We start from the raw sequence: 56,694 nt of genomic DNA, 5'->3' as shown, positions 1-56,694 counted from the left end.
CCTACGTCAGCCGCCCCGACTACTTCAGCTCCGCACCCACCACCAGAGAGGAAACCCCACGATGAACGACCCGATGACCGCCTGGCAGCGCCTGCGCACCGGCAACCAGAACATCGACCCGGCGACGGTCGCCGCCGAACTGGCCTGCGGCTCAACGGCTGCGGCGGTGTTCCGCTGCGCGGACTCCGCAGTGCCCAGTCACGCCCTGTTCGGTCAGGGCGAAGGTGCGGTACTCGACGTCAGCACCTGGGGCCACGTCATCGACACCGCGGTGCTGGCCACACTGGAGTTCGCGGTGGGGCACCTGCAGGTCCCGCTGATCGTGGTGCTGGGTCACCACGACTGCACGGCGATGCGCCGGGCGCTGCACGCCTGGGAGCGCGCCGATCTGCCCGACGGCGCCACCCGCACTGCCGTCGAGCAGGTGCTGTGGTCGATCGTGCGGCGCCACGCCGCCGCCGACTCGGTCGACGACATCGCCGCCGCCCACGCGGTCGAGACCGGCCTCGGCCTGGTGCAGCGCTCGCCGGTCATCGCCGCGCGCGTCGATGCGCGCCAGTGTGCGATCGTGTGCGCCAGCATCGGCGCCCGCGACGGGCGGTTGCGGACCCACGCCACCATCGGGCCCGTCGGCGAACAATCCGACGTGCTGGCCGAATGCGTCTGATGTCAGCGGCCGCGCCACAGCTCCTCTGACGCCCGCGCGACGTCGGGGTGGTGGATCTGCTGGAAGTTGCGGCCACCGCGGCCGAAGGTCGCCGCCACCGCTGCCGGACAACGGGATTCCGGTAGCGGATCGGACTGCCAGGTGCAGGGCCGCACATGCACCAGGTCGACGTCCTCGCCGTCGGCGTCGTAGAAGTACGGCCCGTCGATCCGGCCCAGCCAGTACCAGCCGTCGGCGTCGCGGGTCCACACCAGGGAGCCGTCGGGCACCGCGGCGAAGCGCTGCACGCGCCGCGGTAGCGCGTGGCCGTGGCCGTGCCGGCCGAAGCCGCACAACCCGTGGGCATGGGCCCGGTCCAACGTCATCTGCGGGTCGATGTCGTCGCTGCGCGAGCGCAGTGGCGCCCGGTACACCTGGGTCACGAGAACGGGCGGCGGGCGTCGATCCGCGTCGACACGCGGCCGGCGGCCCGCCAGATACGTCCGACGGTGTCCTCGTCCTCGTCGGTGACGAAGTTGCCCATCACCCGCACCGCGATCGTCATCAACGCCGCTGACCGCATCGCCACCGGTCCCGCCAACGGCAGGAACCGCGGGAACGTCAACAGCAGCGCCAGCCGGCGGGCCACCGAGAAGCCGCGCGCGTAGTGCGCGTGCAGCACCGCCGGCCAGGCCGCCTCGTAGGACCCCGAGCCCAGCAGCTCGACGGCCAGCCGGCCGGTCTCGAGGCCGTAGTCGATGCCCTCCCCGTTGAGCGGGTTCACGCACGCCGCGGCGTCGCCGATCAGCATCCAGTTCGGCCCGGCCACCCCGGACACCGCGCCTCCCATCGGCAACAGCGCCGACAGCCCCGCGCGGGGGTCGCCGTCGAAGCCCCACTCGTCGCGGCGCAGCCCGGTGTAGTAGTTCAGGAGCGGCCGCAATCCGGCGTCGGCGGGGCGTTTGGCGGTGGCCAGCGCGCCGACGCCGATGTTCACCGCACCGTTGCCGAGCGGGAAGATCCAGCCGTAGCCCGGCAGCACCTCACCGTCGGGGGAGCGCAGCTCCAGGTGCGAGGTGATCCACGGCTCGTCGCTGCGGGGCGTGTCGATGTAGCCGCGGATGGCCACCCCGTAGACGGTCTCCCGGTGCCACTGCCGGCCCAGCGTGCGGCCCAGCGTCGACCGCGCCCCGTCGGCGACGATCAGATGCCGGCAGCGGACGACCTCACCGGAGTCCAGTACCACCGCCGACACCCGTCCCGCGGTATCGCGCTCGACGTCGACGGCCTTGACGCCCAGCGTCATCTTGGCCCCGTCGTCGACGGCCACCAGACGGATCCGGTCGTCGAGTTCGGTGCGCGGAACCGCGCTGCTCCACGGCGGAAACGACCGGCCCGGCCAGGGCACCTCCACATCGGCGCCGAACCCCGACATCCGCAGCCCCCGGTGCGCGATCTGGCCGTCCAGCCAGGGGCCCAGACCCAGCCGGCGCATCTCGGCGATCGCGCGGGGAGTCAGCCCGTCACCGCAGGCCTTGTCGCGGGGGAAATCGGCGGAGTCGACGACCAGCACGTCGTACCCGGCGCGGGCTGCCCACGCCGCAGCCGACGAACCGGCCGGTCCGGCCCCGACGACGACCACGTCAGCCGCAATTGAACCCCGGGTCGCTGCGCTCTCCCCTGGCCTTCGTCCGTGGGCCCAACCCGCCGCCATGTCCATGGTTCCCAGTATGTTGGCAGTGTGAGGACACCGGCGAACGTGGTGGCAGGAGTCGACTTCGGGGATGCCCAGTTCGCCCAGGACGTGCGCGACGGGGTGGCCCGGATCGAAGCGCTGATGTCCGACGAGCTCGGGAAAGCCGACGTGCTGATGGCCGAGGCCGTGCAGCATCTGTTCGAGGCCGGCGGGAAGCGGTTCCGCCCGCTGTTCACGGTGTTGTCCGCGCAGCTGGGACCTGAGCCGGACGCGTGGCAGGTCACCGTCGCGGGTGCGGTCATCGAGCTCGTGCACCTGGCCACGCTGTACCACGACGACGTGATGGACGAGGCGCAGATGCGCCGCGGCGCCCCCAGCGCCAACGCGCGCTGGGGCAACAACATCGCGATCCTGGCCGGGGACTATCTGTTCGCCACCGCGTCGCGGCTGGTCAGCCGGCTCGGCCCGGACGCGGTGCGGATCATCGCCGACACCTTCGCGCTGCTGGTCACCGGTCAGATGCGCGAGACCCGCGGGGCCGCCGACCAGGTCGACTCCGTCGAGCACTACCTGAAGGTCGTCTACGAGAAGACCGCCTGCCTGATCGCGGCCTCGGGCCGGTTCGGGGCCACCTTCTCCGGCGCGGACGACGAGCAGATCGAGCGGCTGGCCCGCATCGGCGCGATCGTCGGGACGGCGTTCCAGATCTCCGACGACATCATCGACATCGACAGCGATGCCGACGAGTCGGGCAAGGTGCCCGGCACCGACCTGCGCGAAGGCGTGCACACCCTGCCCGTGCTCTACGCCCTGCGCGAGACCGGGCCCGGCACCGACCGGCTGCGCGAGCTGCTGGCCGCGCCGGTCGACAACGACGCCGACGTCGCCGAGGCGCTGGCGCTGCTGCGCGCCTCCGGTGGCATCCGCAAGGCCAAGGAGACGGTGGCCGAGTACGCCCGCCAGGCCGAAGCCGAACTTGCCCACTTGCCGGCCGGGCCGGGCCGCGACGCGTTGGCCAGCCTGGTGAACTACACCGTCAGCCGGGACGGCTGACGAACACGGAACCTGTGCGGGCGGTCCGAGCGTTGGGTATGCGATGACTCTTGCAGGTCGGCACGTATTTCGAGGAGGCAAGCCGCGATGACTTGGCATCCGCATGCCAACAGGGCCAAGACGTTCCTGTTGCTGGTGGTGTTCTCGGGTCTGATCGTCGGGGTGGGCGCCTTGTTCGGGCGCAACATCATGTTTCTCGCGGTGTTGTTCGCCATCGGCATGAATGCCTACGTGTATTTCAACAGCGACAAGCTGGCCCTGCGCGCGATGCACGCCCAGCCGGTCAGCGAGATGCAGGCGCCGGTGATGTACCGGATCGTGCGCGAGCTGGCCACCACCGCCCGTCAGCCGATGCCGCGGCTCTACATCAGTGACACCGCCGCGCCGAACGCGTTCGCCACCGGACGTAACCCGCGCAACGCGGCGGTGTGCTGCACCACCGGGATCCTGCAGCTGCTCGACGAGCGGGAGCTGCGCGCAGTGCTGGGCCATGAGCTCAGTCATGTCTACAACCGCGACATCCTCATCTCCTGCGTGGCCGGGGCGATGGCCTCGATCATCACCGCGCTGGCCAACCTGGCGTTCTTCGCCAGCATGTTCGGCGGTAACCGCGAGGGCGGCGCCAATCCCTTTGCGATTCTGCTGGTTTCGCTGCTGGGTCCCATCGCCGCCACGGTCATCCGGATGGCGGTGTCGCGGTCGCGGGAGTACCAGGCCGACCAGTCCGGAGCGGAGCTGACCGGAGACCCGCTGGCGCTGGCCAGCGCACTGCGCAAGATCAGCGCCGGGGTCGAGCGCGCGCCGCTGCCGCCGGAACCCCAACTGGCCGATCAGGCGCACCTGATGATCGCCAACCCGTTCCGGTCCGGGGAGAAGATCGGGCAACTGTTCTCCACGCACCCGCCGATCGCCGACCGCATCGCGCGACTGGAGGCGATGGCCGGCCCGTACCGCTGAGCCCAGGCTGGGCCGAGGAATGAAACACTGCCGGCTGCGGTGACGACACTTAAGCTGTGAAGGTGCTGACCCGATTCCTGATCAGCGCTGCGTGCGTCGCAGCGGCCGGTGCGGTGTACGGTCCCGTCGCCGCAGCTCAGCCGGCGCCGCCCCCGCCGCCCCCGCCCGCGCCGAACGTCAACGCCTTCCCGCCGGTGAGCCCGAAGGACTTCGCGATCTACGAGGGCACCGCCTACGCATTCAGCGTCGGCGACCTGGTGTGCATGCTGCAACGCTCCGGCAGCTACGGCTGCAACGGCCCGCTGCCGGGCGCGCCGCAGGGCGCCAATCTGGTCAGCGGGACGATGGGCGGGGTGCCCGGCTTCGCCGCGGCGCCGGCGCCGATGTACACCGGTCCGGTCAACGCGCTGCCGGCCAACACGCGGTTGAGCTACGGCACGGTCAGCTGTGGCACCGACGGCGCGACCACGTCGTGCGTCGACAGCCGCAACCAGTCGGGATTCGTGGTCACCCCGACCGCCACCTGGGTGGTCAACGAGGTCAACCCGCTGCTGGCCCGGCCGGAGGGCACCAACCCGTTCATCAACTAGGCGCTAGAAGCCCGACCCGTGCACCTCGTGACCGGGCTTCTCGGCGACCAGGCCGCGATAGGCCTGCTCGACGGTCGATCCGTGATTGACCACGCCGTCGACTTCGCGCGCGATCGGCATCGAGATGCCGTACTTGTCGGCGAACTCCATGATTACGCTGGCGGCCTTCACGCCCTCGGCGACCTGGTTCATCGCGGCGATGATTTCCTCGATCGTCTTGCCCTGGCCCAGCTGTTCGCCGACGTGGCGGTTGCGGCTGCGCTGCGATGTGCACGTGACGATCAGGTCTCCCATCCCGGCCAGCCCGGCGAAGGTGTCGCGGTTGCCGCCCATCGCGACCCCCAGTTTCGACATCTCGGCCACCGCGCGCGCCATCACCATGGCGCGGGTGTTCTCGCCGATTCCCAGCGAATACCCCATTCCGACGGCGATGGCGTAGACATTCTTCAACGCGCCGGCCATCTCCACGCCGATCACGTCGTCGGTCGTGTAGGTACGGAACCGCTTGGTGCGGAACAACTGTGCCAGGTTGGCTGCCAGACTCTGGTCGGGCATCGCCAGCACCGCCGCGGCGGCGTAACCCTCGGCGACCTCCCGGGCGATGTTGGGCCCGGCCAGGATTCCGGCGGGGTGGCCGGGCAGGATCTCGTTGACGATCTGGCTCATCCGGTAGTTGGTGCCCTGCTCGAGGCCTTTGACCAGTGACACCACCGGCACCCACGGCCGCAGGTATGCCGCCAGTTCGGTGAGCACGCCGCGGAAGCCGTGCGAGGGCACTCCCATCACGATGACGTCGGCACACTCGGCGGCTTCGCGGAAATCGTTGGTGGCGCGCAGGGAGTGCGCCAACTCCACTTCGTCGCCGAGATACTTCGCGTTGCGATGGCTCTCGTTGATGTCGCGGGCGGTGTCCTCCGAACGCACCCACTGCAGGGTGGGCCCGCGCCGGGCGCAGATGGAGGCGACCGTGGTGCCCCACGAGCCCCCTCCGAGGACCACGACGTTGGCTTCACGCTGCATTGGTGCCATAGGGCATCACATTAAGGTGGCGGACCGGCGGACAGGGCGGATTCGGCCAGCGTGGGCGGATTGCCGTGCAAGCCGGCCGCACACGGTGGGCATAATGAGACACGACTTTGCTGAGGGGGTCGCGGGTGTCGGTCACGCTTTCGACGGTGGAAGCCTCGAACCCGCAGGCAATGACCGCCGCCGCCGGCCGGCTCGCCGGTGCGATCGGCGAACTCGACTCGGTCATGGCGGCTCAACGCCAGGCACTGACCCAGCTGCGTGCCGCGTGGCAGGGCGCCGCCGCGGACGCGGCCGTCGCCCGGGCCGAACGGGACCTGAGCGCGCAGGCGCACCTGCGGGCCCGGCTGCAGGTGATGCAGGAAGCGCTGGCCACCGGTGGTGCGCAACTCGGCACGACGCGCGAGGGCATCCTGGGTCTGGTCTCGGCACTGCGGGCGGCCGGGTGGACGGTGTCCGATGACGGCCGAGCGCACGCCCCGATGTTCCCGCTGCTGCTCAAGCAGTTCGAACCGGGCTTCACCGCGATCATCCAGCGGCTACTGGAGCTGTTCGCCGAGATCGACGCCACCACCGCCGGGGCCATCCGTACGGCACTCGGCGGAGCGCCGCCGGAGAATCCGCCCGGTGTTCCGCTGCCCACGTTGCCGCCGGCGGGGGCGTCGGCCGAGGAGGTCAACCGATGGTGGAATTCGCTGTCCGACGCGGACAAGCAGCAGCTGACCGAAGCGGCTCCTCGCGAGCTGGGCAACCTCGACGGCCTACCGGTCGCGGTGCGCGACGAGATCAATCGCTCCGTGATGGAGCGCGACATCGCCCGCGTCGAGCAGGCTGCGCGCAGCAATGGTGTCAGCACCGAACAGGTCGCCGCCGCTCCCGAACGCTACGGCCTGAGCGAAGCCGACGTCACGGCCTATCAGAACGGGTTGAAAGCACAAGCGGGACTTGAGCATCAGCGTGCGTCCGACAATCCGAACCGTCCTCGGCCGGTGTACCTGTTCGGTTACGACCCGCTGGCCTACGGCGGCGAGGGCACCGCAGCCATCGCGCTGGGTAACCCCGACACCGCCGACAATATCGGCGTGATCGTGCCGGGCACGGGAAGCAGCCTGAGCTCGGGCTGGCTCAACAGCGGGCGCAATGACGGGATCAACCTGCTCGACCAGATGAACAAGGCCGACCCGTCCCAGCAGCACTCCGTGCTGATGTGGATGGGTTATGACGCCCCCGACAGCTTCACCGACCCGCGCATCGCGAACCCGCTGCTGGCCCGTGCCGGCGGCGATCTGCTGGCCGGCGACGTCAACAGCCTGCACGTGACCCACGCCGGTACCGGCACACCGGAGATCACCGTGCTGGGTCACTCCTACGGGTCGACCACGGTGGCCGACGCCTTCGCCGGAAGCGGCATGCAAGCCACCAATGCCGTGCTGTTGGGCTGTCCGGGAACGGACTTGGCGGACAGTGCCGCCGACTTCAACCTGCAGGGCGGGCAGGTCTACGTCGGCAACGCCTCCACCGACCCGGTCGGCTGGATCGGCGCCGGCGATCTGGCCGCCGACGTGCTCAACGGGCCGTTGGGCAGTGAACTCGGCACCGGTATCGGACTCGGAAGCGACGCCGCGGCTGAATCGTTCGGCGCGGTGCGGTTCAAATCCGAGGTGCCCGGCGGGGATCTGCTGGACTTCAACGACCACTCGTACTACTACACGATGGGCAGCGAGTCGCTCTACAGCATGGCCGCGATCTCGTCAGGACACGGTGACGCGTTGGGTGACCTGGGGATGCTGGCCGGCGAACGTGTCCCGCCCACCCTCACCACCCCCGACCGCATTCCGACACCGCTCGGCGACATCCCGCTGCCGCACACCGACATCCCCGTCGGGCCGGCCGTGCTCGACCCGGAAGCCGGGCGTCCCAACCGGTCGCTCACCTCCGACCACAATTACGACAACCCGATCTAGGACGTCATGGAGATCACTCGACTACTGGCCCCGCTGCTGATCGTCTTCGCCCTTGGAGGTTGTGGCATGTCCGAATCCGTTCCCGCACAGGACAACCCGTTCGACGCGCCCCAAGACGCGCTGTCCGACGAGCAGGCCCGCGCGCAGGTCGTCGACCCGGCGGTGGCGGTGGTGCGCGCCGTGCCGCTCGACGACGTCACCGGCGGCTTCTCGTTCGGCTCGTGTAACGACCAGGGGGAGCCGCCGTTCCAGGGTCGGGTCGAGGTGACGTTCCGGCTGCCGGCCGATCCGGAGCCGGTGTACGCCCAGATCCGCGATGCGCTCCTCGCCCAGGGCTGGACCGGCGGCGCCCCAGACGGGCAGGTGGTGCACGGCGCGTCGCTGCACCGCGACGGCGTGAAGGCCACGGTCGGGCCGCGCGCGCTGGACCCCGGCTACGGGTCGCTGCAGTTCTACGGCGAGTGCGGCAACACCGGTGAGCACGGCGCCGAGGGCGCGGTCGACATCACCGGCGAGCTGCGCTGAGTGTGGTGTTGTTACACGCTTTGACACGCTCAGCGTGTAACAACACCACGCTCGGCGTCAGCGGTAGTTGACGAACTGCAGCGCGACCTCGAGGTCGGCGCCCTTGAGCAGTGCGATGACCGCCTGGAGGTCGTCGCGCTTCTTGGAGCTGACGCGGATCTCGTCGCCCTGGATCTGCGCCTTGACGCCTTTGGGGCCCTCGTCGCGGATCAGCTTGGTGATCTTCTTGGCGTTCTCGCTGTCGATGCCCTCCTTGAGGGTGCCCGTCACCTTGTAGGTCTTGCCTGAGGCCTGGGGGTCGCCGGCATCGAACGCCTTCATCGAGATGTCGCGGCGCACCAGCTTCTCTTTGAACACGTCGACGGCGGCCTTCACCCGCTCCTCGGTGGAGGAGACGATCTCGATGGCCTCCTCGCCCTTCCAGGCGATCGTGGTGTCGGTGCCGCGGAAGTCGAAACGCGTGGACAGCTCCTTGGCCGCCTGATTGAGCGCGTTGTCGACCTCCTGGCGGTCGAACTTGCTGACGACGTCGAACGATGAATCCGCCATTGGAATCAATCCTCCCTCGGGTGGTGTCCGGACTTGGCTCCATCTTGGCCGTCGCGACAGAGCCCGCCAACACCGCCCCCTACCCGCCGGTTTGTGTCCGGGGCCGGTGCTCGTTATATCCTGCTGTGCGCGCTCTGCGGCGCATGCAGCACCCCGGCAGGTTGCCCGAGCGGCCAATGGGAGCGGACTGTAAATCCGTCGGCTTACGCCTACAGTGGTTCGAATCCACTACCTGCCACTCAGCTCAGGCCCGGTTTTCACCGGGCCTGTTTGCGTTGCGGCCGTGCGTGAGTACCAATTGTTGGTAGTCTGGCGAAGTGGGTAAGAACACCTCGTTCAGCCTCGATGAGCACTACAGCGCGTTCATCGCGGAGGAAGTCGCCTCCGGCCGCTATCGATCGGCGAGCGACGTGGTCCGCACCGCTCTGCGGCTACTCGAAGACCGCGAGACACGCTTGCGTGCCGTGCGTCAGGCGCTCATCGACGGCGAACGCAGTGGCGAGTCGACACCGTTCGAGTTCGACGAGCTCGTCACACGCAAGCGCAGCGAGACTCCGCCTTCCCGGTGACCCGCTATGTGCTCTCGCCGGCAGCGCGGGCCGACCTGGACGAGATCTGGGACTTCACCCGCGACCTTTGGGGTGACGATCAAGCCGAGAATTCTGTGCGGGAGACCGAGCGGGCAATACTCCGAGTTGTGGGCAACCCGATGATCGGCCGGGCCTGCGACGAGGTGTGGCCCGGCTATCGACGGCACGCCGTGGGATCACACACGCTTTACTACCGCGTGATCGGTGACGTCATCGATGTGGTGCGGATTTTGCACAAGCGAATGGATGTCGACCGGCACCTGGACTGATCGAGGCCTACGGACGCAGCGCGAGGATCCGGTCGTCGCCAGGGCGGGGTGCACCGCGGCCGTCGCGGTTGGACGTGGTGAACCACAGCGCCCCGTCGGGAGCCACCACTACGGTGCGCAGCCGCCCGAACTCGCCGACGAACAACGATGCGGCGTTGCCGACGGTGCCGTCGGCATTCACCGGAATCTGGAACAGTCGCTGACCGCGGAGCGCGGCCATCCACAGCGCGCCGTTGTGGAACGCCAGTCCCGACGGCGACGCCTCGTCGGGCCGCCACTGCAGGACGGGATCGATCAGCCCTTCGCGGCCTGCGCGGCCCTCGACGATGGGCCAGCCGTAGTTGTCGCCCGGCTCGATGCGGTTGAGTTCGTCCCAGGTGTTGGCGCCGTATTCGCTGACCCACAGCCGGCCGGCGGCATCCCACGCCAGGCCCTGCACGTTGCGGTGCCCGAGCGAGAACACCGGCGACGTCGGGTCCGGGTTGTCCGCCGGCACCGACCCGTCCGGGTTGACGCGCAGGATCTTGCCGCCCAACGACGCCGGGTCCTGCGCGAGTTGTGGGCTTCCGGTTTCGCCGGTGGCGATGTAGAGCTTGCCGTCGGGGCCGAACGCGATGCGGCCGCCGTCGTGGATGGTGCCGGCCGGGATGCCGGTGAACACGGGGGTCTGCGGGCTCAGCGCGGTGCCGTCGAACTGCATGGTCACCACCCGGTTGTCGGCGGCGGTGGTGATGTAGGCGTAGACGGTCGAGCCCGCGGTGGCCAATCCCAGCAGCCCGCCCTCGCCCCGCGCCACCACGTCGGCGACCTCGCCGACCGGATTGACGACGCCCGGTTCGGGCATGTGCGCGACTGTGGCGCTGTCGCGTTCGGCGATCAGTGCGGTGCCGTCGGGCAGGAACGCGATTCCCCACGGCACGTCGAGCCCGGTGGCGACGTCAATGGCTGAGCCCGCCGACGGTTGCGCCGGAGACGGCGGGTCGTCGGCGCATGCGGCGAGCAGGATGACAGCGGCGATGACGGTGCCCGCGCGGCGTAGCGAAGTGACCATGGGTGCGGGGTACCCACGAGTCGCATCGGGAAGTCTGACATCATCTCGGGCGTGATCGCGACGAGTCGGCGCCGGTTAACCCTGATGCCGCCGCAGTGATCCCGGCACTGTGCGGTCGGCGGCGACTGGCCGTCCGTCGTTTCGCGGCCGACCGCGGTGAATGGGTCGATGCCGGCGCCGACACGACCCGGGCCGACACCGACGAGCTGACCGTGGCGACGTTCAACGTGTGGAACAAGCCGTCCTTCGCCGAGCAGCGCTACCGCGCCATCGCCGGGTTGTTGGCGCACGACCCGCCCGACGTCATGGTGTTCCAAGAAGTCACGGCCACCGCCGAGGACGTCTTGCTGGGCCAGCCGTGGGTGCGCGAGAGCTATCGATGCGTCGGGGTCGTCGGTGGCAGGCTCGGCGGCTACGGGATGCTGATGCTGTCCCGGCTGCCGATCACCGCGGCGTCGGTGCGCCGGCTGCCCAGCCGCCGACAGCGCAGCTACCTCTACGCCGACCTCGCGATGAACGACCACATCCTGCGTGTGTGCTCGGTGCATCTGGAAAGTGGGCAGGACGGGGCCTGGCTGCGCGCCTGGCAGATGCGTCGCGTGTTCCGCGCGATGTCGGTCGATGACGCGCTGGTTCTCGGGGACTTCAACATGCGCGACGGCGAGGACGACCGGATCCCGCCCGCCTACCGCGACGTCTGGCCCGTCCTGCGTCCCGACGACCCTGGCTACACCGAAGATTCCTGGACGAATCCGACGCTGCGCGACAACAAGAAGAGGCCCCGGCAATTGCGGTTCGATCGGGTGCTGCTCAAAGGGACCCGCTGGGTGCCCAGGGACATCGAGATGCTCGGCACCGAAGCGATCTCGCCGGAGCTGCCGCGGGTGTTCCCGTCCGATCACTTCGGGCTGCGCTGCCGACTCGCCGCTCAGACGCGCTGACCAACAAAGGAAACGATGGGCCAATGGGCCCTAGTGCCGGCCTGAACGCCGGTGTTAGACATCGATCATGAATCGGAAGACGTGGATCGGGTGGGCCGCAGTGGTGATCGGCGTCGGCGGGGTGATCTCTGCGCTCGCTGTCAGTTCGAGTCAGGTCGGGCAGGGATTCGCGTTCGGATTCGGCGCGTTCATCGCCTTCTTCGGGGCGCTGTCGGTCGTCGCGCACAACCGGACCCCTGATCACTGGGGCCTGCTCGTCGTCGGACTGGCCATGTTCACTGTTCCGTTCGTCGGTAACGCCTATAACTACGACCCGGGTGCCTCGTGGACGTGCTGGGTGGCCGGGGGCCTCGCCGTCATCCTCGGTGGCTTCGCCTGGACCCACGACCGCACACCGACCGAGTACGGCATCAGCGAGCTGGGGGACAGTCAGCGGCTGCGGCACCCGTGGAGCTACCTGATCGGGCGGATGGCGTTGGTCATCGGTCTCGCCAGTGTGCTGCTGGGTATCGCGTTGGATTCGACGCCGCCCGGCGCCGCGGTCACGATCGGTATGGGCGCGATGATCGCCGTGGTCGCCGTGTGGTCGCTGCTCGCCTCCGAGCCCACCCACAACTTCCTCACCCTCGCCATCTTCGGTTTCGCGTTGTTCCTTTCGCCTTGGGTGGCCGGGTTCGTCGGCGACGATGTCGCCTGGGCGGCCTGGGTGGCGGGTGCGCTGGCCACCGCGCTCGGCGTCGTGGGGTACGTGCGCGATGAGCGTTCGGACTTTCCTGCCGCTGTCCGCGAGGACTCGGCGCAGCGGTATCGCAGCCAGTTCCGCTGACGTCTCGTTCACCCGAAAGTCCTGCACATCAACACGTTTGCGTGGTCGGTGAATCGCGCAGCCGGGTGATCGGCTCTCGCCGGTAACCTTGACCGCGAGGTCTGGTCACCCGCGCCAGGCGTGTTGCGGTGCAGCGAGATTCGGGAGGCGCCGGTGGGGTGGCGAAGCGTCGCGGCGGTCCCGTCCCAGGCGCTGGATCGACTGGTCGCGGCCACCCCGGACGCACGCGATCGCGTCGTCGACGCGACGCGTGCACTGTGCATCGTGGTGGTGATCGTGTGGCACTGGACGCTGTCGGTCACCTATCGCAGTCCCGACGGCAGCCTGGTGATGTCCAACCCGATCCACGAGATACCGGGCGCATGGCTGGCCACCTGGGTGCTGCAGGTGATGCCGTTGTTCTTCGTGGTCGGTGGATTCGCCAACTCGGCGGCACTCGAGCGCGCACGCTCGGCGGGCGTGCCGGTCCGCCGGTTCGTCGGGGACCGGCTGCGCCGACTGCTCTACCCGACGGCCGCGTGGGCCGCGGTGTGGCTCGCCGGTGAAGGTGTGGCTGCCGCGCTGCCGGGCGAGCACCGCTGGATCTGGCAGTGGTTCCCCGGATATCTGGTGCCGTTGTGGTTCCTCGCTGTCTACGCGGCGATGATCGCGCTGGTTCCGCTGACCTTTGCGTTGCACGCCCGGGCTGCCGGTGCGACCCTGGCCGCACTGGTGCTCCTGATCGCGGCGGGCACAGTGCTGCAGCACTACACCGCGACGGCATGGACCCAGTGGGGCACGGCAGCGCTGGTATGGCTCTTCTGTCATCAACTGGGGTACGCGTGGCGCGGCTGGGACCTGGGCGGGCGCCCGTGGACCGTCCGCGCCGCGGTCGCTGTCGCGGGGCTCGGTGCGCTGACGGCGCTGACGAGCCTCGCGGAGTTCCCCCGCTCGATGGTGGCCACCGTCGGCGCACCCGAATCGAACATGTTCCCGACCACCGCGGCGATCGCGGCGCTTGCGGTGTTTCAGCTGGGCTTGCTGCTCCTGCTGACGCCGGCGGCGCGGCGCGGACTGCAGCGGCCGGCCTGGTGGCGCCCGGTCGTGGCGGTCAACGCGGTGGCGATGACGGTATTCGTCTGGCACATGACCGCCTACCTGGCGGTCGTGTGGCTCTACGAGCGGACAGGCGCAGCGTTGCCGCCCGATCCGACCGCCCACTGGTGGGGTCAGCGCTGGCTGTGGCTGCTGGCCCCGGCGGTGGTGCTCGCCGTGCTGACCGCGGTGTTCGCGCGCGTCGAATTCGCCTCGCGGCGACGACGTCCGTAGCGGGGTGGCGGAACTTCGCGGCTGCGGCCACCCTCACCGCACGCTCGGCGAAAGGCACCCGTTGACTACCCGCCGCCGATCTCCGGCCCCGGCTCGTCACCGCGGGGGCACGCCTCCACCGGCACCGGCACAGTGATCTCCCCGGCCCGGTCGAAGCGGAACGTCACGTCAGTTGTCATCGCGGGCTTCAGATCAGGCGACAACTCGCTCATCTGGACCGCCGGCCGCTCAGTGCCGGTGTCCACCGCCTCGGCGCTCGGCTGACCGAAGGCCACCGTGGAGCGGCGGGGAATCTCGACGCCGGATCCGATGTCGACGATGTTCGCCGCGGACGTCGAGATCTCGGTGAGCCGGTCGACGCTGTCGGAACTGTTGTTGGTGACGGTGAAACGCATCTGCGCGCCGCTGCCGACCTGAATGGCGCAATAGCCGGGCATGAACGTCGGCACGATGAACGCGTTCTCGACCGTGGTCTCCTCGGTCTCCGAGCCCGAGCCGCGGTTGGTCGACGAACCGATCACCTCGTCGCCGCAGCCGGTCGCGGTCACCGCCAGCAGTGCAGCGCCGACGAGTGCCAGGCCCGGTGTCCTGCGTCGGCCGGCGCCCGCAGTCGCGGTACGGATTTCGTTGATCATCGCTGCTCCTTCCGTGTGAGTTGTCGGCCACCCGAGGGCGGTTCTCTACCCGGTGCGCTGGCGTGACCGTGACAGCGCCGACACGCCGGCAGCGACCGCGAGGATGAACACGCCACCTGCGGCCGCGGTGATGGTCAGGGCCCGGCGGTCGTTCAACTCCATGCGGCACAGCGCAACGAAATCGATGTCGGTGATGACCGCCTCGGCCAACTCACCGTCGTTGGCCTGCTTCGCCTGCGACATGTCCGGAGACAGCGGACTGCCACAATCGACCGGAAGGCGGCCGGGCGAGATCGACACGGGGGCCACCAGACCGAGCAGGCCCACCAGCAGAGTGACGGCTCCGACGAAGATCGCAATTTTCTGCATGCCTCCTGGTACCCGTCCCGCCGCCAGACATACATCCCGCCGCGTATCAGCCGGAGCGCATTGGGGTATGCGGTCGTATGGGCAGCAATCTTCACGTCTACCGGGTCAGCGCGGTCCTGAACGCGGCCGCGGTCGCCGTTGCGGGCTGCTCCTCGGGATACGAGGCGCTGGGCACTCATACCGCGACGGTGCAGATCAACGGAAACGACATCGGTGAGCCGTTGGCCGTGCGATGTGAACAGGTCAACTACCAGTGGTACATCGAGTCCCTGGCCGACTCGCCCGGCTTCACCGCGCAGATACAGGCCGGGGAATCGGTGAGTGCGCGAGGGGTCCAGCTCGAGCAGCTGGGTGGATTCACCGGCAGCTACTGGGAATCCACGGTCGGCAGCGCTGAGGCTGAAATCGCCGATGGCACAGTGCAGGTGAGTGGTGTGGCCGAGGGTTACTATCAGCGTGACCCGTCCGAACGGGGGACGGCCGAATTCGTCATCCGAACCGACTGTTGAGCGCTGCTGCTCCGATGTTCGGTGAGCAACGTTGAAGGGCAACGATGTCCGAGATGCAGGTGAGAGGCCGGCAGCGCCGGATGGCTGACCAGGTGGACGCGGTGCTGCGTGCGTCCCGTGCGCTGATCGGGATCGCCGCATCGTCGCTTGCCGGTGTCGACGACGTGGTGACGGTTCCGCAGTGGCGCGTGCTGGTACTGGTGCACACCCGCGGCCCGGTCAACATGGCAACGGTGGCGGCCGAACTCGCGGTCAATCCTTCGAATGCAAGCAGAACCTGCGACCGCCTCACCAGAGCCGGGTTACTCGACCGGCGCGATTCGGAGGCCGACCGTCGCCATGTCACGTTGTCGTTGACCGCCGCGGGCCGGCGACTGGTGCAGAAGGTGACCAGGCAGCGCCGCGCCGCGATCCAGCAGGTACTGGCCGCCATGTCGGCCACCGAACGCGACACGCTGGCCGAGGCGTTGGAGATGTTCGCAGCCGCTGCCGGGGAGGTTCCCGACGGGCTTCTGGTGGACGGCTTGTGGCCGCCGGCCCCCTGACCCCCAGCCGTCGCAATTGTTGCGGTTTGGCAACGATTGCGGGCGGCTGTGTTCGGCGGAGGACGGGCGGGTAGGCGGTCGGCAGGTTTCTCCGACGGCCGAGGAAGGGCATCATGACCGTGACCGCCAGCGACTCACCGGTCGTGGACCCACCGGACGACCCGACGGGTATCGACGAGCTGTTCGACGAGCTCGCCCACGCGTCCGACACCGTTGGTCGGCAGCGCTGTCGACGGCGCATCATCACCGCCTGCGTTCCGATCGCGGACCGCATCGCGCGTCGCTTCGCGGGCCGCGGCGAGCCGTCCGACGACCTGCTGCAGGTGGCTCGGCTGGGTCTGATCCAGGCCGTCGACCGCTACGAGCCGGGCCGGGGACCGTTTCTGTCCTTCGCGGTCCCGACCATCCGCGGGGAACTGAGACGCCACTTCCGGGACAAGACCTGGACGGTTCGGGTGCCGCGCCGGCTGCAGGAGACCCAGCTGCGCGCCCGCGACGCCGTGGCGTCGCTTTCTCAGCGGCTCAACCGTTCTCCCACGGTGGTCGAGCTCGCCGAGGAACTGCACACCGATCCCGACGAGGTGGTGGCCGCGCAAGGTGCGACCTGGGCTTACCAACCGGTGTCGCTCGACGGCGCCGCCCGCCCGGACGGGCCGGACACCGTGGGCTCCCTGCACGGCGCCGAAGATCCGGAGTTCGAGCGGGTGGAGAACCTGATGGTGATCCACGATGCAGTGGCCGAGCTCGACCCCCGGCGGCGAGCCGTGGTTGGGATGATCTACTTCGGCGGTCTCACCCAACGGGAAGTCGCCGAACAGTTCAACGTGTCCCAGGTGCAGATCTCGCGTCTGCTGCGCGATGCGCTGTCCCGGATCAGGGAACAGCTGGGCGCTCCGCTGAGCGGTGCGCTCTGATGTGGTTCGACACCTGGACCGACCTGCTGCGGGTCGTGGTCGCCGGGGTCAGCGCCTATGCCGCGGTGGTGGTCGTGCTCCGGGTGTCCGGGAAACGAACCCTGGCCAAGCTCAACGCGTTCGATCTGGTCGTGACCGTCGCGGTCGGGTCCACGCTGGCCACCATCTTCCTCAACTCCGACGTCTCGATCGCCGAGGGAGTCGCCGCGCTGGCCCTGCTCGCAGCCTTGCAGTTCGTCGTCGCGTCGTTCTCGTCGCGGGTCAAGTGGGGCCGCGACATCGTGACCGCGCGGCCCACCCTGTTGGTGACCCATGGTCGCCTGCTCGCCGACGAACTGCGTACGCAGCGCGTCAGCGCCGCTGACGTCCGCCAGGCGGTGCGCTCGTCCGGACAGGGGGACCTGCGTGCGGTGGGCGCGGTGGTGCTGGAATCCGACGGGTCGCTCAGCGTCATCTCCGAGGACAAGCTCGGTGACGGATCCGCTTTGGACGGAGTGGCGTCCGCCCGGCACTAGCCGAGGTGCTGCTCGACCAGAAACTGCGCGAGCGGTTTGGCGCGCCGCGCCGACTCCGCATCCCCTTCGGCGGCGCACACCACGGCTCCCTTGATCAGGATGTTCAGACTCCAGGCCAGCCCGTCGGGATCGCGCAGACCGGCTCGCGCGGCCCGGTCACGCAGGATCGCGCGGATCGCGTCGAGATGCGCCATGCAAGCCTGACCGATCCGGCCGTCGACGCCCACTTCGAAGAGGACCTTGATGAACGAGCAGGCCTCGTAGTCGCTGCGGCGGTGAAACCACTCGTCGAGCACGTCGAACACTGCGATGAGTTGGGCTTGCGGGTCGTCGGTGGCCCGCGTCGGCGCCCGGTCGATCACCTCGCCCGTCCAGACCTGGGCGCGGCGTTCCAGGAACGCCAGCACCAGGTCGTCCTTCGACGGAAAGTGCCGGTAGAGCGTCGCTTTGGCGACACCGGCGGTGGCCACCACCTCGTCGACGCCGACGTCGCCGATGCCGCGGCGGGTGAACAGGTCGTAGCTGGTGTTGACGATCCGCTCGCGGGCGGTCGGCGCCTCGGTCATTGTCATCGGAAGTACTCCTCGGCTCCAATGTGCGCCAGCCCACATTTTTCGGTTTGAAGACAGACCGGTCTGTCTACTGATGGTGCATGAGCGGTTCGCCCCAGGCCAGCGTCCCGGCCCGGCCGACCGGTTCGTGGAGAGGAGCAACTGATGCCTGAAGTACAGCTGCATCACGACGGCCACCCGGCCTACCGCCGCCAAGTCCGCTTCGACTGGTCGAGTCTGCCGCGGCACTGGGTGCCCGACGACCCGTTCACCAGTCACATGATCAATGTGCTCCATCTGCTGCTCCCCGAGGGCGAACGACACTTCATCAAAGCGGTCCTCGAGGCGTCGTCACTGGTCGACGACCCCGAACTGGAAGCGGCGATCAAGCCGTTCATCCAGCAGGAGTCCTGGCACGCGTGGGCGCACCAGGTGGTGTTGGATCGGCTGGCCGAGCAGGGCATCGACACCGCGCCCTATACCGATCGTCTGGGCCGCACGCTGTCGGTCATGCTCGGTGATCCGCCCAAGTTCTTTCCGCCGGCGTTGAAGCGGTGGTGGTTGTATCGCCGTTTGGCCGACGTCGCGTCGCTGGAGCACTTCACCGCCGTGTTGGGGCAGTGGGTGTTGGAGAACAAAGGTCTGGAGAACGCCGGCGCCGATCCGATGATGCTCGACCTGCTGCGCTGGCACGGCGCCGAGGAGGTCGAACACCGCTCGCTGGTCTACGACGTCTACCAGAACGTCTCGGGCAGCTACCTCATTCGCGCGTTCTCGATGGTGATGACGGCACCGCTGTTCGTCGCCTGGTGGATCGCCGGCGCCAAGTATCTGATGTCTCGGGACGACACCATCGACATGAAGTGGCGATGGCGCGACTGGCACCGGGCCGCCAAGAAGGACCTGCTGCCGGGCCCGTGGAACTTCCTGGTGACGGTGCCGCTGCGCTATCTGCGGTTCAACCACCACCCAGGCCCGGAAGCGGACACCCAGATGGCGCTCGACTACCTCAAGTATTCCCCGGCCGCCCGCGACGCCCGGGAGCGTGCCGAGGCGCACGAACGCGAGAAGGCCGCCAGGGCTGCCCACGTGTGAGCGAATCCAGAAAACCACCAGGGCGAGGGGAGTGACCGGTGAAGGTCATCGTCGATTTCGACACATGTGACGGCAACGGAGTCTGCATGAGCATCTGCCGGGAGATGTTCGACGTCCGCGAAGACGGCTTGCACCTGCTGCAGGAGGATCCACCAGAAGAGTTGCGCGAGAAGCTGGTCGGCGCGCAAGTGTCCTGCCCCACCCGCGCGATCACGGTGAAGGACTGATCGAGATGGCACCGACCCGAAAGTTGAACCAGGTGGTCGTCGTCGGCGCCGGCGTGGCCGGCGCGATGGCCGTGCACACCCTGCGGGCGCAGGGCTACGACGGCGACTTGACGATGGTCGGCGACGAATGGCATGCCCCGTACCACCGGCCGGCGCTGTCGAAGAAATTGCTGACCGGTGAAGTCCACCGCGCGGGTATCGACATGGCACCGCAGAACACGCTGGACCTGCGCGTGCTGCGGGGAGCGCGTGCGGTCGGTGTGGATACCAGGTCGTGCACGCTCGAGATCCGCGACGGCGGCCGGTACGAGACCTTGGACTATGACGGACTGGTCCTGGCCAGCGGCGCCGTCGCCCGGCAGTGGCCGAAAGGCCCTGTGCCCGAAGGCGTCCTGACGTTGCGGACCGTCGAGGACTGCTTCGCGCTGCGGTCGCGGATAGGCCGCCGAACCCGGGTGGTGGTGGTCGGCGGTGGCTTCATCGGCACCGAGGTCGCGGCGAGCCTGAACTCCATGGGAGTGAAGGTGACCCTGGTGTCACGCGGCAATGCGCTGTTGCAGACGGCGTTGGGCGCGCAGATGGGCAGCCACTGGACCGACCTGCACCGCCACCATGGAGTGGATGTGCGACTGGGCGTCGAGGTCGACGCTTTCCTGGGCGGCGGACGTGTGAAGGGTGTGCGGCTCAGCGACGGGTCGAAGGTGCGCGCGGACCTGGTGCTCCTCGGGCTCGGGGTGGAACCGGTCACCGAGTGGCTCCGCGGTTCCGAGATCCCGGTGGACAATGGAATCGTCTGTGATGCGCGTGGATTCGCGCACGGACCATCGGTGGTCGCCGCTGGTGACGTGGCATGTTGGTGGCATCCGCTCTATCAACGGCACCTGCGGACCGAGCACTGGGAGCAGGCGTCGCGGCAGGGCATCACCGCGGCACGCAACCTGCTGCTGGGCCCGGACGGCGCCGAGGAACTCGACGCCGTGCCGTACTTCTGGTCCGACCAGTACGACACCAAACTCCAATTGCTCGGAGTGCCTGAGGGTTACGACACCGTCGAAGTCATCGAGGGTGGCACGGACGACGGCGACTTCACCGCCGCCTACGGCAGGGAAGGGAAGACGATCGCCGTCCTCAGCACGACTCCCGGGCGGGTCAACGACTTCCGGGATGCCCTCGCCGAGGGTGCGGCATTCCCGCCGGTACGCAGCGCCCAGTTGGTGTGACGGGGCCTCAGACCGCCACGGCGTCACCGGCCGGGGAGATCCGGACCAGCGCGCCCGGGGAGTACACCAGCTGATAGATGTCGCCGTCGGGGCCCTGCCGCAGGACCACCGTGGTGCCGGCCTGCAGGTCGAAGTTCTTCGGGTCGTCGCACTGGGTGAAATCGGGGGTGCAGGTCAGCACCCGGACCCAGCCCTGCACCAAGTCTGCGATGAACACCTTGTCCTGATAGTCGTCCCCGAACGTCGATCCGTTGTAGACCAGCACCGAGGTGATCGCCGCCCCGCTGCCGCGCGGATAGGAATAGATGGGGTCGATCAGCCCCGCGCAGCTGCTCGTGCACACCCCCTCGGCGCCCGGCCACCCGTAATTGCCCCCGGCGGTGACCAGGTTCAGCTCCTCCCAGGAGGCCTGCCCGACGTCGGCGACCAGCAGCTGCCCGGTCGGGGCGAAGGTCAGCCGGAACGGGTTGCGCATTCCATAGCCGTAGATCTGCGGCAGCGCGCCGGCACCCAGCACGGGGTTGTCCGACGGTGTGCTGCCGTCGGGGTTCAATCGCAGGATCTTGCCGTGAATGCTGGTGAGGTCCTGGGCGTTCGAGGGCTTCGCGTTGTCGCCGACGCCCCAGTAGAGCTTTCCGTCCGGCCCGAATCCGAGCGCGCCGCCGTGGTGATTGACCGCCGACACATCCGGCGAGCGCAGCAGCACCAACTCCGAGTCCGGGTCGACCGTCTCGCCGACCACCGTCAGCCGGACCAGCTGATTGAACGGGTTCGTGGTGGTGTAGGCGACGTAGAGGTAGCCGTTCTCGTCGAAGTCCGGGTCGACCTCGAGTCCGCTGATCCCGCGTTCACCGAGCGTGCTCACGGACAGTGTGGCGAGGGGCTGCGGCCGCAGCACACCATTCTCGACCAGCCGGATCGCGCCGGCCTTCTCGGCGACGATGATCCGGCCGTCGTCGAGGAAGCGGAAGTCGACGGGCTGGTCGAGTCCGCCGACGACGGTGGCGCGCTCGAACCCGAGGAACACGGTCTGGGTGCTGCGGTGCCCGCTGGAGCCCAGCAATCCGAAGGTGAACAGGTTGAGCAGCCCCGCGGCGCCGTGGATGTGGAACCCGCTCGCGGCATCGCTGACCGTGACGGTGAAGCGGTCCTGCCCGGGGTAAGTGGCCCCGGGGGTGTAGGTGAACGTCCCGTCGGAGTCGATCGTGACGCTGCCGTGGGACGGCCGAGTCGCGGTGTACCGCAGCCGGGTCGAGTCGGGGTCGTTCGGATGCAGATCGCCCTGGATGGTGCCCTCGATGACGGTGTTCTCGCTGGGCTGGTGCGCCAGCGTCGGTGTGGTGTTGGCGAACAGTCGCTGCCACAACGTCGGCGGTTCGGCTTCCGCGGCGGCGGCCTGGAATGTCGCCGCCGACGCTGCGTCGTCGGCCGCGGCGCGGCGGGCTTCGGTACGTGAACTGCGGTGCGCGTCGACGGAGAGCGACAGGTCGGCCTCGTCGGTAGCGGTGGCCTCGGCAGTGTCATCGGCCTCGTCATCGGCCTCGTCGATCGCGTCGGTGTCGATCTCGACATCCTGGTCCGCTTCGGTCTCCGCACCGGACGGCTCCGCAGCGATGTCCACGTCGATCTCGGTTCGCTCGGCGTTCCGCCGCGCCGTCGCCGAGCCGGAATCCGAGCGCGCGGACGGTCCACGGTCGGTGCGCGACTGCGACGACGAACTCGAGGTCTCCCCGGAGTCGGCCGACGCCACCGCCTGCCCGGTCAGCACTGCCGCGCCGATGCCGAGCGCGCAGGCCAGGCCGCCGACGCGTCCGACGTAACGCGCTCCCCTGATATCCACCATCATTGCTCCCCTCGCGCTCGCGCCGTCCAGAGCAAACTGTAGGGCGGGCGGCTGACGGGTATCAGGTTTTCGCCGTGCGCGTCATTTATCGGTTCCCCCGCCGGCTGTCGCCTGCGTGGTCGCGCGAGTTCCGGCCCCGTGTGCCGGGCGCGCTCACCGCGAACGTCTGCACCGCTGATCTTGACAGTCGCCAGCACACCCCCGCTGCGGCGCGCACACCGAAGGCGCGCCTACTGGGGTGGGCGCCGCCGGTGCGGCGACGAACCGCACGAACTTTGCCCGACGCCTGCCGTAAGAAATTCCCGGCTGTTGTCAGCTAACTTCCCGTCGTATACTCGCCAAGGCTCGCGTGGCGGGCCCGAAAATCGGGAGGGGAAACACGATGGCCAAGCACCGCGCCAAGAAGACACGTCGCCGGACAGCGTCGACGTCAGCCATCGGCGTCGCCGCGGTCGCGGTGGCCGGGGCCGCCGTCCTTGGTGCCACGCCGACCCTGGCGACGGGTCCGGACCTGTTGGCGGCGCTGCACTATCTGCGCGGGACCAACATCGGCACCATCCCGACCGACGAACAGTTCACCGACTTCATCGACGAGGTTCTCGTCGGCGCGGACGTCGTCCAGCCCGAGCAGCCGTACCAGAAGGTGCCGTACAACGCCGGCTTCCGGCCGTTCTCGCGCGGCGGGTTCCGCGACCTCACCTACGACGCATCGGTGGCGCAGGGCGTCGAACTCTTGACCGGCCAGAACCCGGCGCCCGGCGACGTCATCTTCGGGTTCTCGCAGGGCGCGGTGGCCGCATCGGCCTACAAGGGCCAGCACACCGGCAACACCTACATCCTGGTCGCCAACCCCGGACGTGCCAACGGCGGTGTGCTGCAACGCTTCAAAGGGATCAAGCTGCCCTTGATCGACGTGTCGTTCACCGGTGCCACGCCCAACAACGGGGACTTCACCATCGACGTCGCCCGCCAATACGACGGGTGGGCCGACTTCCCGACGTATCTGTGGAACCCGGTCGCGGTGGCCAACGCGTTGATGGGTATCGCGCTGGTGCACGGCGACACGCAGTTCGAGCTGACCGCCGAGGATCTCGAGGCGGCGCGGGAGGCCGGTAGTGACTACTACCAGTTCGACGACGACTCCAACACCGCCTACTACGTGATCCGCACGTACCCGGTGCCGCTGCTGATGCCGCTGCAGTCCTTCCTCCCGGCGCCGGTGATCGCCGCCCTCGACGCGCCATTGCGAGCATTCATCGAGACCGCCTACGACCGAAGCGATTACAGCGAACCGACGCGCGCCTCGCTGTTCAAACCGCTGTGGCCGCGCAAGGTGGAGCCGGCAGCGGAGGCGTCGACGGCATCCGTCGACTCCCCGGCGCCAGAAATGGACGCGCTCGACGACACGCTCGACGATGACGCTGCACGCCGGCAGGCCGAGACGCCCGAGCCCGCCGAGACGCACGCGCCTGCCGCGACGTCCGAGCTGATCGGAGTCGACGAAGCCGACGAGGCGGCCGACCCGAGGCAGGACGTTCCGGAACCCGAAACGGCGGCAGACTCCGATGAATCCGGGGCGGCGCAGGAGTCGGATGCACCCGAACGCCGCCACGCCGACCGGGACCGCCAGCAGCGCCGCGGCGGCGCCGACCAGTCGCGGCGCGACCGCAGCGACGCCGCCTGAGCGACCCGTCAGACCGAGAGCACGTGGCCTTCCCGGGCCGGGACGCGACCGTCCAAAAGCGCTGTGTAGCAATCCTCGACGGCGGAACGGCCCTGACCGGCAACCACGCTCAGCCACGGATCCTCGGCGCGGGTCACCGGCTCCATGAATGCGGTCCACGCCGTGGCCAGGCGTTCGCGCAATCCCGCCGTCCCCAGCTCCTCGGCACGCTTGGCGGCCTGATCGGGCGCGAAGAACAGCACCGGTGCCGGGCCCGGCAACTCGGCGTCGCGGCCAGCTTCGGCGTCCCAGTGCGTGACACCGACGGCACAGTCATAGGTCAGCTGATCGCCGAGCCGGCGGTGCACGGCGGCGCGGACCGGGCTGCTGCCGCTGAAATCGACGTACACAGAAGGGTTTTCGGGCAGTGCCGCGTCGATCCGGTCGTAGGTCACCACCTCGTCGTAGCAGCCCAGGGAGCGGGTGAAGTCCGCGTTGGCCGGTGAAGTCAGGCCGATCACCTCGACGTCGTCGCCCTGCCGCCGCGACAGGCAGAACGCGGTGCCGTAGGCCGTCTTGCTCGACGCGCTGGACAGCACCACGGCCTGCGCACCGAAATACCCGTTGTCGTAAAGGAAGTCGTCGAGCAGGAAGGCCGTGGAGAACAACGGGCGCAGCAGCGCCTGCTGGGGTTCGCGTTCGGCGACGTAGCTGGCATCGGAGGTGCACAGGTCGTAGTGCGCATAGACCGGCGGCAGGCCGCGGCGGTGCTCGGCGCCGTCGGCGAAACCGGCGGTCGACACGTCCTGGGGGTAGAGGACCACCTCGTCGGCGATCGGGAAGTACCCGTAGAAGCGCTGCCCGACGTCGACGCCGTCGCAGCGTGACTCGATCACGGTGCCGAAGCCCCAGGTCGGGATGGCGCCGGTTTCCGCGTCGCCGGTCGGGAAGTGCTGCCAGTACCCGAGCGCGTCGCCGAACGTCGCGTAGGTGATGTTGTTGGCGGTCAGCGCGAAAAGATCGATGCGGACTCGCACCGCCCCCGCGTCGAGCTCACCGGCCTCGATGGTGGCCCAGCGGCCCTGCCGGATGTCGTCGCGCCGGACGTCGAATCGGATGGCCACCGGATGCAGCGTAGTCGGCGAGCTTGGGTGGACTGAAGGGTCGGCGGTAGGGTCGACCGTCAGTCGCACACAGATCGGAACCTTCTCATGGACCTTGTACTCGGCTTGTCGATGACGTCGTCATCGTTGCGCTGGGTGCTCGTCGAAGGCGCCGACCAGGACGGCGCCCCGCTCGACCGGGGCGCCATGCCCGTCGACCCGCACCAGGGTATCGACGCAGAGGCACTGGTCAGCGCCCTATTCGCGCGGGCCCACCCGCGCCGTGTCGACGCCATCGGGCTCACCTGGACGACCGACGCGGAAGCGCTGACCAGCGCGGTCTGGCAGGCGCTGACCGAGCGCGGCGTGGAGAACGTCATCGCGGTATCCGACGTCGAGGCCGCCGAGGCGCTGGCCCGGGGCATCGCCGACCTGGCCGGCTGCGACCGCGTGGTGGTCTGCGTCGCCGAGTCCCGCGCCTCGGTGGTGGCGTCGGTCACACCCGAGGCCGTCACGGCCGACAGGGTCGATCCCGCCGCCCTGGTCGACGTCGGGGGCCTTGCTCCCGAGGCGGTGTTCGTCGTCGGCTCCGGCGACGTCGCCACCGTGGTGTCAGTGCTGCGCGAGCGCGTCGATGTGCCGGTCATCTCGGCCGCAGAGGCCGAACTCGCGCTGGCCCGCGGCGCCGCGCTGGCGGCGGCGTCGGCCGTGTCGCTCCTGGATGCCGAGGCCGCGCCCGCCCGGCGGGCGCTGTCCCCGACCGCCACGCTGGCCGGAGTGCTGTCCGCGGCGGTGCTGACCTTCGTGGTGTCGGCGTCGGTGGCGCTGGGCATGAACTTCACCCCCGACACCGAGCAGCTGGCGCGTTCGGTGGACACACCGGCCGTCGACGCGTCGCCGAAACCGGCACCGAAAGCGCCCGAGCCGGTCGACGACGCGCCGGCCCCGGCTGAGAACGCACCCGAACTCGCACCTGAACCCGAACCAGCACCCCCGGCCGAGCCGCCGCCACCGGTGGCCGAGCCGGTCGCCGTCGAGATCGCCGAGCCGCCCGCCGCCCCGCCGCCGCCCGCTCCGGAGGCCCCGGCCCCCGTCTACGAGGAACCCGCCGCTCCGGCCTACGTGCGGCCGGCCCCAGCGTATGTGCCACCCCCGCCGCCGCCGAACTACCTGCCCCCGGCACCGGCCCCGGCCTATGTGCCGCCCCCTGCGCCGGCTCAGCTGGCTCCACCGCCGGTGCCGGCCGCTCCCGTTCAGCCCCGGCTGCGTGACCGGATCATCGAGCGCATCCCGATCATCAACCGGTTCCACGAGCCGGAATACCCCTACGGCCCGTAGCTGTCGGCCGGATTCGTTCCGCAGCAGGCATTTCCGGCGCCCGTCGGACACCCGACCCCCTACCGTCACCCGCCGGCAAGGTGGCCGCCTGACACTGCGCCGTGCCGGTTTGCCGCCGTACGGTCCTCAGAAGCGCGCTCGGGCTCTCGGTCATCCCGTTGGCCGGTTTCACCACCGACCTCCGGCGCAGTCCGGTCCACGCCGATCCGTTCACGCTCGGCGTGGCCTCGGGCGAACCGACCCCGGACGGCGTCGTGCTGTGGACACGCCTGGCCCCTCGGCCGCTGACCGCGGACGGTTCGGGCGGGATGCCGTCGCGGTCGGTCGACGTGGAGTGGGAACTCGCCTCCGACGAGCGGTTCGCACGCGTCGAACAGCGCGGCGTCGTCGCAGCCACGCCGCAGTGGGGGCACAGCGTGCACATCGAAACCACCGGACTCCGGGCGGGCGCCGAGTACTTCTACCGCTTCCGCGCCCAGGGCTTCCTCTCGCCGGTCGGACGCACCCGCACGGCGCCACAACCGGATTCACTCGCGCCGATGACGATGTGCTTCGCGTCGTGCTCGAACTATGAGCAGGGCTGGTTCACCGCCTACCGCCGTCTTGCCGAGGAGGACTCGGACCTCGTTCTGCACTTGGGTGACTATCTTTACGAGACGGTCGCAGGCGGCGCTTTCCGCGCGCACGCCGGCTCCGAGGCCGCGTCGCTGGCGACCTACCGGCAGCGATATGCGCAATACAAGACCGACCCCGACCTGCAGGCCGCGCACGCCGCCGCACCGTGGCTGGTCGTCTTCGACGACCACGAGCTTGACGACAACTGGGCCGGCAGCGTGCCTGAACAGCCGCAGCCCGACTTCCGCACTCGCCGCGCCGCGGCACTGCGGGCGTACTACGAGAACATGCCGTTGCGGTCGACGGCGCTGCCCCGCGGCACTGACATGACGCTCTTCCGGCGCGTCGGCTGGGGCGCGCTGGCGACCTTCCACATGCTCGACACCCGCGGATATCGCACCGACCAGGTCTGCGGCGACGCGTATCGCAGCGACTGCCCGGAGCGCGCCGACCCCGCCGGCTCGCTGCTGGGACCGCACCAGAAACAGTGGTTGCTCAACGGCTTTCGACAGTCACAGGCGCGCTGGGACCTGATCGGACAACAGGTGTTCTTCTCGCAGATCGATCTGACCCCCGGCGCCGCACGGGGGTTCAACCCCGATGCCTGGGACGGTTACGCCGCCGACCGGGACCAGGTCACGGCCGGGCTGCTGAACTCTGCGGTCCGCAATGCGGTGGTGCTCACCGGAGACGTGCACTCGCACTGGGCCGCAGAGGTCCACGAGCGCCCCGGCGACGTGTCGTCCCGCCGAGCGGCCACGGAGCTGGTGACGACGTCGATCTCCTCGGGCGGGGACGGGTCGGACGGTCGCGCCGACATCGACGCGATCCTGCCCGAGAACCCCCACATCCGGTACTTCAGCAATCGTCGTGGTTACGTCCGGACTCGCATCACCGCCGACGCGTTGCGCGCCGACTTCCGCGAGGTGCCCTTCGTGACGCGGCCGGGGGCGCCGGTGCACACGGGCGCGACGTTCGTCGTACCGGACCGCGTGCCCCGGTTGCTGTGATCTCAGGCCTTCGGGGTCAGCTTGATGGCGGCGATGCCCAACCGGCCGACGGCCTCGGTCCACTCCGGCACGGTCGGCACCCGCCCGTCGCGGAACTTCATGCCCATCATGCGCTGCGCCTTCTTGGCCCCGTAATCCGACGCCAACCGGTGCACGATCTCGGCGACCGCGGCCTGATCGGTGATCAGAAGGCCGTGCATCCGCGTGGTCTCGCCGCCGTACGTGACGTTCGCGTCGGCGCCGTCGCGGAAATTGTGCTTCCACGGCGCTTCCAGAACCACGTACAACCCGCCGTCGAGGTGATGCGCGCTCACCGGAACGGAGAACTGCCGTCCGGACTTGCGGCCGCGAAATCCGACGACCATGAACTCGGTGAGCCGGCCGCCCAGCGGCGTCCGCAGCACACGCCGCAAGACCGGATTGAGCGTGCGCAGTAGCGCTTCGGGCGGGTGGGAGATCTCGATCGCGGCCATGCTCCACGGTAGGACGCCGGTGGTCCGGCCGGGGCCGAATGCACCCGCACGGCGCTCGTGAGTGGGCCGGACGTGGTAGAAAAACACCACTTGCAGCGCCTTTCGGCCGGAGGCCCACCGTTCGGGCAACCGGCTGGGAGCCGTCTGACATGCGTCTGGGCAGTCCAGGCAAACTTTGATGTAGCGTCGAGCCACACACCGATCGGCCGCAGCCGAGGAGAGCACCGGTGAATGCGACACCATTCGGGCACTATCGGCTGCAGAAGCTGATCGGCCAGGGCGGAATGGGGGAGGTCTACCAGGCCTACGACACCCGGACCGACCGCATCGTGGCGTTGAAGGTGCTGCCGCACCACATGGCCGCCGACGAGACCTTTCAGGCCCGGTTCCGGCGGGAATCGCAGGCCGCCGCCGGCCTCAACGATCCGCATGTCGTCCCTATCCATGGTTTCGGCGAGATCGACGGGCGGCTCTATCTGGACATGCGGCTGATCGAGGGCCGCAATCTCGGCACCATGCTGGCCGACAGCGAGAAGCCACTCGGAGCGCCGTTCGCGGTCACCATCGTCGAGCAGGTCGCCCACGCGCTGGACGCCGCGCACGCGACGGGCCTGATCCACCGCGACATCAAGCCGTCGAACATCCTGATCACGGGCCGGGACTTCGTCTACCTGATCGACTTCGGGCTGGCCCGCACCGCCGGGGAGCAGGGGCTCACGACGGCGGGCAGCACCCTGGGCACGTTGGCCTACATGGCCCCCGAACGGTTCGAGGGCGGCGAGGTCGACTTCCGCAGTGACATCTATGCGCTGACCTGTGTGCTCTACGAGTGTCTGACCGGGAAGCGGCCCTATCCCGCCGACAGTCTCGAGCAGCAGATCGCCGGTCACATGGTCACCCCGGTGCCGCGACCGTCGGACGTCGACCCGCGGCTGGCCGCGTTCGACGAGGTGATCGCGAAGGGCATGGCCAAGAAGCCCGCCAAGCGCTACCAGTCCGCGGGCGAGTTGGCCGCAGCTGCCCGGCGGGCGCTCAACGCGCCGGTTCGGCGCCCCGGCAGCACGTCACGCCATGCCGCCCGTTCCGAGCGCAGGCTGCCCAAAAGGGCGCTCGCCGTGGCGGCGGCCGCCGTGCTGTTGGTGGCCGGCGGACTGGGGATCTGGACATGGGCCCCATGGGCGGATGGACCCGAGGGCCGTCCGTTGCCCGACGACGCTGTGGAGTCGATCGCCGCGACGGTGCCCGACGACATCCGCGACACCGGCCGGCTGGTGATCGGGGTCAACGTGCCTTACGCGCCGATGGAGTTCAAGAACGCCGACGGCCAACTCGTAGGGTTCGATGTCGACTTGATGGACGCGGTGACGCGGGTCCTGGGGTTGGTGCCCGACTACCGCGACACCTCGTTCGAGAAGATTTTGCCGTCGGTCGTCGACGGCTCTTTCGACGTCGGGTCGTCGTCGGTCACCGACACGCGCGAACGCGAACAGCTGGTCGACTTCGTCACCTACCTCGAAGCCGGCACCCAATGGGCCCGCCGACCCGGTACGTCGCTGGGGCCCGCATCGGCCTGTGGTCTGAAAATCGGTGTCGCGCAGGGCACCCTGCAGGAAACCGAGGAGATGCCCGCCAAGAGCGGTCAGTGCACCGCCGCCGGCATGGCGCCTGTCGAGATGGTGGTCTACGCCAGCCAGGATGAGGTCACCGCGGCGCTGATCGCCGGCGAGATCGACGCGATGTCGGCCGACTCCCCGGTCACGGGTTTCGCGATCAAGCTCAGCCGCGGCGAGCTGGTGCCCGCCGGCGACGTGTTCGACTCCGCACCGTACGGCTGGCCCGTGCGCAAAGGCTCGGCACTGGCCGAATCGCTGCGGCTGGCGCTCGAACACCTGATGGAAACCGGCGAATACCGCACCATCGCGACGATGTGGGGCGTCGAACGCGGCATGATCGACGCACCCGCGATCAACGGCGCCACACGGTAGCGGCACCGGTTTAGGCCCTCCGGCAGCGGGTAGGCGTCCACCTTGTGCCGATGCAGAAGGAGGAGCAGATGAGCAGCGACAACACGTCTGCCCAGACCCGTAGAAGCTTCGTCGAGTCCGTCAAGGGCAAGGCCAAGGAGTGGGTGGGCGCCATCACCGGCAAGAACTCGCTGACTGCCGAGGGGCAGCTGGAACAGCGGCAGGGCAAGGAACGTCGTGCGGCCAGTCGTGTCGCCGCCGAAGCCGACGCCGAGACCGCTCAGGCCAGGGCCCAGGCTCGAGAGGCCGAGCTGGAAGGCGCGACGGAGCGGCAGCAGACAAGGGGACAGGCCGCCGAGGCCAAAGCCGAGGTCCGCGAGCAGCAGATCGCTGCGCGGCGGGCCGCCGACCAGGCCGTCCACCAGGACGCAGCCCGCCGACAGACCGGTGTGGAAGCCGCGGTCCAGCACGAGGCCGAACGCGCGAAGGCCGAGGAGCGCGCGGAGATCCGTTCCGCCAGTGCCGAATACGGCGAGGCCATCGACGATTACAACGACGCCGTCGACGACGCGGTCCGCACCGAGGCCCAGGCTGACCGGCTACGAAGCCGGGTCGAGGGCACCGACCCCGCCCCGTGATCTGCAAGACAGGAGCTGATGATGAGAATCACCGACCTACCGTTCGCGGTGCTGCGCCTGCAGTACCGGTTGGCGCGCACACCGCTGCATCTGCTCGAGCGCGGGCTGCTGTCCCGGATGGACGCCGAGGCGCCGCAGCGGTTGTTCCTTGAGCGCGCACTCGGAGCCGTCGACGTCGCCGCGGGCAGCATGCTGCGGGACGCCGACGTGGAGGCGCAGGGTCTCAGACGCATCGAGAAGGCTGCCGTGCTCGGCGAGGCGGCCCGCCTCGAGGATGTGGCCGACCAGCGAAAGCAGGAGGCCAGCGATGAGCTGAAGCCGCGTCGCGAGCGCGCTGCCCACGCGCCGACCGAAGCGCGCCAGAAGGCACAGGAGCGCATCAGCGAGGCCCGCTCGACGGCGGAACAGGCCAAGCAGCAGGTGGCCCGCGATGCCGCCGCCGTCGCGCAGCAGGCCAAGAACCAGGTCGACAGTGCGGCCCAGCAGAAGGTCGCCGCGGTCGAGAAGACGCGGCGCCATGCGGAGGAGCGCAGCGAGGCGGTCGAAGAAGCGAAGGTGTCGGCCGCCCGGGAGGAGCTCGACGACGCCTCCGACAAGCACCGAGCCGCAATCGACGCGCATCAGCATGCCGAGCGCCTCGGCGAGCTCAGCGCCGTCGAGCAGCACAAGCGCCAGGCCGGCACACCGTGACCGCGACACCTCCGGACCCCGACCCGATGAACACCCCCAGCGGCGAGCCCGCTGGGGGCGTCCCTCCCGGCGAGACCCCGCCGGACTCGGCCCAGACCAGGGCCACCGCCCACCCTGATCCCGCGGCGGGACGAAATCTCAACCCGCGCAGCGCGATCGGGATCGCCGCCATCGTGGCCTTTGTGCTGGTGTTCGCCGCGGTGGCGGTGTTGCTGATAGTGCAAATAGTCGGCGCGTAACTGACCCGGCCGTCAATCCGACGGTCCCGGCGAAAGACCGAGCGCACGGACTATTGCTGGTCGGGGCTGTCTCCGAGCGCTGTCTCACGGATCCCGAACCGTCGCCGGTCGGCTGTGGCAGTGCCCCGCACGAGTTTGCTCGAATTGCGGCGATGCGTCGCCTCCTCTGGCGGTCGTGCGGCGCCTCCACGCCTGCTGAAAATTGACATCGCGTGTCAAAAAACATCGATCATAGGGACGTTGGACCCTAGTTTGCAAGACTTTCGTCATATGGCTATTAACTCGATCAAAAAAAATAGCTGTACGTAATCTCTGGCTAATCACTTCAAGATCACAAAAGCGCTGCGACTGATGTGGCATGTCGACGGCGCTTGCTCGAATGGCCCGCTCTATCGTGCGGTAGTCCTGCAGTAGGGCCTGAGCTGCCCGCGGGTCGCGCGTGCACGGCTATCCACTCTGCGACGCGTTGCTTCGCCTGTGGCAATGGCTCACAGCATTGCTAAAAATGCATTTAAGAGAACATTAAAGCGTTTGCTATCGCAGTTGTTTGCGCCGCCATATCCTCATCTCGAGCCCCGAAAAGGCGACAACGAATCAACATCACACGATCTGGGGGTCGAGATGAGTACCAACTGGCGCAGAGCGGGAACCGTGTGCGGCGCAGCGTTTGCTTCGGTGGCGGTCGCGCTGTCCGCAGCCACGTCCGGCGGGGCTGCCAGCTCCGCGCTGTTCGTCGGCGGAATCGGTCAGCCGACGATGCCCGACCTGCTGATGGCGCCGACGCTGAGCGGGGAGTTCTGGGGACAGGAGCGCGTCAGCGTGGAGTGGCCGGCACAGGCCGGTCCCTACAGCGGCCGCACCCACATGTCGCTCGGCGATTCGATCGCCATCGGTACGGCCAACCTCGACGCCGCGATCACCGAGGCGCTCGCCAAGCTCACCGGCGCAGGCGACAAGGTCTCAGTGGTCGGACTCTCCGGGGGCGCGCTCGTGGTCAACGAGGTGTTGCGGGCGTTGGCCGCCGATGCCGAGGCGCCCGGCAAGGACAAGATCACCTTCTACCTGGTGGCCGATTCGAGTCGGCAGAAGATCATCGACAAGGCCAAGTACAGCTCCCGGTTCGAGTACACGTATCAGCCCGCTCCGGAGACCGCCTACGACATGGTCGTCGTCACCGGTGAGTACGACGGGATGGCCGACTTCCCGGACCGCTGGTGGAATTTCCTGGCGGTGCTGAATGCCATCGCCGGCGGCATCTACATGCACATTCCGTCGGCGTTGGCCGACCTGGACAAGATTCCGGCCGAGAACATCACGGTGGACGTCAACTCGTTGGGCGGTACCACCACCCACTATCTGGTGCCCGCCGCACGGCTGCCGCTGGTTCTGATGCTGCCGTTCCTCGCATCGCGGGAAGCCGAGCTGAAGGCCAAGATCGACAAGGCCTACAGCCGCAATGACGACAAAGTCGCCCAAGCCCGCTCCGCGGTGTCGGAGGTCCCGGCCGTGGTCAGCGAATCGCTGGCGACCGACGTCGCACCCGAACCCGAGCCTGTCGATGCGCCTGCCGAGGCTGACGGCGCCGGCGAGGTCGACGACGCCGTCGAGGTCGAGGTCGAGGACGCTGCCGAGGCGGAGGAGTCCCTGGAAGCCGAGGTGGAGCAGGCCAAGGAAGAGGTTGAGGCCGAAGCCGAGGCGGAGGAGTCGCTGGAAGCCGAGGTGGAGCAGGCCAAGGAAGAGGCTGAGGCCGAAGCAGAAGCCGAAGCCGAGGCTCAGGCCGAAAGCGAGTCCGAGGCCCGCCAGCAGGAGCAGGCCGAGGAGGACACCGCCGGCGCCGACGATGCGCCAGAGACTGTCGGGTCGACCGAGTCCACGGAAGCCTCGGAGTAGCCTCCAGATACTCCCGGCGACCCGACAAGGCGACCCGCGCCCGAAACCCCGGTCCCGCACCGGGGTTTCGTGGTGTCTACGGCTAGGACACCGCGACGGGGCTGCGGTGCTTGTCCTCCAGCGCGGTGCCCTCGATGTCGAGGTCGGGCACGTACCTGTCGAACCACTTGGAGTGCACCCACATCTTGTCGCCGAGCATCGCCATCACGGCCGGGATCAACGTCAGTCGCACTACGAACGCGTCGAGGAACACTCCGACGGCCAGGGTGAGGCCCACCGATTTGATGATGGGGTCGCTGCCCGCGACGAAGGCGATGAAGACGCCGAACATGATCAGTGCCGCGGCGGTGACCACCCGGGCCGACAGGCCGACACCGTTGCGCACCGCGGCCAGCGCACCGTCGGGATCCGAACCCGTGTGGGCCAGCTCCTCTCTGATCCGCGACACCACGAAGACCTCGTAGTCGCTGGACAGGCCGAAGATGATGGCCAGCACGATGATCGGTAGGAAGCTGATCGTCTCGCCGGGTGTGATGCCCAGAAGCGAAGCGCCCCAACCCCACTGGAACACCGCCACCTGCACGCCCAATGCAGCGAACACCGAGAGCAGGAAGCCGATGATCGACGTCAGCGGCACCAGCGCGGTGCGGAAGGCGACGGCCAGCAGGATGAAGGCCAGCCCGACGACGACAATGACGAACACCGGTAGCGCGGCCGCCAGCTTCGCGGAGGTGTCGATGTTGGATGCGGTGTTGCCGCCGACCAGGATCGCTGCACCGGTGTCGGCTTCGATGGCGTCGCGATCGGCGCGGATCAGCTCGACCAGGTCGGCGGTCGCGGGATCATTGGGCCCGGTCTCGGGGATGACCTGGATGACCGCGGTCTGGTTCTCCACGGCGGCCGGTGCCGCCGCGACGACGCCGTCCTCGCGATTGAGGTTCTCCACGAGAGTCGGGACCACGTCAGGACCGGTGGCGTCGGACAGGTCGGCCACCACCAGCAGCGGCCCGTTGAAGCCGGGCCCGAGATGCTCGGCGGTCAGGTCGTAGGCCTGCCGCGACGTGCTGGACTCGGGCTGCGACGAGCCGCTGGGCAGACCGAGCTGCATGCCGAACGCCGGCAGCCCGATCGCCACCAGCGCCGCGGCCCCGCCGAGAAGCAACGGTTTCCGGAACCGGACGACGAACCGAGCCCACGCCGCCCCCATCGTGCGGTGCGGGGTGTAGGCGGCCACCTGCGCCGCCTCCTTCGGGCGGTGCGGCTGCAGCGGCGCTTTGATGAACTTGGCCACCCGGGCCCCGGCGAAGCCGAGCAGCGCCGGCAGCAGGGTCACCGCGATCAGCATCGCGATCAGCACCGAGACCGCAGCCGCGAGGCCCATGTAGGTCAGGAACGGGATGCCGACGACCGCCAGACCGCACAACGCGATGATGACGGTCAGCGCCGCGAACACGACGGCCCCGCCGGCGGTCCCCACGGCCAGCGCGGCCGATTCCTGGCGGGGCATCAACAGCAGCAGGTTGTTGCGGTAGCGGTTGAGGATGAACAGCGCGTAGTCGATGCCGCACGCCAGCCCGAGCATCAGCGCCAGCGAGAGGGCCGCCGACGGCATCTCGACGAACGCGGCCACGATGAAGATGCCCAGCGCACCGATGCCCACGCCGATGCCGGCCGTCAGGATCGGCAGGCCTGCCGCGACGACCGCGCCGAATGTCACCAGCAGGACCAGAAACGCCACCGAGACGCCGATGATCTCGGGCAGATGCGGTACCTCGACTTTGTAGCCGGGGTACACGCTGCCGGTGTACTCGACCCGCAGCCCGGCGTCCTCGACCGGTTGCATCGCCGCCTCCAGTTCGCCGAGCGCGGCGTCGGTCACCTCGCCCAGCGGTGCGGTCCACTGCACGGTGCCCAGGCCGACGCGGCCGTCCTCGGAGATCTGCCGGGTCTGGTTGGGGCCGGCGGCGGCCGCGATGTCCGGCACGGTGTTCAGCTGCGCGACGGCCCGGTTGACGACGTCGGTGAAGGCCGCATCGGTGACCGCGCGGCCCTCCGGTGCTGCGAAGGTGACCTGTGTCTGCGCGCCGCCGAACGCCGGCAGGTTGGCCTGCAGCTGCTCGACGGCCTGCTGGGACTCCGTGCCGGGGATCACGAAGTTGTCGCTGGGCTCGCCGCGGAACCCGACGAACGCGACGGCGACGCCGACCAGCAGCGCCAGCCAGGTGCCGAGCACCCACCAGCGGCGGCGAAAGCTGAAACCACCCAGCGCGAATAGATAGCGCGACATCGTGATCCTTCTTCGTCGATCGAAAAGCTGAACCGGCCGACTGATTCCCGGCGCAGCCAAGCGTTACGCCAACGCGCCGGTGTGATCTTCACGACGGGACATGCCCGGCCCTGTTGCGGATAAACGTGATCCGCACGGATCCGTAGGCGATACGGGTTCCTCGGCACGGATTCCGCACACCTGACGGAGACCTATCTGACTCATCGGTAAGAAATGGCCGAACGCCCTCGGCGGGGGTCCCCACACGGTTGGATCGACCCCATGGGTGCTGGGGCGTACGTGGGTCGGGTCGGTGGGTTGGCGGTAGCTCTCGGAATCGGAGTGGCGGTGGTCGCGGGTGCGGGTGCCGCCGCAGCCGAGGAGGGATCGTCGTCGGCGAGGGGTACCACCGGCTCCACTACGTCCCAGACGTCCGCGTCTTCCCAGGCGTCTCAGGAGTCCCCGACGTCCCGATCGTCGGAATCCTCCGAACGGTCGGTCCGACGTGCCGAAGCCCGCGAGGCGCGGCGCGCCGACCGGTCCGACGCCCGCCAGGCCGAGCGCGAGGCGTCCACGCGGCTCGCCGAGATCGCTGACGAGGTTGAGCAGGGTGGCGGGGTCGAGCCGACCACCGACGACGTGGCGGCGGTCGAACCGGCCGCCGAGCCGGCGGTCGAGCCGCACGTCGAGGTCGCGGAAACCGCCGAGCCGACGGTCGACGCCGAGGCGCAGCCCGCACCTGAACCGCAGCCCGCGCCGGAGCCGGAGAGCGCCGAGGCCGAGCCGGAGATCGGCACGCCGGACCCCGAGCGCGCGGCGTCCGAGCCGGCCGCGATCACGGAGACCACCACCACCACGCTGACCCGGACCGGTCCGCGCCGGGTCGCCGAGGACCCGGCGAACCCCGCGGTGCCGGCCCTGGCGTCGATGATGTTGTCGCTGGTGACCGCGGGTCGGGAGATCACCGCGGAGACCCCGCCCTCATCGTCGATCCAGGCCACCAGCACCGCCCTGGACGCCGAGCCGCCGTACCCGATCCCCACCGACGTCACGGTCACCGAGGCGCCCGCGGCGTTCGAGTGGGTGCAGCGCGTCCCGGTGCTCGGCCCGCTGCTGGTCACCCCGGTGGTGCGCCTGCTGCACGCCATCCCGTTCGTCGGCGACATCCTGCATCCGCTGATCGGCTGGCCGGTCGACCACCGCGCCGACCCCGACGCACCCAAGCCCCGCACCGTGCTCGTCGAATCCTTCGACGGCGCCAAGATGTACGTGCACTTCATGCCGGCCAAGGGGCTACAGGCAGGGGAGTCGGCGCCGACTGTCTTCAACGGACCGGGCCTGGGACTGCCGGGCTCGACGACGCTGGACCTGACCGTCGACAGCTTCCTGCCCAACGACGTGATCGGCATCGGCGCGCTGCGGGAGGCCGGCTACAACGTGGTCACCTGGGATCCGCGCGGGGAATGGCGATCCGAAGGCCGAATGCAGTTGCAGTCGCCGGATTTCGAGGGCCGCGACATCTCCCACATCATCAGCTGGCTGAGCACGCTGCCCGAAGTCGAGACCGACAACGGTGACCCCAAGATCGGCATGGTCGGCGCGTCCTACGGCGGCGGCATCCAGTTGGCCACCGCCGCGATCGACAAGCGTATCGACGCGATCGTGCCGACCATCGCGTGGAACAGCCTGGTCGACGTGTTGTTCCCGGCCGAGGCGGTACGCAGCGGCTGGAGCACGCTGTTGACCTCCGTGCTGGTGCTGACGCTGTCGCGTCCGCACGAGCGGATCCTGCCCGCCGCCATCGTCGGCATCCTGACCGGCCAGGCGTCGCAGTCGGACATCGACCTGCTCAACGACCGCGGCTACGCCGACCGCATCGACCAGATCACCGCGCCCACACTGTTGATGCAGGGCACCGTGGACACACTGTTCACCCTCGACCAGGCCGACCTGAACGCCAAGGCGCTGCTCGATGCGGGCACCACCACGAAAGTGCTCTGGTACTGCGGCGGCCACGGCGCCTGCGTGAGCAGCTACAACGACGGCGACGTGGTGATCGACCGCACGCTGGATTGGCTGGACCGCTACGTCAAGGGGGAAAACGTCGACACCGGGCCGCAATTCGAGTGGGTGGACCAGCGCGGGCAGTGGTTCGGCTCCGACACCTACCCGGTCGAGCCCGACGACACCCCGCTGGTCGCCGAGCGGACCCGGCGCCAGGCCATGGCGTTCGTGCCCTTCCTCGGCGGTTCCGGGCCCGACCCGTGGATCCTCTCGCGCGGCCTCATCGCGACCATCCTCGGCCTGCCGTCGGCCTCGTATGCGTTCAACGCGGTGAACCTGCGCATGCCCGAGGTCACCGAGGTCACGCACGTGGTCGGGGCGCCGTCGCTGACGCTGACGTACTCGGGCACCGGCACCGCCGAACACGTCTACGCCCAGGTCGTCGACAACCGGACCGGTCGGGTGCTGGGACACCAGGTCACGCCGGTCCCGGTGCAGTTGGACGGTCAGACGCGCACGGTGACGGTGGAGTTGGAGCAGATCGCGCACACGCTGAACCCGGGTCAGTCGGTCACGGTGCAGGTGATGACGTCGGCCTTCAACTTCCTGAACTTCTACTCGTGGGGCGGTATCACGGTGGAGGGGATGAGTGTGCGGCTGCCGACGCTCGCGGCGGGCGCGGCGACGCAGGCTCCGGGGATCGCGGCCTAGGTGTACTGTCGACGGTAGGCCGCGTCACATCGCAGCCCGATTCGTCGGACTCGCCCCCATGGCATTCGCGCGCGGCCCGCGACGCGATTTCTTCGCTCGGACCACGTGCGGGTTCGTCCCGTACCTCTCAAGGACACGTCTTATGGATACGTCTGAACTGTTTTCGCACCGTCAGGCGCCGCAGGTCGTCAACACCGACCAGCACTCCCACGAGCCCGTGCAGGCTCCTGTTTTCTCCGATCAGCCCCGCAAGCATTCCTCCGACACCTCGACGAGGTGAACGGGATCGCACGGTCGCGCCGTGCATCCAAGCCGGTCCGCGCCACGTTGGCCCGGGAACTGGGCGGCAGCATCGACGGCGCCTGGTGGCCGCACTCGGCGCTGATCGCCGCGGAACTTCCCGATCTGATCGGCGCGCTGCACCGCACGCTGGGGGAGATCGTCGACATCCGGATCAACTGGTCGGCCACCGAAGGCCAGACCGACCTGGAGACGATCGTCACCGGCGCGCGTCTGATGCGCAGCAACGATCTGTCCCGGCGTCCTCGGCTGATGGTGGTCAAGGGTGCCGGCGGCTGCGCGAAACTGCTCGTGGTGCCCAGCATGACCTCCCAGGCCCTCGGGTCGATCGTGATGCGCGTCGCAGCCGGACTGCCCACCTGGAACGCAGACAGCGATTCCAAGCTGATCGACACCGCCGAGTGCGTGCTGCGCCTCGCCGAGGCCGAAAGTGCGAAATGGGCGGCCCCGCTGGTCTCTTGATCGCCTGTGCCACAAGGGGTTTCGCGGGAGGAGTTCCTGAATCAGCAGGTAGCATGCTACGCTCATGCTGGATGCCGTTCTGGCATCTATTCAGATGAGGAAGTTGAAAAAGTATGGCACAGGGAACTGTGAAGTGGTTCAACGGCGACAAGGGCTTCGGCTTCATCGCCCCCGACGGCGACGCGGGTGACGTTTTCGTTCACTACAGCGAGATCAACGGGAACGGATACCGGTCGCTGGAGGAGAACCAGCGTGTCGAGTTCGAGATCGAGCAAGGCAACAAGGGGCCGCAGGCCGTTCGAGTGACTGCCATCTAAGGCAGACCAAGACTCCAATGTGGGCTGGTGAGTGATCTCACCAGCCCACATTCTTTTCCTACCGAAATTAACCCCGACGCAACGTTTTCCCGCCGTCCGCGAGGCGCAGTCCCGCGGCGAGCGGATGTCCTGCGCGTCCGTGCCCACCGACCACCTCGGACAGGACTCTTGATTGGCCATCTCTGACACGACCGCCTACGCGCACCTGACCGACGAAGACGTCGCCGCGCTCGGTGACGAACTCGACGCCATCCGGCGTGACGTCGAGGAGTCGCTCGGCGCCCGCGACGCTGCCTACATCCGTCGCACCATCGGATTTCAGCGCGGGCTCGACATCGCGGCCCGACTGCTGATCGCGCTCACCCGGTCCCGGGCCGGGTGGCTGGCGGGAACCGCCGCGCTGGCCATCGCCAAGAGCATCGAGAACATGGAGATCGGGCACAACGTCGGCCACGGTCAGTGGGATTGGATGAACGACCCCGAGATCCACTCCTCGACCTGGGAGTGGGACATGGTGGCGGTGTCGGCGCAGTGGCGGTACTCGCACAACTACCGCCACCATGTCTTCAACAACATCGTCGGAGTCGACGACGACCTCGGATTCGGCGTGATGCGGGTGACCCGCGACGAGCCCTGGAAACCCGAGCACCTCGTGCAACCACTGCGAAATGTGCTGCTGGCAGCGATCTTCGAGTGGGGTATCGCGCTGCACGGCGTGCACTCCGAGCGCGACCGCGCCGAGGGCGACACCGAGAGAATCTCCCGGGCCCGCCGGACGCTGGTCGGCAAGATCGGCCGCCAGGTGCTCAAGGACTACCTGGCGCTGCCGGCGCTGAGCGGCCGCCGCTGGCGCCGTGTGCTCGCTGCCAACGCGGTGGCCAACCTCGCCCGCAACCTGTGGGCCTACGTGGTGATCTTCTGCGGCCACTTCCCCGATGGCGCCGAGAAATTCACCGCCGACGTGCTCGACCACGAGTCGCGCGGCGAGTGGTATCTGCGCCAGATTCTGGGCACCGCGAACTTCCGGGCCGGGCGGGTGCTGGCCTTCCTCAGCGGCAACCTGTGCTACCAGATCGAGCACCATTGCTTCCCCGACCTGCCGAGCAACCGGTACGCGCAGCTCGCCGGACCGTTGCGCGCGGTTTGCGACAAGTACGACGTGCCCTACACGACGGGGTCGCTGCCGCGGCAGTACCTGCTCACGCTGCGCACCATCCACAAACTCGCACTGCCGGACCGGTTCTTGGTCGCCACCAGCGACGACGCCCCCGAGACGGCCTCGGAGCGCAGGACGCGCTAGTCGACCAGGGCCAGAGCGTGCGCGCGGCGCAGCTTGCCCGACGCAGTCTTGGGGATGGTGCCGGGCGCGAGCACCACCACCTTTCGGGGCCGTACGTCGACCTCACTGAACACCTCGTGAGCGACCTCGCGCTCGATGCGGCGCACCTGTTCTTCGTCGCCGAAATCCTTGGATTCCACCGCAACCGCGAACGATTCCCGGGACCGGCCGGCATCCAGCCGGACTGCGACGGCACACCCGGGCCGCACCCCGGCGACGCGGGCGGCGGCGCGTTCGATATCGGTCGGGTAGATGTTGCGCCCGGCCATGATGATGACGTCTTTGAGTCGCCCGCACACCACGACCTCACCGGTCTCGGTCAGGTAGCCGAGGTCACCGGTGTCATACCAGCCACACTCATCCTGTGCGGCAATGAATCCCGCGACCGTCGTGTAGCCGTCGGCGACCGGGGCGCCCCGAACCTCGATCACCCCGACACCGCGTGCCGGCAGGTGGGCGCCGTCCTTGTCGACGATGCGCACCTGCAGTCCGCGCAGCGGACGACCCAGCGACACCAGCCGACGGGTACGCCCACCGGTTGCGGGTACCGCGTGGTGCAGCAGAGCGAGCAGGTCGGCGTCGACCTCGTCGACGACCATGCCGCCACCGCACGCGGAGAACGACACCGCCACGGTGGTCTCGGCCATTCCGTAGGCGGGAACGATCGCGGCGGGGTTCAGACCGAACGGGACGGCGGCCGCGCACAGGTCGTCGACGTCGATCGGGTCGACCTGCTCGGCGCCCGACAACGCCCAGCGCAGCGACGACAGGTCGAACTCGCCCGGGGCCGCCTGTCGGCGCAACCGCCGCGCGAGCAAGGTGTAGGCGAAGTTGGGAGCGGCGGTCATGGTGCCGCGATACTTCTGAATCAGGCGCGGCCACAACAGGATATCGCTCAGGAAATCCATCGGGGTGACCTTGACCAGTTCGGCGCCGTAGAACATCGGCACCGTCAGGTAGCCCGTCATGCCCATGTCGTGAAAGCAGGGCAGCCAACTGACGATCACGTCGGTGTCGAGGTCGAATTCGCAGCCCTCGGTCATCGCTTCGGCGTTGGCGACGATGTTGGCGTGGGTGATCCGCACAGCTTTCGGTGATCCGGTGGAGCCGCTGGTCAACTGCATCAGCGCGACCGCGTCATCATCGGTGTCGACCGGGTCGACCGGAGCGCTGCGCAGCAGGTCCTCGACGGTCAGCACGGTCATTCCGAGGTCTTCGAGCACCGGCGCCGCCGCCATGAACGGGTCCGAGACGACGACGGCTTTCGCGGAGATCATCGTGATGACGGCAGTGGTCTCTGCGGCCCAGCGCACCAGGTCGGTGCGCGGCGTGGGCTGGTGCAGCATGGTCAGGCTCGCGCCGCGCATCCAGATGCCCTGGGCGGTCGGCGCGATCTCCACCGGCGCACCCGCCAGCACGGCGACCGCATCACCGGGACCGACGCCGACGGCGGCCAGCCCTCCGGCGATGCACCGGGCGCGCTGGTGCACCTGCGCCCAGGTGTGTCGGACGGGCGCGTGGGGTTCGCCGGTGTTGAGCCCGTGCCTGCTCAGCTGGGCGTTGCGGTACATGGTGTCGGTGAATCTGCTCATTGCAGGGGCTTCCTTCGCCGTGGCGCCTCAACGCCTCAAGTGCGGCAGCCGCTGGAGTTCGACCGTCGGTGGGTGTGGCTGTGGCCTCCCTCGAGTGCACCCCAGATCCGTGGAACTCCCTCAATGTACAGATCAGACGGGCACGAACGTGCCACGCGCGCCGGTCAACGGACGACGATCGTGTGCCGCCCGCGCGGGATCAGCTCTCCGACCACCGGGGCACCCGGGATCTCGCCGGCGATGAGCAGCCCGCCGGAGGTCTGCGCATCGGCCAGCAGCAGGGCGTCGTCGTCCCCGATCGCGGATAGGTCGACGTGCGGGGCCACCCAGTCGAGGTTGCGGCGGGTGCCGCCGCTGACGAAGCCGTCCCGCAACGCGTCGCGGGCACCGTCGAGATAGGGCACCGCGGCCGAGTCGATCACCGCGGTGACACCGCTGGCTCGGGCCAGCTTGTGCAGATGCCCGAGCAATCCGAAACCGGTGACGTCGGTGGCGCATTCGACTCCGGCGCGCAGCGCGGCGGCCGAGGCCGCGGCGTTGAGCGTGGTCATCACCGCGATGGCCTGCTCGAAGCGTTCGCCGGTGTTCTTGTGGCGGCTGTTGAGCACCCCGATGCCCAGCGGCTTGGTCAGCGACAATGGCAGGCCGGGTGCGCCGGTGTCGTTGCGCAGCAACCGGTTCGGGTCGGCGATGCCGGTGACCGCCAGCCCGTACTTGGGTTCGGGGTCGTCGACGCTGTGCCCGCCGGCCAGATGGCAGCCGGCCTCGCCGCACACGTCCATCCCGCCGCGCAGCGTCTCGGCAGCCAGTTCGAACGGCAGCACGTCGCGCGGCCAGCCGAGCAGGTTGACCGCGACCACCGGGCGACCGCCCATCGCGTAGACGTCGGAGAGCGCGTTGGCCGCCGCGATGCGTCCCCAGTCGTACGGATCGTCGACGACCGGGGTGAAGAAATCCGTCGTCGCGATCAGCGCGGTGTCGCCGTCGATGCGCACGGCCGCGGCGTCGTCGCCGTCGTCGAGGCCGACCAGCAGCTCGCCGACGGGGTCGGTCGGGGTGCGGCCGGTCAACCCGCGGACCACGTCCTCGAGCTCGCCGGGCGGGATCTTGCAGGCGCAGCCGCCGCCGTGGGCGTACTGGGTCAGACGCGTCGACATGGCCTCCATGCTGCCCTGCCATGATGGAGACCATGGGTCAGGGAGGCGTATCCGGTCTGGTGACCGGCACGGTCTTCAAAATCGCTGAGCGGCAGATCCTGTCGCTGGCGGGTTCGATTCCCGTCCGCCTCCGCCACCCCTCCCCCCGCGATTTCGGCGTGGTTATCGACGCTGAGCGCACACAAACACGCCGAAATCGCTATGGGTGACCCGCGGCGGCGGGTGCCGCGCACCGATGCGCTGCTGGCCGACCCGCGGCTGGCGAAAGCCGCCGAGCGGCTGGGCCGCACGCTGGTCAAGACGGTGATCGCTGACGCGCAGCAGCGCGCCCGGGCCGGGGAGATCGCCCCCGAGCAGGTCGCCGACCACGCCGTCGCGGCGCTGCCGGTCAGCGCCGCCACGCTGCGGCCGGTTATCAACGCCACCGGCGTGGTGGTGCACACCAATCTGGGCCGCGCGCCGCTGTCGCGGGCGGCGCTCGACGCCGTGCACACCGCCAGCGGCGCCACCGACGTCGAGTTCGACCTGGCCACCGGTCGCCGGGCCCGCCGCGGCCGGGGGGCGCTGGCCGCGCTGGCGCAGGCCGTGCCGAGCGCCGGCGGGGTGCACGTGGTCAACAACAACGCCGCCGCGCTGCTGCTGACGGCGATGACGCTGGCCCCGGGCAAGGAGATCGTGGTCAGCCGCGGCGAGCTGATCGAGATCGGCGACGGGTTCCGGCTGCCCGAGCTGATGGCCTCGGCCGGGGCGCGCATCCGTGAGGTCGGCACCACCAACCGCACGCACCTACGCGACTACACCGACGCGATCGGCCCGGACACCGGGTTCGTCCTCAAGGTGCACCCGTCGAACTACCTGGTGAGCGGATTCACCGCCGCGGTGCCGATCAACGAGCTGGCTCGGCTGGACGCTCCACTGGTGGTCGACATCGGCTCGGGCCTGCTGACGCCGCACCCGGTGATGCCCGACGAACCCGACGCGACGACCGCCCTGCGCGATGGCGCCGACCTGGTCACCGCGAGCGGGGACAAGCTGCTCGGCGGCCCGCAGGCCGGTCTGCTCTTCGGCACCGCCGAGGTGATCGAACGGTTGCGCCGCCATCCCGCCGCGCGGGCACTGCGGGTGGACAAGCTGACCCTGGCCGCTTTGGAGGCGACGGTGGTCGGTCCACCGACGCCGGTCGCGCAGGCGCTGGACGCGGACGTCGACGGGCTACGGGAGCGGGCTCGGCGGCTGGCCGCGCAGCTGCCGCAGGCCGACGCGGTCGACTGTGTGGCCGCGGTCGGGGGTGGGGGCGCGCCGGGGGTCGAATTGCCCAGCGCCGCAATCAGTCTGCCCGAGACCTACGCCGCGCCGCTACGGGTGGGGACGCCGTCGGTGGTCGGCCGGATCGAGGACGGCCGCTGTCTGCTGGATCTGCGCACGGTGGCACCCGACGACGACGACGCGCTGCTGGAGGCCGTTCGGGCGTGTTCGTCGTAACCACTGCCGGCCATGTCGATCACGGCAAATCCACTCTGGTGCACCGGCTTACCGGGATGTGGCCGGACCGGCTGGCCGAGGAGCAGCGGCGCGGGCTGACGATCGACCTCGGCTTCGCGTGGACGACGCTCGAGGACCGGCAGATCGCGTTCGTCGACGTGCCGGGCCACGAACGGTTCGTCGGCAACATGCTGGCCGGGGTGGGGCCGGTGCCGGCAACGATGTTCGTCGTTGCCGCGACCGAAGGCTGGATGCCGCAATCCGAGGAGCACTACGCGGCGCTGCAGGCGCTCGGGGTGCGCCACACGATGGTGGTGATCAGCAAGGCCGACCTCGCCGACCCGGGCCGCACGATCGCGCAGGTGCGGGAACACATTCCGGGCGTCCCGGTGGTGCTCGGCACCGATATGGCCGCGGTACGCAGGGAACTCATGCGGCTCACCGACCGGCTGCCGGCGCCGGACCCGGACGCCGACGTGCGGCTGTGGGTGGACCGGGCCTTCACGGTGCGCGGCGCGGGCACCGTGGTGACCGGCACGCTGACGGCGGGCACGCTGCGAGTCGGCGACGACCTCGAACACGACGGCCGACGGGTCACCGTGCGCGGCCTGCAGTCGCTGGGCGACGACCACACCGAGGTCTCGGCGGTGGCCCGGGTGGCGGTGAACCTGCGTGGGGTGGACCGGCAAGCGATCGGCCGCGGGGACACGGTACGCACCCCGGGCGCGTGGCTGGACACCAGCGAGGTCGATGTCGCGCTGCGCCGGGCCGACACGTTGCACGAACAACTGGTGCTGCACGTCGGCGCAGCCGCGGTGCCGGTGCGGGTGCGACCGCTCGGCGACGCCGCGGCCCGGTTGCGGTTGTCCCGGCCATTGCCTTTGCGCCTCGGCGACACCGGCCTGCTGCGCGACCCCGGCGAACACCGCATCGCCGCCGGCGTCGAAGTGCTCGACGTCCGACCACCCGCACTGCGCCGGCGCGGGGCCGCCCGTGCCCGCGCCGCGCAACTGGCCACCGGCCGCGTGCCGCCCCCGGTCTGCGCACGCGTAACGGAGTTGCGTGCCATGGGTTTCGGCGTCGACGGCACCCGGGTCGGGGAGTGGGTCGTCGACCCGGCGTGGTGGGACGCCCGGCGCGACGCGGCCCGCCACGCGGTGCAGCACTGGTCGGCTGACCACGACGTCGCCGCGGGCATGCCGATGGAGACGCTGCGTCAGCAACTTGAGCTGCCGGCGGTCGAGCTGGTGGCGCCGCTGCTCGACGGCACCGGACTGCAACTGGCCGGCGGGCGGGTGCGCCGGCCCGGTGAGCAGCTGCCCGAGCGGGTCGACGCGGCGGTGCGCCAGATCGAGGCGCGGCTGGCCGACGAACCGTTCCGCGCCCCGGAGGCCGACGAACTGAGCGCGCTCGGTCTCGGTGCGAAGGAGCTGGCCGCGGCGGTGCGCGCGGGGCGGCTGGTCAAGATCGCCGACGGGGTGGTGCTGGGCCGCGACGTGCACGACCGGGCCGCCGCGGCGCTGGCCGGCCTGGCGCCTCCGTTCACTGTCGCCGAGGCCAAGCGGGCGTGGGACACCACCCGCCGCGTCGCGGTGCCGCTGCTGGAAAGCCTGGACGCGAAACGGGTCACGCGCCGAAACGCCGACGGCACCCGGGTGCTCGACGCTCACTGAGAGCCGTCGGTCTGCTCCTTGGGCTTGGTGGCGCGCAGCGAGCCGGGGTGGGCCTTGGCGGTCGGGTCGCGGCGCGTCTTGATCAGGCTGGCGACGGTCACGATGGTCAGGATCACCACGATGACCACCAGGCTCAGGTAGGTGTCCACCTCGGGGATGCTCGGGTTGATGTCGACGTGGGCCCAGTGCAGCACCAGCTTGACCCCGATGAAGGCCAGGATGATCGACAACCCCGTCGACAGGTACACCAACCGGTCCAGCAGGCCCTTCACCAGGAAGAACAGCGCCCGCAGGCCGAGCAACGCAAACGCGTTGGCCGCGAAGACGATGTAGGGCTCGCGGGTGATGCCGAACACCGCGGGGATCGAGTCCAGCGCGAAGAGCAGGTCGACGCTGCCGATCGCGATGAGCACCGCCAGCAGCGGAGTCGCCACCTTCCGCCCGTTGTCCCGGGTGAAGAGCTTGCCGCCGTCGTACTCGTTGCTGATGGGGATGAATCGCCGCGTCGCGCGAATCATGATGTTGTTCTCGATGTCCGGGTCCTCGTCGCGGTGCCGGAACAACTGGATCGCGGTCCAGATCAGCAGGATGCCGAACAGCAGGAACATGAACGAGAACAGCGAGATCAGCGTCGCGCCCAGCGCGATGAAGATCGCGCGCATGATCAGCGCCAGGATGATGCCGAAGGTCAGCACCTTGTGCTGGTGTTCCTCGGGCACCGCGAAGGTGGCCATGATGATCACGAAGACGAACAGGTTGTCGACCGACAGGCTCTTCTCGACGATGTAGCCGGCGAAGTACTCGGTGCCCGCATTGGTGCCGTAGGCCCACAAGAACCACAGCCCGAAGCCGATGGCGACCGCGATGTAGAACACCGACCACGCCGTCGCTTCCCGGAATCCGACCTTGTGCGGCCGCAGTGCCGCCAGGATCAGATCCACCGCCAACAGTCCGATGATCACGGCGACGGTGACGACCCAGGTCAACGGGCTGATCTCGAGCATTCTCCATTTGTACCTGAGCCCACCGGGTTGACGGGGTCTGTAGCGGGTACCTTGAGCAGCGAGGCAGACGAAGGTGGACGGGTTGGACATCAGGAAGCTGTTCGAATCGTGGCCGGTGTATCGGCAGCTCACCGGCGGCGACAAGCTCGGGCGTGGCCGGGCCGCGCAGAGCCCGCGGTCGCTGACGTTGACGCCGCGCACCGTCGACGCCGACCGCGTGGTCAAGTCGGTGTGTCCGTTCTGCGCGGTGGGGTGCGCGCAGAACGTCTACGTCAAAGACGGCACGGTCACCCAGATCGAGGGCAACCCGGACAGCCCGATCTCGCGAGGGCGGTTGTGCCCCAAGGGTTCTGCGAGCAAGCAGCTGGTCACCGGACCGCAGCGGCTCACCACGGTCAAGTACCGTCCGCCCTACGCCACCGAGTGGCAGGAGCTCGACCTCGACACCGCGATGGACATGGTCGCCGACCGCGTCCTCGACGCGCGGGAGAAGGGCTGGCAGCAGTTCGACGCCGACCGGCACACGCTGCGCCGAACCCTGGGCATCGCCAGCCTGGGCGGCGCGACGCTGGACAACGAAGAGAACTACCTGATCAAGAAGTTGTTCACCGCACTGGGCGCGTTGCAGATCGAGAACCAGGCCCGTATTTGACACAGCGCCACGGTTCCCGGTCTGGGAGCTTCCTTCGGTCGCGGCGGGGCGACGGACTACCAGCAGGATCTCGTCAACTCTGACTTCATCGTCATCATGGGCTCGAACATGGCCGAAGCGCACCCCGTCGGCTTCCAGTGGGTGATGGAGGCCAAGGCCCGCGGCACCACGGTCGTGCACATCGACCCGCGGTTCACCCGCACCAGCGCGCTGGCCGACCAGCACGTGTCGCTGCGCGCCGGCAGCGACATCGCGTTCCTGGGCGGGGTGATCAACTACATCCTCAGCAAGGAGCTCGATTTCCGCGAGTACGTCACCGCCTACACCAACGCGTCGTTCCTGGTCGACGAACGGTTCACCGACACCGAGGAGCTCGACGGCCTGTTCAGCGGGTACGACCCGGAGACCGCCTCCTATGATCCGGCGACCTGGGCCTACGAGACCGAAGAACATCAGGGCAAAGACGCCGACACCGAACGCGGCTCCGAGGCCAAGGAGCGGGCCGGCCCGGATCAGCAGGGCTCCGGCGGCGCCCCGATCGAGGTGACGCCCACCGGCTTCAAGACCGACCCGACTCTGCAGCACCCGCGGTGCGTCTACCAGATCCTCAAGCGCCACTTCGCCCGCTACACCCCGGAGATGGTGGAGCGGGTGTGCGGGGTGCCGGCCGAGCAGTTCAGCCGGATCGCGCAGGCCTGGGCGCAGAACTCGGGGCGTGAGAAGACCGCCGCGCTGGTCTACAGCGTCGGCTGGACCCAGCACTCGGTGGGCGCCCAGTACATCCGGGCCGGGTCGATCGTGCAGCTGCTGCTGGGCAACATCGGCCGGCCCGGCGGCGGCATCATCGCGCTGCGCGGGCACGCCAGCATCCAGGGGTCGACCGACGTGCCGACGCTGTTCAACCTGCTGCCCGGGTATCTCGCGATGCCGCGCGCCGGGCACGAGACGCTGTCGGACTATCTGCACGCGATCAAGGGGGAGAACCAGAAAGGGTTCTGGGGCAACGCCGACAGCTACATGGTGTCGCTGCTCAAGGAGTACTGGGGCGACGCGGCCACCGCCGACAACGACTACTGCTTCGACTATCTGCCGCGCATCAACGGCGACCACGGCACCTATCGCACCGTGATGGACATGGTCGACGGCAAGGTGTTCGGCTACTTCCTGCTCGGGCAGAATCCGGCGGTGGGGTCGGCGCACGGCCGGCTTCAGCGCCTCGGCATGGCCAACCTGGACTGGCTGGTGGTGCGCGACCTGGTCGAGATCGAGAGCGCGAGCTTCTGGAAGGACTCACCGGAGGTGGAGACCGGGGAGATCACTCCGGAGACCTGCCGCACCGAGGTGTTCCTGTTCCCGGCGGCCTCACACGTCGAGAAGGCCGGCACCTTCACCCAGACCCAGCGCATGCTGCAGTGGCGCGACCAGGCCGTCGAACCGCCCGGCGACGCCCGCTCGGAGCTGTGGTTCTTCTACCACCTGGGCCGGATCCTGCGCGAGAAGCTCGCCGGGTCCAGCGACGAGCGGGACCGCCCGCTGCTGGACTTGTTCTGGGACTACGCGATGGACGGCGACGAGCCGTCCGGCGAGGACGTGCTGCGCCGGATCAGCGGGGTGGATCTGACGACCGGCCGCGCGGTCAGCGGCTACACCGACCTCAAGGCCGACGGCTCCACGTTGAGCGGCTGCTGGATCTACAGCGGGGTGTACGCCGACGAGGTCAACCAGGCCGCGCGGCGCAAACCGCACACCGAGCAGGGCCCCTACGACAACGAGTGGGGCTGGACGTGGCCGCTGAACCGCCGCGTGCTCTACAACCGGGCGTCGGCCGATCCGCAGGGCCGGCCGTGGAGCGAACGCAAGAAGCTGGTCTGGTGGGATTCCGAGAAGAGCGAGTGGACCGGCCACGACGTCCCCGACTTCGAGAAGACCAAGCCGCCGGACTACCGGCCGCCGCAGGGCGCGTCGGGGGTGGAGGCGCTGCGCGGCGACGACCCGTTCGTGATGCAGGCCGACGGCAAGGGCTGGTTGTTCGCGCCCAACGGGGTGCTCGACGGGCCGATGCCCACGCACTACGAGCCGCACGAGTCGCCGATCCGCAACTCGCTCTACGCCCAGCAGGGCAACCCGGCGCGCAAAGTGTATGGGCGCGCGGACAACCCGTCGAACCCGTCGCCGCCGGAGTCCCACCACGAGGTGTTCCCGTTCGTGCTGAGCACCGCGCGGCTGACCGAACACCACACCGCGGGCGGCATGAGCCGGCAGCTGCCGTACCTGTCGGAGCTGCAGCCGGCGTTGTTCGTGGAGGTCTCACCGGCGCTGGCGAAGGAACGCGGGCTCGAGCATTTGCAGTGGGCGCATGTGGTCACCAGCCGCACCGCGGTGGACGCCCGGGTGGTGGTCACCGACCGGATGCGCCCGCTGCGGGTGGAAGACCATGTCGTGCACCAGATCTGGATGCCCTACCACTGGGGCGGCAACGGTCTGATCGACGGGGACATCGTCAACGACCTGTTCGGGGTGGTGGCCGACCCCAACGTGTTCATCCAGGAAAGCAAGGTGACCACTTGCGACATCCAGCCGGGCCGGCGCCCGCGCGGCCCGCTGCTGCTGGAATACGTCGGCATGTATCGCGACCGGGCGGGTATCACCGTGCACACCGGCACGACGCTGGACACCACCGAGCCGGCGGGTGACCACTCCGAGGAGACGCCATGAGCGCCAACAGCTTTTACGGTCCACTGGAGGATCCGGCCGCCGACGCCGGCTACGAGGGGCACCCGCCGCGGGTCGGCTTCTTCACCGACACGTCGGTCTGCATCGGCTGCAAAGCCTGCGAGGTGGCGTGCAAGGAATGGAACGACGTGCCGGTCTCCGGGGATGGGGACGGGTACAACCTGCTGGGCATGTCGTTCGACAACACCGGTGAGCTGGGCGCCAATTCGTGGCGACATGTCGCGTTCATCGAGCAGCCTGCCCGTCAGACAGAAGACCTCGGCATGCCCGGCTTCGAACGGCCCGGCGAGGCGCTGCCCGCCGAGACCCGCCAGGACTTCCGTTGGCTGATGAGCTCGGATGTGTGCAAGCACTGCACCCACGCGGGATGCCTGGACGTCTGCCCGACCGGCGCGCTGTTCCGCACCGAATTCTCCACTGTGGTTGTGCAGCAGGACATCTGCAACGGCTGCGGCTACTGCGTGTCCGGCTGTCCGTACGGGGTGATCGAGCGGCGCGAGGGTGACGGCCGGGCCTGGAAGTGCACGCTGTGCTACGACCGGCTGCACGACGGCCTGGAGCCCGCGTGCGCGAAGGCCTGCCCGACCGATTCGATCCAGTTCGGCGTGCTCGACGAGCTGCGCGAGCGCGCGGCGCTGCGCGTAGAGGAACTGCACGAGCGCGGGTTCACCGAGGCGCGGCTCTACGGGCACGACCCCAACGACGGCGTCGGCGGCGACGGCGCGTTCTTCCTGCTGCTCGACGAGCCGGAAGTGTATGGGCTGCCGCCGGATCCGGTGGTGCCCACCCGCGACGCGGGTGCGATGTGGCGCTACGCGGGGATGGCCGCGTCGGCGTTGGTGGGGCTGACGGTGTCGGCGTTCCTGGGGCGGCACAGGTGAAAGAACAGCTGGCCGTCCCGAAAGCCGAGTTCCGGTCCTACTACGGCCGGCAGATCCTCAAGCCTCCGGTGTGGGACTGGAAGATCGCGGCCTACTTGTTCAGCGGCGGCCTGTCGGGAGGTTCGGCGCTGCTGGCCGCCGGGGCGGACCTGACCGGGCGGCCGCAGCTGCGCAAGGTGTCCAGGCTCGGCGCGCTGGCCAGCCTGCTGGCGAGCATGTACTTCCTGATCTTCGATCTCGGCCGGCCCGAACGGTTTCACCACATGCTCCGGGTGGCCAAGCCCAGTTCGCCGATGAGCATGGGCACCTGGATGCTCGGCGCGTACGGGCCGGGCGCGGGGGTGGCCGCGGTGGCCGAGCTGATGCCGCGCCGGCTGCGGCGCACCCGGCTCGGGACGCTGGTCACCCGGCTGGCCCGCCCGGCCGGTCTGGAGGCCGCCGCGGTGGCCCCCGGCGTCGCGTCCTACACCGCGGTGTTGTTGTCGCAGACCGCGGTTCCGGGCTGGCGCGAGGCGCACCGGTTTCTGCCGTTCGTGTTCGTCGGTTCGGCCGCGGCCAGCGGCGCGGGCCTGGGCATGCTGCTGGCGCCGGTGGCCGAGACCGGCCCGGCGCGACGGCTGGCGGTCACCGGCGCCGCGCTGGAGGTGGCGGCGTCGCGGACCATGCAGCACCGGATCGGCCTGGCCGGCGAGACGTACACCACCGGCCGGGCGCACACGCTGCGCACGTGGTCGGAGATCCTGACTGTCGGCGGCGCGGTCGGTGCGGCGGTGTCGGGCCGCCGGCGGGGGGCGGTCGCGACCTCGGGTGCGGCGCTGCTGGCCGGCAGTCTGCTGCAGCGGTTCGGGGTGTTCGAAGCCGGCGTGGCCTCGACGAAGGACCCGAAGTATGTGGTGGTGCCGCAGCGCGAGCGGCTCGACGCCGCGGCGGTGACTTAACGCTCGTGGTCGCCGGTTTCGGCGCTGCGTTGCCGGTCGACGCGGTCCCGCGCGGCCTTGCCGTCGGCCTCGCCGGCCAGCGCGCCGTACACGGTGTCGGCCTTGGCGTCGGGCATCAGCGGCGGCAGCAGCGGCGTGGCGGCGTCCACCACCGCTTCGATCACCACCGGATGGGCGGCCTCGAACGCGCGCTGCCACGCGATGGTGGCCTGGGCGGAGTCGGTGACCCGGATTCCGCCCAGGCCGAGCAACTCGGCGTAGTCGGCGTACGGGAACGACGGAACATCCTGTGACGCCGGGAATCTCGGGTCGCCTTCCATCTCGCGCTGCTCCCACGACACTTCGGACAGGTCACCGTTGTGCAGCACCAGCACCACGAAGCGGGGATCGTCCCACTGCTGCCAGCGCTCGGCGATGGTGATCAACTCCAGCAGCCCGGACATCTGCATCGCGCCGTCGCCGACCAGCGCGACGACGGGCTTGTCGGGGGCGTCGAGTTTGGCGGCGATGCCGTAGGGCAGCGCGCACCCCATCGACGCCAGATAGCCCGACACGTGGGCGGGCACCGCGGGCGGCAGCCGCAGGTGCCGGGCATACCAGTAGGTAGCCGAGCCGACGTCGACGGCGACGCGGGCGTTGCCCGGCAGGTACTCCGACAGTTCGCGGACCACGAACTCGGGGTTGGCGTGCACCGTCTGCTCGCGGCAGCGTTGTTCGGCCAGCGCCAGCCACGTTCCGGTCCAGTGGTGGATCTGGTGTTCCCAGGTGTGGTCTGTGTTGTGGTCGAGCAGCGGCAGCAGGTCGAACAGTGCCTGGCGCGCGTCTCCGCTGACCGCGACCTCGACGGGGTACTTGGCGCCGAGCACCCGCGGTTCGATGTCGATCTGGACGGCGCGAGCCTGCCCGGGCGCGGGATAGAACTCGGTCCACGGATCGTTGCAGCCGACGATCAGCAGGGTGTCGCAGTGTGCCATCAGCTCCGAGCTGGCGGTGGTGCCCAGATGTCCCATCACCCCGGTGTGCCAGGGCAGCGACTCGTCGAGCACCGGTTTGCCCAGCAGCGACGTCGTCGCCCCGGCGCCCAGCGCATCGACCACCGCGGCGATCTCGTCAGCCGCACCGGCCGCGCCGCGGCCCACCAGCAGCGCGACCCGGCGCCCGGCGTTGAGCACCTCGGCGGCCGCGCGGATCTGTTCCGGCGGCGCGGTGATCCGGGGTCGCGCCGACGTCGCGGTGGACGGCACCACGCCGTGGCTGTGCGGAAGCTCGTCGGGCATCTCGGCCTTCTGCACGTCGTGCGGGATGATCAGACACGTCGGGGTGGACGTGGCGATCGCGGTGCGCATCGCGTTGTCCAGTGCGGTCAGCGCCTGCTCGGGCGCGAACACCGTCTGCACGTACTGCGCGCAGACGTCCTTGAACAGCGCATGCAGGTCCACTTCCTGCAGGTAGCCGCTGCCCAGCGCAGTGCTCACCACCTGCCCGACGATCGCGACGACGGGCCGGCGGTCCAGCTTGGCGTCGTAGAGCCCGGCCAGCAGGTGGATCGCGCCGGGCCCCTGGGTGGCCAGACACACCCCGACCTCGCCGCTGTACTTCGCGTGCCCGCACGCCGCGAACGCGGCGAGCTCCTCATGCCGGGTCGCCACGAAGTCGGGACCGTCGGCGCGGCGCAGCGCGCCCAGCAGGGTGTTGACGCCGTCTCCGGCGTATCCGAACACCCGGCTGACCTCCCACTCCTGCAGGCGGGCGATCAGGGCGTCGGCGACGTTCATGGCGGCTCCTCAGGTCGTTCGGTGCGGCTACCCGGGGGCAGGGCCGGGTAACCCGTTTGGCGGAGTCGGCGATGCGGGTAACTCGGATGGGTGGAGCGGCTCAGTGGTCTGGATGCGGGTCTTCTGTACAGCGAATCGGCGACGGTGCCGCTGCACGTGTGTTCGGTGCTCGAGCTCGACACCTCGACGGTGCCTGGCGGGTACAGCTTCGAGCGCTTCCGCGACGAGCTTGCCAAGCGGATCCCCGCGTTGCCGGAATTTCGCACGAAGCTCGGTGACAGCGGCCTGAACCTGGACCACCCGGTATGGGTGGAGGACAACGACTTCGAGCTGTCGCGCCACCTGCACCGGGTCGCGGTGCCGGCGCCCGGCGGACGCGAGGAGCTGGCCGAGGTGTGCGGCCAGATCGCGGCGGTGCCGCTGGACCGCGGCAAACCGCTGTGGGAGTTGTGGGCGATCGAAGGCACCGGCGAGGACCGGCTGGCGGTCATGGTCAAGGTGCATCACGCCGCGGTCGACGGGGTGTCGGCGGCCAACCTGCTCGAGCAGCTGCTCGACGTCGAACCCGACGCACCGCCTCCGGCCCCGGTCGACGGTCCCGGCACCCCTTCTGCGCTGCAGATCGCCGCCGACGGGTTCGTCCGGTTCGCGACGCGGCCGCTGCAGCTGGCCCGGACGATCCCCGACACCGCTGCGTTGCTCGCCAAGACGGTCGGCCGCGCGGTCACCGGCCAGGCGATGGCCGCGCCGTTCTCGGCGCCGACGACCCGGTTCAACGCGCAGCTGACCGCCGAGCGCGCCATCGCACTCGCGCAGCTGAACCTCAACGACGTCAAGAAGGTCAAGGAGAGCTGCGGGGTCAAGGTCAACGACGTCGTGATGGCGCTGTGCTCGGGGGCGCTGCGCGGCTTCCTCGACGAGCTGGACGAGCTGCCGGACAAACCGTTGATCGCGGTGGTGCCGGCGTCGGTGCACGGACAGTCCGACCGGCCGGGCCGCAACCAGCTCTCGGGCATGTTCTGCAATCTGCACACCGACCTCGACGATCCTTGGGAGCGGTTGCAAACCATCGCGGAGTCCGACCGTCGCGCCAAGGACCACAGCGCCGCGCTGGGCCCGACGGTGTTCGTCGACCTGGCCCAGAGCATCTCGCGGGCGGGTTTCTCCTGGCTGCTCGGGCTGTTGGCGCGCACCCCGCTGGCCAGCACCACGATCCACAACGTGGTGATCTCCAATGTGGCCGGCCCGCCGACCACGCTGTACAGCTGCGGGGCCCGGGTCGAGGCGCTGTATCCGCTGGGCCCGATCTTCCACGGGTCTGGGCTGAACATCACAGTGATGTCGCTGGGCGACTCCCTTAACGTGGGCATC

General features: G+C 69.2%; 53 protein-coding genes and 2 tRNA genes (2 of these 55 running past the window's edge). 39 read left to right on the top strand and 16 right to left on the bottom strand.

Features of this window, described 5'->3' with window-relative positions:
- Together G6N31_RS17905 and G6N31_RS17900 are read left to right on the top strand one after the other, a co-directional pair.
- Positions 1-65, top strand: partial view of a P-II family nitrogen regulator gene (locus G6N31_RS17905; protein WP_098000672.1) — the 3' end only. Its footprint begins 298 nt before the window's first position; only the last 65 of its 363 coding nucleotides appear in the window; its start codon lies off the left edge, out of view; it ends in the stop codon at positions 63-65.
- Positions 62-667 (top strand): carbonic anhydrase, encoded by a 606-nt coding sequence (locus G6N31_RS17900; RefSeq protein ID WP_098000670.1) that lies wholly within the window; start codon positions 62-64, stop codon positions 665-667. Before G6N31_RS17905 ends, G6N31_RS17900 begins: the two co-directional genes overlap by 4 nt.
- Positions 668-669: 2 nt before the next feature.
- Here the strand turns inward: G6N31_RS17900 and G6N31_RS17895 are convergent, their stop codons facing one another.
- Complete coding sequence (locus G6N31_RS17895) at positions 670-1,089, bottom strand: GAF domain-containing protein (RefSeq protein ID WP_098000668.1); 420 nt, start codon at positions 1,087-1,089, stop codon at positions 670-672.
- Positions 1,086-2,288, bottom strand: a complete 1,203-nt coding sequence (menJ, locus tag G6N31_RS17890) for a menaquinone reductase MenJ (protein WP_234815132.1) — start codon at positions 2,286-2,288, stop codon at positions 1,086-1,088. The genes G6N31_RS17895 and menJ overlap by 4 nt, the downstream gene beginning before the upstream one ends.
- Before the next feature lie 99 nt (positions 2,289-2,387).
- Here menJ and grcC1 point away from each other — a divergent pair, with 99 nt between their 5' ends.
- From grcC1 to G6N31_RS17875, 3 genes are all read left to right on the top strand, one after another.
- Positions 2,388-3,395: a nonaprenyl/(2E,6E)-farnesyl/geranylgeranyl diphosphat synthase gene (grcC1, locus tag G6N31_RS17885; RefSeq protein ID WP_179964200.1), complete on the top strand. Its 1,008-nt coding sequence runs from the start codon at positions 2,388-2,390 to the stop codon at positions 3,393-3,395.
- Positions 3,396-3,482: 87 nt separating this feature from the next.
- A complete protein-coding gene (htpX, locus tag G6N31_RS17880) occupies positions 3,483-4,352 on the top strand; it encodes a zinc metalloprotease HtpX (RefSeq protein ID WP_098000664.1) in 870 nt (289 codons plus the stop codon).
- A 56-nt stretch (positions 4,353-4,408) separates the two neighbouring features.
- A complete protein-coding gene (locus G6N31_RS17875) occupies positions 4,409-4,942 on the top strand; it encodes a hypothetical protein (RefSeq protein WP_179964199.1) in 534 nt (177 codons plus the stop codon).
- Positions 4,943-4,945: 3 nt separating this feature from the next.
- Here G6N31_RS17875 and G6N31_RS17870 read toward each other — a convergent pair whose 3' ends face one another.
- Positions 4,946-5,971, bottom strand: a complete 1,026-nt coding sequence (locus G6N31_RS17870) for an NAD(P)H-dependent glycerol-3-phosphate dehydrogenase (protein ID WP_098006425.1) — start codon at positions 5,969-5,971, stop codon at positions 4,946-4,948.
- Between the two features lie 125 nt (positions 5,972-6,096).
- On the opposite strand from G6N31_RS17870, the gene G6N31_RS17865 reads away from it, so the two are divergent.
- On the top strand, positions 6,097-7,932 hold the full coding sequence (locus tag G6N31_RS17865) for an alpha/beta hydrolase (RefSeq protein WP_098006423.1): 1,836 nt from the start codon (positions 6,097-6,099) through the stop codon (positions 7,930-7,932).
- A gap of 66 nt (positions 7,933-7,998) precedes the next feature.
- Positions 7,999-8,457 carry a lipoprotein LppJ family protein gene (locus G6N31_RS17860; RefSeq protein WP_234815490.1) on the top strand — a complete coding sequence of 153 codons (459 nt, stop codon included), beginning with the start codon at positions 7,999-8,001 and terminating at the stop codon, positions 8,455-8,457.
- 57 nt (positions 8,458-8,514) lie between these two features.
- Here the strand turns inward: G6N31_RS17860 and G6N31_RS17855 are convergent, their stop codons facing one another.
- Positions 8,515-9,006: a YajQ family cyclic di-GMP-binding protein gene (locus tag G6N31_RS17855; RefSeq protein ID WP_098006421.1), complete on the bottom strand. Its 492-nt coding sequence runs from the start codon at positions 9,004-9,006 to the stop codon at positions 8,515-8,517.
- Positions 9,007-9,161: 155 nt separating this feature from the next.
- Here G6N31_RS17855 and G6N31_RS17850 point away from each other — a divergent pair.
- The 3 genes from G6N31_RS17850 to G6N31_RS17840 all read left to right on the top strand — a co-directional run bounded on the left by G6N31_RS17850 (position 9,162) and on the right by G6N31_RS17840 (position 9,865).
- Positions 9,162-9,244: transfer RNA gene (locus G6N31_RS17850), tRNA-Tyr, on the top strand.
- 79 nt (positions 9,245-9,323) lie between these two features.
- Positions 9,324-9,575: a type II toxin-antitoxin system ParD family antitoxin gene (locus G6N31_RS17845; protein WP_098006419.1), complete on the top strand. Its 252-nt coding sequence runs from the start codon at positions 9,324-9,326 to the stop codon at positions 9,573-9,575.
- Complete coding sequence (locus G6N31_RS17840) at positions 9,572-9,865, top strand: type II toxin-antitoxin system RelE/ParE family toxin (protein WP_098006417.1); 294 nt, start codon at positions 9,572-9,574, stop codon at positions 9,863-9,865. Before G6N31_RS17845 ends, G6N31_RS17840 begins: the two co-directional genes overlap by 4 nt.
- A 7-nt stretch (positions 9,866-9,872) precedes the next feature.
- Here the strand turns inward: G6N31_RS17840 and G6N31_RS17835 are convergent, their stop codons facing one another.
- Positions 9,873-10,916 carry a PQQ-dependent sugar dehydrogenase gene (locus G6N31_RS17835; RefSeq protein WP_098006415.1) on the bottom strand — a complete coding sequence of 348 codons (1,044 nt, stop codon included), beginning with the start codon at positions 10,914-10,916 and terminating at the stop codon, positions 9,873-9,875.
- A gap of 95 nt (positions 10,917-11,011) precedes the next feature.
- Between G6N31_RS17835 and G6N31_RS17830 the strand changes: the two genes are divergently transcribed.
- From G6N31_RS17830 to G6N31_RS17820, 3 genes are all read left to right on the top strand, one after another.
- Positions 11,012-11,857, top strand: a complete 846-nt coding sequence (locus G6N31_RS17830) for an endonuclease/exonuclease/phosphatase family protein (protein ID WP_234815489.1) — start codon at positions 11,012-11,014, stop codon at positions 11,855-11,857.
- 67 nt (positions 11,858-11,924) lie between these two features.
- Positions 11,925-12,683, top strand: coding sequence for an SPW repeat domain-containing protein (locus tag G6N31_RS17825; protein ID WP_234815488.1), 759 nt, complete (start codon positions 11,925-11,927; stop codon positions 12,681-12,683).
- Positions 12,684-12,836: 153 nt separating this feature from the next.
- Positions 12,837-13,991: an acyltransferase family protein gene (locus G6N31_RS17820; protein WP_165776281.1), complete on the top strand. Its 1,155-nt coding sequence runs from the start codon at positions 12,837-12,839 to the stop codon at positions 13,989-13,991.
- A 65-nt stretch (positions 13,992-14,056) separates the two neighbouring features.
- Here the strand turns inward: G6N31_RS17820 and G6N31_RS17815 are convergent, their stop codons facing one another.
- A complete protein-coding gene (locus G6N31_RS17815) occupies positions 14,057-14,626 on the bottom strand; it encodes a copper chaperone PCu(A)C domain-containing protein (RefSeq protein ID WP_234815487.1) in 570 nt (189 codons plus the stop codon).
- Between the two features lie 45 nt (positions 14,627-14,671).
- A complete protein-coding gene (locus tag G6N31_RS17810; protein WP_098006413.1) occupies positions 14,672-14,995 on the bottom strand; it encodes a hypothetical protein in 324 nt (107 codons plus the stop codon).
- A gap of 77 nt (positions 14,996-15,072) precedes the next feature.
- Here G6N31_RS17810 and G6N31_RS17805 point away from each other — a divergent pair, with 77 nt between their 5' ends.
- The 4 genes from G6N31_RS17805 to G6N31_RS17790 all read left to right on the top strand — a co-directional run bounded on the left by G6N31_RS17805 (position 15,073) and on the right by G6N31_RS17790 (position 17,478).
- Positions 15,073-15,504, top strand: a complete 432-nt coding sequence (locus tag G6N31_RS17805; RefSeq protein WP_098006411.1) for a lipoprotein LpqH — start codon at positions 15,073-15,075, stop codon at positions 15,502-15,504.
- A gap of 80 nt (positions 15,505-15,584) precedes the next feature.
- Positions 15,585-16,049 (top strand): MarR family winged helix-turn-helix transcriptional regulator, encoded by a 465-nt coding sequence (locus G6N31_RS17800; protein WP_098006427.1) that lies wholly within the window; start codon positions 15,585-15,587, stop codon positions 16,047-16,049.
- 113 nt (positions 16,050-16,162) lie between these two features.
- The gene (locus G6N31_RS17795; RefSeq protein ID WP_098006409.1) at positions 16,163-16,963 is read left to right on the top strand and encodes a SigB/SigF/SigG family RNA polymerase sigma factor; all 801 of its coding nucleotides are present in this window, start codon (positions 16,163-16,165) and stop codon (positions 16,961-16,963) included.
- Positions 16,963-17,478: a DUF421 domain-containing protein gene (locus G6N31_RS17790; protein ID WP_098006407.1), complete on the top strand. Its 516-nt coding sequence runs from the start codon at positions 16,963-16,965 to the stop codon at positions 17,476-17,478. Before G6N31_RS17795 ends, G6N31_RS17790 begins: the two co-directional genes overlap by 1 nt.
- On the opposite strand, the gene G6N31_RS17785 is transcribed toward G6N31_RS17790, so the two are convergent.
- The gene (locus G6N31_RS17785) at positions 17,475-18,050 is read right to left on the bottom strand and encodes a TetR/AcrR family transcriptional regulator (RefSeq protein ID WP_098006404.1); all 576 of its coding nucleotides are present in this window, start codon (positions 18,048-18,050) and stop codon (positions 17,475-17,477) included. The genes G6N31_RS17790 and G6N31_RS17785 overlap by 4 nt on opposite strands.
- A gap of 144 nt (positions 18,051-18,194) precedes the next feature.
- On the opposite strand from G6N31_RS17785, the gene G6N31_RS17780 reads away from it, so the two are divergent.
- From G6N31_RS17780 to G6N31_RS17770, 3 genes are read left to right on the top strand one after another with little or no spacing between them, the layout of a single operon-like run.
- On the top strand, positions 18,195-19,124 hold the full coding sequence (locus tag G6N31_RS17780; protein WP_098006402.1) for a metal-dependent hydrolase: 930 nt from the start codon (positions 18,195-18,197) through the stop codon (positions 19,122-19,124).
- A gap of 38 nt (positions 19,125-19,162) precedes the next feature.
- Positions 19,163-19,351 carry a ferredoxin gene (locus G6N31_RS17775; protein WP_098006400.1) on the top strand — a complete coding sequence of 63 codons (189 nt, stop codon included), beginning with the start codon at positions 19,163-19,165 and terminating at the stop codon, positions 19,349-19,351.
- Between the two features lie 5 nt (positions 19,352-19,356).
- On the top strand, positions 19,357-20,571 hold the full coding sequence (locus G6N31_RS17770; RefSeq protein ID WP_098006398.1) for an NAD(P)/FAD-dependent oxidoreductase: 1,215 nt from the start codon (positions 19,357-19,359) through the stop codon (positions 20,569-20,571).
- A 7-nt stretch (positions 20,572-20,578) separates the two neighbouring features.
- Here G6N31_RS17770 and G6N31_RS17765 read toward each other — a convergent pair whose 3' ends face one another.
- Entirely contained in the window at positions 20,579-22,414 is a 1,836-nt protein-coding gene (locus G6N31_RS17765; RefSeq protein ID WP_234815486.1) for a PQQ-dependent sugar dehydrogenase, read from the bottom strand.
- Positions 22,415-22,796: 382 nt separating this feature from the next.
- On the opposite strand from G6N31_RS17765, the gene G6N31_RS17760 reads away from it, so the two are divergent.
- Positions 22,797-24,098, top strand: a complete 1,302-nt coding sequence (locus G6N31_RS17760; protein WP_098006393.1) for a PE-PPE domain-containing protein — start codon at positions 22,797-22,799, stop codon at positions 24,096-24,098.
- Between the two features lie 8 nt (positions 24,099-24,106).
- Here the strand turns inward: G6N31_RS17760 and G6N31_RS17755 are convergent, their stop codons facing one another.
- On the bottom strand, positions 24,107-25,201 hold the full coding sequence (locus tag G6N31_RS17755) for a DUF2855 family protein (protein WP_098006391.1): 1,095 nt from the start codon (positions 25,199-25,201) through the stop codon (positions 24,107-24,109).
- Positions 25,202-25,288: 87 nt separating this feature from the next.
- On the opposite strand from G6N31_RS17755, the gene G6N31_RS17750 reads away from it, so the two are divergent.
- Positions 25,289-26,518, top strand: a complete 1,230-nt coding sequence (locus tag G6N31_RS17750; RefSeq protein ID WP_163722240.1) for a DUF7159 family protein — start codon at positions 25,289-25,291, stop codon at positions 26,516-26,518.
- Between the two features lie 158 nt (positions 26,519-26,676).
- Positions 26,677-28,143 (top strand): alkaline phosphatase D family protein, encoded by a 1,467-nt coding sequence (locus G6N31_RS17745; RefSeq protein WP_234815468.1) that lies wholly within the window; start codon positions 26,677-26,679, stop codon positions 28,141-28,143.
- Between the two features lie 2 nt (positions 28,144-28,145).
- Here G6N31_RS17745 and G6N31_RS17740 read toward each other — a convergent pair whose 3' ends face one another.
- Entirely contained in the window at positions 28,146-28,616 is a 471-nt protein-coding gene (locus tag G6N31_RS17740; RefSeq protein ID WP_098005765.1) for a hypothetical protein, read from the bottom strand.
- Positions 28,617-28,843: 227 nt separating this feature from the next.
- Here G6N31_RS17740 and stpK7 point away from each other — a divergent pair, with 227 nt between their 5' ends.
- From stpK7 to G6N31_RS17715, 5 genes are all read left to right on the top strand, one after another.
- A complete protein-coding gene (stpK7, locus tag G6N31_RS17735) occupies positions 28,844-30,601 on the top strand; it encodes a serine/threonine protein kinase StpK7 (protein ID WP_098005767.1) in 1,758 nt (585 codons plus the stop codon).
- Positions 30,602-30,669: 68 nt separating this feature from the next.
- Entirely contained in the window at positions 30,670-31,218 is a 549-nt protein-coding gene (locus tag G6N31_RS17730) for a flotillin family protein (RefSeq protein WP_098005814.1), read from the top strand.
- A gap of 21 nt (positions 31,219-31,239) precedes the next feature.
- A complete protein-coding gene (locus G6N31_RS17725; protein WP_098005816.1) occupies positions 31,240-31,908 on the top strand; it encodes an IF2 family translation initiation factor in 669 nt (222 codons plus the stop codon).
- Positions 31,905-32,147, top strand: a complete 243-nt coding sequence (locus G6N31_RS17720; RefSeq protein ID WP_098005769.1) for a DUF6480 family protein — start codon at positions 31,905-31,907, stop codon at positions 32,145-32,147. The genes G6N31_RS17725 and G6N31_RS17720 overlap by 4 nt, the downstream gene beginning before the upstream one ends.
- A 675-nt stretch (positions 32,148-32,822) precedes the next feature.
- On the top strand, positions 32,823-34,037 hold the full coding sequence (locus tag G6N31_RS17715; RefSeq protein WP_234815469.1) for a PE-PPE domain-containing protein: 1,215 nt from the start codon (positions 32,823-32,825) through the stop codon (positions 34,035-34,037).
- A gap of 82 nt (positions 34,038-34,119) precedes the next feature.
- Here the strand turns inward: G6N31_RS17715 and G6N31_RS17710 are convergent, their stop codons facing one another.
- Entirely contained in the window at positions 34,120-36,324 is a 2,205-nt protein-coding gene (locus G6N31_RS17710; protein ID WP_098005773.1) for an MMPL family transporter, read from the bottom strand.
- 261 nt (positions 36,325-36,585) lie between these two features.
- Between G6N31_RS17710 and G6N31_RS17705 the strand changes: the two genes are divergently transcribed.
- From G6N31_RS17705 to G6N31_RS17690, 4 genes are all read left to right on the top strand, one after another.
- Positions 36,586-39,018 carry a CocE/NonD family hydrolase gene (locus G6N31_RS17705; protein ID WP_098005775.1) on the top strand — a complete coding sequence of 811 codons (2,433 nt, stop codon included), beginning with the start codon at positions 36,586-36,588 and terminating at the stop codon, positions 39,016-39,018.
- 276 nt (positions 39,019-39,294) lie between these two features.
- On the top strand, positions 39,295-39,780 hold the full coding sequence (locus G6N31_RS17700; RefSeq protein WP_098005777.1) for a DUF5994 family protein: 486 nt from the start codon (positions 39,295-39,297) through the stop codon (positions 39,778-39,780).
- A gap of 113 nt (positions 39,781-39,893) precedes the next feature.
- A complete protein-coding gene (locus G6N31_RS17695; protein ID WP_098005779.1) occupies positions 39,894-40,097 on the top strand; it encodes a cold-shock protein in 204 nt (67 codons plus the stop codon).
- 172 nt (positions 40,098-40,269) lie between these two features.
- Complete coding sequence (locus G6N31_RS17690) at positions 40,270-41,397, top strand: fatty acid desaturase family protein (protein ID WP_098005781.1); 1,128 nt, start codon at positions 40,270-40,272, stop codon at positions 41,395-41,397.
- On the opposite strand, the gene G6N31_RS17685 is transcribed toward G6N31_RS17690, so the two are convergent.
- The gene (locus tag G6N31_RS17685; protein ID WP_098005783.1) at positions 41,394-43,028 is read right to left on the bottom strand and encodes a fatty acyl-AMP ligase; all 1,635 of its coding nucleotides are present in this window, start codon (positions 43,026-43,028) and stop codon (positions 41,394-41,396) included. The genes G6N31_RS17690 and G6N31_RS17685 overlap by 4 nt on opposite strands.
- Before the next feature lie 164 nt (positions 43,029-43,192).
- Positions 43,193-44,185 (bottom strand): selenide, water dikinase SelD, encoded by a 993-nt coding sequence (gene selD, locus G6N31_RS17680; RefSeq protein ID WP_098005818.1) that lies wholly within the window; start codon positions 44,183-44,185, stop codon positions 43,193-43,195.
- A gap of 41 nt (positions 44,186-44,226) precedes the next feature.
- Between selD and G6N31_RS17675 the strand changes: the two genes are divergently transcribed.
- From G6N31_RS17675 to G6N31_RS17665, 3 genes are all read left to right on the top strand, one after another.
- Positions 44,227-44,321, top strand: a tRNA-Sec gene (locus G6N31_RS17675).
- Positions 44,322-44,386: 65 nt separating this feature from the next.
- A complete protein-coding gene (gene selA / locus G6N31_RS17670; protein WP_098005785.1) occupies positions 44,387-45,667 on the top strand; it encodes an L-seryl-tRNA(Sec) selenium transferase in 1,281 nt (426 codons plus the stop codon).
- Positions 45,655-47,340: a selenocysteine-specific translation elongation factor gene (locus tag G6N31_RS17665; protein ID WP_098005787.1), complete on the top strand. Its 1,686-nt coding sequence runs from the start codon at positions 45,655-45,657 to the stop codon at positions 47,338-47,340. Before selA ends, G6N31_RS17665 begins: the two co-directional genes overlap by 13 nt.
- Here G6N31_RS17665 and G6N31_RS17660 read toward each other — a convergent pair.
- Positions 47,334-48,344 (bottom strand): TerC family protein, encoded by a 1,011-nt coding sequence (locus tag G6N31_RS17660; protein WP_098005789.1) that lies wholly within the window; start codon positions 48,342-48,344, stop codon positions 47,334-47,336. The two genes, G6N31_RS17665 and G6N31_RS17660, sit on opposite strands and share 7 nt — an antisense overlap.
- Positions 48,345-48,426: 82 nt before the next feature.
- Between G6N31_RS17660 and fdh the strand changes: the two genes are divergently transcribed.
- Genes fdh through nrfD form a run of 3 tightly spaced genes read left to right on the top strand, consistent with a single transcriptional unit; the run spans position 48,427 to position 53,548 of the window.
- Positions 48,427-51,711, top strand: coding sequence for a formate dehydrogenase (fdh, locus tag G6N31_RS17650; protein WP_179964198.1), 3,285 nt, complete (start codon positions 48,427-48,429; stop codon positions 51,709-51,711).
- Complete coding sequence (locus G6N31_RS17645; protein ID WP_098005793.1) at positions 51,708-52,610, top strand: 4Fe-4S dicluster domain-containing protein; 903 nt, start codon at positions 51,708-51,710, stop codon at positions 52,608-52,610. Before fdh ends, G6N31_RS17645 begins: the two co-directional genes overlap by 4 nt.
- Positions 52,607-53,548 (top strand): NrfD/PsrC family molybdoenzyme membrane anchor subunit, encoded by a 942-nt coding sequence (nrfD, locus tag G6N31_RS17640; RefSeq protein WP_098005795.1) that lies wholly within the window; start codon positions 52,607-52,609, stop codon positions 53,546-53,548. Before G6N31_RS17645 ends, nrfD begins: the two co-directional genes overlap by 4 nt.
- Here the strand turns inward: nrfD and G6N31_RS17635 are convergent.
- A complete protein-coding gene (locus G6N31_RS17635; RefSeq protein WP_098005796.1) occupies positions 53,545-55,323 on the bottom strand; it encodes a thiamine pyrophosphate-requiring protein in 1,779 nt (592 codons plus the stop codon). The genes nrfD and G6N31_RS17635 overlap by 4 nt on opposite strands.
- Positions 55,324-55,413: 90 nt before the next feature.
- Between G6N31_RS17635 and G6N31_RS17630 the strand changes: the two genes are divergently transcribed.
- On the top strand, positions 55,414-56,694 hold the 5' portion of the coding sequence (locus G6N31_RS17630; RefSeq protein WP_098005798.1) for a WS/DGAT/MGAT family O-acyltransferase. The gene runs 87 nt beyond the window's last position; the window shows 1,281 of its 1,368 coding nt (coding positions 1-1,281); the start codon lies at positions 55,414-55,416; its stop codon lies beyond the right edge, outside the window.

Source organism: Mycolicibacterium duvalii, from assembly GCF_010726645.1.
GTDB classification, from domain to species: Bacteria; Actinomycetota; Actinomycetes; order Mycobacteriales; family Mycobacteriaceae; genus Mycobacterium; species Mycobacterium duvalii.
Note: the sequence above shows the minus strand (reverse complement) of the source record. Positions and strands in the feature narration are given on the sequence as shown.

Excerpts from the sequence above, each read along its gene's own strand:
- G6N31_RS17900 (WP_098000670.1), top strand. The coding sequence starts at position 62 with ATGAACGACCCGATGACCGCCTGGCAGCGCCTGCGCACCGGCAACCAG.
- htpX (WP_098000664.1), top strand. The coding sequence starts at position 3,483 with ATGACTTGGCATCCGCATGCCAACAGGGCCAAGACGTTCCTGTTGCTG.
- G6N31_RS17870 (WP_098006425.1), bottom strand. The coding sequence starts at position 5,971 with ATGGCACCAATGCAGCGTGAAGCCAACGTCGTGGTCCTCGGAGGGGGC.
- G6N31_RS17860 (WP_234815490.1), top strand. The coding sequence starts at position 7,999 with ATGTCCGAATCCGTTCCCGCACAGGACAACCCGTTCGACGCGCCCCAA.
- G6N31_RS17855 (WP_098006421.1), bottom strand. The coding sequence starts at position 9,006 with ATGGCGGATTCATCGTTCGACGTCGTCAGCAAGTTCGACCGCCAGGAG.
- G6N31_RS17835 (WP_098006415.1), bottom strand. The coding sequence starts at position 10,916 with ATGGTCACTTCGCTACGCCGCGCGGGCACCGTCATCGCCGCTGTCATC.
- G6N31_RS17825 (WP_234815488.1), top strand. The coding sequence starts at position 11,925 with ATGAATCGGAAGACGTGGATCGGGTGGGCCGCAGTGGTGATCGGCGTC.
- G6N31_RS17815 (WP_234815487.1), bottom strand. The coding sequence starts at position 14,626 with ATGATCAACGAAATCCGTACCGCGACTGCGGGCGCCGGCCGACGCAGG.
- G6N31_RS17810 (WP_098006413.1), bottom strand. The coding sequence starts at position 14,995 with ATGCAGAAAATTGCGATCTTCGTCGGAGCCGTCACTCTGCTGGTGGGC.
- G6N31_RS17805 (WP_098006411.1), top strand. The coding sequence starts at position 15,073 with ATGGGCAGCAATCTTCACGTCTACCGGGTCAGCGCGGTCCTGAACGCG.
- G6N31_RS17800 (WP_098006427.1), top strand. The coding sequence starts at position 15,585 with ATGGCTGACCAGGTGGACGCGGTGCTGCGTGCGTCCCGTGCGCTGATC.
- G6N31_RS17795 (WP_098006409.1), top strand. The coding sequence starts at position 16,163 with ATGACCGTGACCGCCAGCGACTCACCGGTCGTGGACCCACCGGACGAC.
- G6N31_RS17790 (WP_098006407.1), top strand. The coding sequence starts at position 16,963 with ATGTGGTTCGACACCTGGACCGACCTGCTGCGGGTCGTGGTCGCCGGG.
- G6N31_RS17785 (WP_098006404.1), bottom strand. The coding sequence starts at position 18,050 with ATGACAATGACCGAGGCGCCGACCGCCCGCGAGCGGATCGTCAACACC.
- G6N31_RS17780 (WP_098006402.1), top strand. The coding sequence starts at position 18,195 with ATGCCTGAAGTACAGCTGCATCACGACGGCCACCCGGCCTACCGCCGC.
- G6N31_RS17770 (WP_098006398.1), top strand. The coding sequence starts at position 19,357 with ATGGCACCGACCCGAAAGTTGAACCAGGTGGTCGTCGTCGGCGCCGGC.
- G6N31_RS17765 (WP_234815486.1), bottom strand. The coding sequence starts at position 22,414 with ATGGTGGATATCAGGGGAGCGCGTTACGTCGGACGCGTCGGCGGCCTG.
- G6N31_RS17760 (WP_098006393.1), top strand. The coding sequence starts at position 22,797 with ATGGCCAAGCACCGCGCCAAGAAGACACGTCGCCGGACAGCGTCGACG.
- G6N31_RS17750 (WP_163722240.1), top strand. The coding sequence starts at position 25,289 with ATGGACCTTGTACTCGGCTTGTCGATGACGTCGTCATCGTTGCGCTGG.
- G6N31_RS17740 (WP_098005765.1), bottom strand. The coding sequence starts at position 28,616 with ATGGCCGCGATCGAGATCTCCCACCCGCCCGAAGCGCTACTGCGCACG.
- G6N31_RS17730 (WP_098005814.1), top strand. The coding sequence starts at position 30,670 with ATGAGCAGCGACAACACGTCTGCCCAGACCCGTAGAAGCTTCGTCGAG.
- G6N31_RS17725 (WP_098005816.1), top strand. The coding sequence starts at position 31,240 with ATGAGAATCACCGACCTACCGTTCGCGGTGCTGCGCCTGCAGTACCGG.
- G6N31_RS17710 (WP_098005773.1), bottom strand. The coding sequence starts at position 36,324 with ATGTCGCGCTATCTATTCGCGCTGGGTGGTTTCAGCTTTCGCCGCCGC.
- G6N31_RS17705 (WP_098005775.1), top strand. The coding sequence starts at position 36,586 with ATGGGTGCTGGGGCGTACGTGGGTCGGGTCGGTGGGTTGGCGGTAGCT.
- G6N31_RS17695 (WP_098005779.1), top strand. The coding sequence starts at position 39,894 with ATGGCACAGGGAACTGTGAAGTGGTTCAACGGCGACAAGGGCTTCGGC.
- G6N31_RS17685 (WP_098005783.1), bottom strand. The coding sequence starts at position 43,028 with ATGAGCAGATTCACCGACACCATGTACCGCAACGCCCAGCTGAGCAGG.
- selD (WP_098005818.1), bottom strand. The coding sequence starts at position 44,185 with ATGTCGACGCGTCTGACCCAGTACGCCCACGGCGGCGGCTGCGCCTGC.
- selA (WP_098005785.1), top strand. The coding sequence starts at position 44,387 with ATGGGTGACCCGCGGCGGCGGGTGCCGCGCACCGATGCGCTGCTGGCC.
- G6N31_RS17660 (WP_098005789.1), bottom strand. The coding sequence starts at position 48,344 with ATGCTCGAGATCAGCCCGTTGACCTGGGTCGTCACCGTCGCCGTGATC.
- G6N31_RS17645 (WP_098005793.1), top strand. The coding sequence starts at position 51,708 with ATGAGCGCCAACAGCTTTTACGGTCCACTGGAGGATCCGGCCGCCGAC.
- G6N31_RS17635 (WP_098005796.1), bottom strand. The coding sequence starts at position 55,323 with ATGAACGTCGCCGACGCCCTGATCGCCCGCCTGCAGGAGTGGGAGGTC.